Source organism: Nocardioides cremeus, from assembly GCF_030518195.1.
GTDB classification, from domain to species: domain Bacteria; phylum Actinomycetota; class Actinomycetes; order Propionibacteriales; family Nocardioidaceae; genus Nocardioides; species Nocardioides cremeus.
In genome coordinates this window covers 169,076-223,571 of record NZ_JAULSC010000005.1, presented here as the reverse complement: position 1 = coordinate 223,571, position 54,496 = coordinate 169,076, and the positions used below count along the sequence as shown (strand labels likewise).

The following is a 54,496-nucleotide window of genomic DNA, read 5'->3' as shown; positions in this document are numbered from 1 at the left end:
CCAGGTGCCGCACGGGCCCGGCACCCGGGTCGACATCGACCTGCCGCTGGACTAGTGCCGCCTCCGGATCCGAGCCCGCCGCCGACCCAGCCGCCGACTCAGGCGGTGCGCACCCGCGCGCGGGCGTTGCGGCGCTTGAGCGCGCGACGCTCGTCCTCGCTCAGCCCGCCCCACACGCCGTGGTCCTGGCCGGCCTCGAGGGCCCACTGCAGGCAGAGCTCGCGCACGTCGCAGCGCCGGCAGACCTGCTTGGCCTCCTCGATCTGGAGGATGGCCGGGCCGGTGTTGCCGATGGGGAAGAACAGCTCAGGGTCCTCGTCGAGGCAGGCCGAACGGTGGCGCCAATCCATGGCTGGGGTGTCCCTCTTTCTGTACGACGTGCAGGCCAGGGGCGGCAGGGCCTGCGAGGCTGCGACGATGGGCACGCGAAGGTGCACGCGACGACGACGAGCGCAGCGACAAGCGTCCCAACGATTGGACCGTTAAACAACCCCTACGGTGGCAAGGAGTCGGGTCTCCTACGTCACAGCGGCCACAATTTGCCAAGTGGGCGGGAGATGCGGCCTCGACCGGGCACTCTACGCTCGTCGTCGTGGACCCCGAGACGAGCCCCGACCGCCACCGCGCCCCGGCCCCTCTGCTGGTCGCCGCCTCCATCGGTGCGGTGCAGGGGCTGGTGCTGCTGCTGCTCGCCGCGGCCGAGCTGGCCAGCCTGTCGAGCGAGCGGCTGGCGCTGGGCGCGACCACCTCCGTCTTCTTCGCGCTCTTCGGCCTGCTGCTGCTCGTGTGCGCCGGCGCGCTGACCCGACTGGCCGCCTGGTCGCGCGGCCCCCTGCTGCTCGCGCAGCTCATCGGGCTGGGCCTGGCCTTCAGCTTCCGCGGCGCCTGGGCGGTCGTGGTGGTGCTGGCCGTGAGCAGCGGGGTGGCCATCGCGGGGCTGGTGCACCCCGAGTCGATGCGCGCCCTCGGCGACGAGCCGGCCCAGTAGGGCGACCAGTCACTTTTGCACCACCGAGGAGTCACTTCTGCACCCCACGGGGTGCGCGGAGGTGACCGGTCGATGGTGCGAAAGTGACTGCTCGTGCGTCAGTCCGGGGTCTCGAGCGAGGCGCGCAGCTGGTCGAGGGTGCGGCTGAGCAGCCGCGAGACGTGCATCTGCGAGACGCCGATCTCCTGGGCGATCTGCGACTGGGTCTGGTTCTTGAAGAAGCGCAGCAGCAGGATCCGCTTCTCCCGGGGCTCGAGCCGGTCGAGCAGCGGCTTGAGGGACTCGCGGATCTCGACGTGCTCGAGACCCGCGTCGTCGGCGCCGAGGGCGTCGAGCATCGAGGCGGTGCCGTCGTCGGAGTCGTCGGTGGCGTCGAGGGAGAGGGTGGAGTAGGCGTTGGAGGACTCGATGCCCTCGATGATCTCCTCCACGCTGCAGCCGACCCGTTCGGCCAGCTCGCTCGCGGTGGGGGAGCGGCCCAGCGACTGGGTCAGCTCGGCCGTCGCGCTGCCGATCTGCATCCGCAGCTCCTGCAGCCGCCGCGGCACCCGGATCGCCCAGCCCTTGTCGCGGAAGTAGCGCTTGATCTCGCCGATGATGGTGGGGGTGGCGTAGGTGGAGAACTCCACGCCCCGCTCGGGGTCGAAGCGGTCGACCGACTTGATCAGCCCGATGGTCCCCACCTGCACCAGGTCCTCGAAGGGCTCGCCCCGGTTGCGGAAGCGCCGCGCGCAGTGCTCGACCAGCGGCAGGTGCAGGTGCACCAGCGAGTCGCGCGCACCCTCGCGCACGGCGTCGGCGACGCCGTCCTCGCGCATCTGGGTGAAGAGCTCGGCGCTGCGGCGCCGGGTCTGCTCGATGCCCAGGCGTCGCCGGGTCGCGTCGTCGTCCTCCGGGGGGTCCGGGGGCGCCTCACCGGGCAGGAGGGTCGGGACCGCGACCGGAGGGTCCGGCGGGAGAGAGGCGGGCACCGGCTACTCGCCGCCCAGGGCGGTCGGGTGCATCACCATGGTGACCACGAACCGGCCCTCGCTGGTGCCCACGGTGGCGGCGTCGGCCAGCGTGGTGAGCACCTGCCACGCGAAGCTGTCGTAGTCGGGCGCAGCGGGCGCGGCGGCGTCGACGGCCACCGAGACGGTCAGCTCGCCGGGGCGCAGGTGGAACTGCCCGACCAGGTCGGAGGCCGTGTCGGCCTCGGGCAGCACCATCGCGCAGGCCTCGCCGACGGCGATGCGCAGGTCCTCGATGTCGTCGATGGTGAAGTCGAGCCGGGCGGCCAGGCCCGCGGTGGTCGTGCGCAGCACCGAGACGTAGGCGCCGTCCGCGGGCAGGCGGATCTCGACGTCGGGTCGGTCCGCGACCGGACCGGTCGTCGCAGTGGTGGCAGACATGGAGGCCGTCCTCGAGGAGATGGGGGTGGCAGGCACCTTAGTGGGCCGGCGCGGACGTAGGGCGAAGGCAGGGTGCCGGCCCGGTGGTGCTACCCCGGGGAGGGCCCCCGCAAACGTCTCAGTCGCCTCGCTTGACAGGGGGGCCTGTCGAAGCATTAACATCGCCATATGACGATGACAAAGCAGTCTGGCGCTGCAAGCCGCGCTGGCGCCACCGACGGGCTGACCGCGGCAGCCTGCCTGTTCCACGGATTCTCGGACCCGTCCCGCATCGCCATCCTGCGGCACCTCGCCCTGGGTGAGCACCGGGTCGTCGACCTCACCGCTCACCTGGGCCTCGCGCAGTCCACCGTGAGCAAGCACCTGGCGTGCTTGCGAGACTGCGGCCTGGTGACGGCCAGGCCCGTGGGGCGGGCCACGGTGTACTCGCTGAACCACGAGGAGGCGCTGATGGACCTGTGGAAGGCCGCTGAGCGGCTCCTGGACGCGACGGGGGATGCGGTGACGTTGTGCCCCAACCACGGCGTCCAGCTGCACGCGGATGCGGGCTCGTGACCACCCCCGCGCACACCGACCAGACCGTGTCCGTGGCCGATCGGGCACAGCTGGGACGTCGAGCCCAGCTGCTCGCCGCAGCCTCCGTCGCCTACAACGCCGTCGAGGCCGTCATCGCCATCGCCGCCGGTGTCGTCGCCGGATCTGTGGCGCTGGTGGGTTTCGGGCTCGACTCGGTGGTCGAGGTGTCGTCAGGTCTGATCATCCTGTGGCAGTTCCGCCACCGGCTCCCCGAGTCGCGTGAGAAGCAGGCGCTGCGGCTGATGGCGATCTCGTTCTTCGCGCTCGCCGCCTACATCGCCTTCGAGTCCGGACGAGCACTGCTGACAGGTGCGGAGCCGGACCCCTCACCGGTGGGCATCGGGTTGGCGGCCGCTTCGCTGCTCATCATGCCGTTCCTCTCCTGGGCCCAGCGCCGCACCGGCAGAGCCCTCGGTTCCAACGCCGTGGTGGCCGACTCCACGCAGACCCTGCTGTGCACCTACCTCTCAGCGGTGCTGCTGGTCGGTCTGGTCGTGAACGCCACCCTGGGCTGGTCGTGGGCGGACCCCGTCGCCGGCCTCGTCATCGCCGCGGTCGCGGCCCGCGAAGGGCTGGACGCCTGGCGCGGGGAGAGCTGCGGCTGCGGCCCTGCCGTCGCTGCAACGGGTGTTGATGGCTGTGGGAGCTCCGAGGACCTCGCCAGCTGCACCGATGGCAGCTGCGCACCGGCCGCTTCGGCCGACCGTCAGTCCACTATCGTCGAGAACCAGGGAACTCCATGACCGTGGCCGCGCTGGCCCTGTTCGCCGTCTACCTGGTCGTCGGGTTCGGGGTCCGGACCGTCGTCCAGGTCCGTCGGACCGGGGACTCGGGATGGAGGGGTATCTCCGGCCGTCCAGGCACTCGAGAATGGTGGGCCGGCGCCGCTTTCGCAGCGGCGCTGGTCGCGGGTGTGCTCGGTCCGGTCACCGCAACGTTCGGCTTGGATCCCATCGACAGCCTCACCACGCCTCTCGTACAGATCGTGGCGAGCGGGACCGCCGCGGTCGGCATCACAGGCACGTTCCTCACCCAGGTGGCGATGGGATCGAGCTGGCGTATCGGCGTCGGTGAGACCGAGACCGAGACCACCGACCTGGTCACGGATGGCCCGTTCGCGGTTGTCCGCAACCCGATCTTCTCCGCCATGGCAGTCACCGGCGCAGGGCTTGCGTTCATGGTCCCCAACATTGTGGCACTCCTCGGACTCGCTCTGCTGCTGGTAGCGCTGCAGCTACAGGTCCGAGTGGTGGAGGAACCGTACCTGCGACGAATGCACGGTGCCTCCTACGTCGAATACCAAGCCGCGGTCGGGCGGTTCCTTCCCTGGCTGGGACGGCAACGGCGGTCCTTGAAGACAGGAGCCTGAGATCACCAAGCTTGCGACCGCCGCTCACCGATTGCCGCTGATGCAGAGGATGGCCGACGACATGCAGCGCTACCGCTCGCTGCGCTCCTCGACAGCTGCTGTGATGTGGACCGCCTACGTCGCCCACGCTGCTCTGACCGGAGGGACACTGGCCATGCAGTGGGCGCCGCTCCCGATCCGACCAGCAGTGGCTCGCGTTGCCGGCGCCGCCCTGATCGTGGGCGGGAGTGGGCTCTGCGTGGCCGGGGTGTGCCGTTTCGGCGGCGCCGGCGAACTGGCCGGCACCAGGAATCAGTCCCTGCTGACCACCGGCAGCTATGGCCACTCCCGCAACCCCCAGTACCTCGGCTACCTGATAGCCCTTGCGGGCGCAGCAGTGGGCCGTCGCAGCGGCTCAGCCCTGGCGTCGACCGGCGCCCTCGCCGTCATCTACGCGGCGTGGATACCGGTCGAGGAAAACCACCTCACCGAGCTGTACGGGCATCACTACACGGACTACACCCACCGCACCCGCCGCTGGTGGGGCCGACGCAACTGACCCCGCAACCACGCCCCACCCCAAGACGGAAAGGGGAGACCTTCGATGTTGGAGGGCTTCACGCTCGTACTCGTCCTTGCCTGCCTACCCGCCGCCGGGAACTTCCTCGGCGGGGTGGCGGCCGAGGTGTTCGACGTGTCCGAACGATCGCTCAGCCTGGCCCTGCACCTCGCCGCCGGGATCGTCCTGGCCGTCGTCGGCCTGGAGCTCATGCCCGAGGCGCTCACCGCCGACCCGCCGTGGGTGCCCATCGCCGCGTTCGTGGGAGGGGGTGCAGCGTTCGTCGCTCTGGAACGCGCCATCGGATACGTCCAAGCCCGCACCGGGGCCAGTGAAGAGTCCAAAGGTCCGCTCGCCATCTACTCCGGCGTGTCCATCGACCTGTTCAGCGATGGCGTCATGATCGGCACCGGAACGGTCATCAACCCTGCCCTCGGGCTGCTTCTCGCCCTGGGGCAGGTCCCCGCAGACTTCCCCGAGGGGTTTGCTTCGGTCGCGACCTTGCGTCGCACCGAGATGACCCGCCGCACCCGCATCCTCATGTCCTTGTCGTTCGCTGTTCCCATCATCGTCGGCGCGACCCTCGGCTACTTCGCCCTCCGTGACGCACCCGAGGTCGTCACCCTCTCCGTCCTCGCCGCCACCGGGGGCGCGCTCACGAGCGTCGTCGTCGAAGAGATGTTGAGCGAAGCCCACGAAGGCGAGACCAGCCCGCTCGGCCCCATTGCCCTCACCGCCGGGTTCGCCGTGTTCGCCCTGATCTCGGTCTACGTCGGATGACCAGCGCAGACGCATGTTCACGTGCCCCGGGCTAGGCTCGAATCGCGGGCCGCGGCGACCTGTACGACCGGAACAGAGGAGATGGTGGACGTGATGGACGGCATGGACGGCATGGGCGGCATGATGCTGTGGATGACGATCTGGGGCGTGGTGGGTCTGGCACTCCTCGTTGGGCTCGGAGTCGTTGTCGTCCGTCTGGTGCGTCGCGGCGACGGCGCCCGTGAGGTTCCTCGAGGCGACTCTCCCGAAGAGATCCTTCGTCGCCGCTACGCCGCGGGGGAGCTGGACGAGGATGAGTACTTCCGCCGTAGCTCGGGCCTCCGGGAGTAGCGGGTCGCTCTGACTCCTCGGACCACTCACCCGTGCGGTGGTTGACCGGCCACATGGGTGATTTCTTAGCCTTGAGGCATGAAGAAGCCACCTGCCTTCCCGGTCATGCCGCTGGTGCCGATGTCGCTCATGTCGGCCGTGGTCATCAGCAACATCGTGCTGATCCGGCGTTTCAAGGCGTTCGAGGTGGCGCTGCCGCGCTCGATGTCCGCCTGAGCGCCGCACGGGCCGGGGTCAGAGCATGGAGCCGAGGTCGGAGCCCACAGTGGGGTAGGCAGCGGTGGCGGACTTGAGCTGTCGGGTGGTGAGGCCGAGCTTGATGGCCAGGCCCAGGGTGTTGACGAGCTCGCCGTACTCGGGTCCGAACAGGTGGGCTCCCACGATCTGGTCGGTGGAGCGGTCGATGAGGATCTTCGCCGCCGAGGTGGTCTCCCCGACCCGGTAGCTGGAGTACCAGTCGCTGGTGTCGGAGTGGCGCACGGCGAGGTCGATGCCGTGGTCGCGGGCCTCGGCCTCGAGCATGCCCACGCGGGTCAGCTCGGGGATGGTGAAGACCGCGGTGGGGATGCCGGCGTAGTCGGGTGCGGTGGTCGTCTGCTTGAGCATGTTGGAGGCGGCGACCTTGGCCTCGGAGACGGCGACGGGCGTCAGCGGCATGCCGGCGGTGTCGGCGGAGTCGCCGGCGGCCCAGACGGCGGGGTTGGTGGTGCTCTGCAGGTGGGCGGCGACCTGGATGCCGCGCTCGCCCCACTCGACCCCTGCGGCGTCGAGCCCCAGGTCCGCCAGCTCGGCGACCCGGCCGGCGCCGTGCACGACGAGGTCGGTGTGGATCGTCTCCTGCTCGCCGTCGCGCTCGATGGTGACCCGGTAGCCGTCGTCGCTCGGCTGCACCTCCACGATGCTGGTGCGGCGCCGCAGGTCGATGCCGACCTGCGTGCTGCGTTCGACCATGAGCTCGACGAGGTCGGGGTCGAAGCTCTTGAGCGGTCGTTCGCCACGGTCGACCACGACGGCGCTGGTGCCGGCCCGGGCGACGATGTGGGCGAACTCGAAGGAGATGAAGCCGCCGCCGACGAACAGGATGTGGCCCGGCAGCTGTGCCAGGTCGAGGAAGTCGGAGCTGTCGATGAGGTGCTCGTGGCCCGGGAAGTCCAGGGGACGTGGCTGCGCGCCGGTGGCGACGAGGAAGCGGTCGGCATCGTGCGCGACGCCGTCGATCTCGAGGGTCCGCGGGCCGGTGAACCGTGCGCGGCCGTGCAGGGTGGTGACCCCGTTGTCGGCCAGACCGTCCTCCATGCTCTGCGGGACCGGGTCGGTGAAGCCGTGCTTGTGCTCCATCAGGTCCGCCCAGCTGATGGCGAGTCCGTCGCTGTCGATGCCCTTGCCGTGCATCAGACGGGCGCTGTCGATGACCTCGGCGCCGCGGCGCAGGATCTTCTTCGGGTCGCATCCACGCAGGGCGCAGGTGCCGCCGTAGGGCAGTGAGTCGACGATCGCCACGGACCAGCCCTGGGCCGCGCACTTGTTCGCGGCGGCCACTCCGGCCATGCCGGCGCCGACCACGATCAGGTCATAGGTCTGCTTCATGGGGAGCTTCCTCTCGAGAAGTACGGCGTCGTGAGTTCAGGTTGCGCAGGTAGCGGAGGCTGCCGATGGCAGCGAGGGCGAGTCCGATGCTGACGAGGATCCAGCTCTGCAGGGACCAGCCGGTGACGGCCCCGACCACGCCCACCGAGAGCAGGATCGGGAGCCCGCAGCAGAGACCGAGCGCGCCGGCGACTACCGCGACCGGGGCGAGGACGGCGGTCCGGTCACGCATCGGCGATGGCCGCCCTGAGCTGGTCGAGCGTCGGGGCGCCCTGGGGGCCGTCTTGTGTGGGATAGCGGCGGCAGGCCAGGGCGACCGCGTCGCCGGGCTGGGCGAAGATGTCCACGCCGTCGACCTGGATGCTCGGTGAGCCCCGGAAACCGGTGCGCTCGGCTTCAGCCGGGGTCTCGACGAGGTGGTGGGTGACCCGGAGGTCGCCGCGCTCGGAGGCCAGGGCCGCGAGTCGCTCGTCGGCGATCGTCCAGCTCGGGCAGTCCTCGAAGTAGAGCAGTGTGACGTCCATGGCTGGGACGCTAGACCTTGATCCACGGTGCAAGGTCAACACCTAGGATGAGGCCATGCGGATAGGGGACGTGGCTGAGGCTGCTGGTGTGCCGGCGCAGACCATCCGGTTCTACGAGCGACGGGGACTCCTGCCCCAGCCCGAGAGGGCCCCCAACGGGTACCGCGACTACGACGACTCGGTCCTGGCCCGGCTGGCGTTCATCCGTTCAGGACAGGCTGCCGGGCTCACCCTGGTCGAGCTGGGCAGCGTCCTCGACCAGCGCAGGGAGGGCGCCGTCCCGTGCGCCCACGTCCAGTCGCTGCTCTTGGCCAAGCTGGACGACGTCAGGGCCCGGCAGCGCGAGCTGGCCACGATGGCCGAAGAGCTGGAGGGCCTGATCGAGCGCAGCGAGCGCCTCGACCCAGCAGACTGCATCGACGCCGAGACCTGTCACATCATCGCCGCGGGCAACTGATGCTCGGGAGGCCGACCTCACCCTCCGAACAGCAGGTAGAGCCCGCCGAACGTGTAGGCAATCATCACGAGCAGCAGCGGCAACTGTCCGACGAGGTGGTATCGCCGCGGAAGCACGGCCAGCGCGCGGTCGTGAGCGGCGATCACCCCCAGTACATGCCCAGCAACGATAGCCACCACCTTGGACGTGGCCAGGAACGTCGGGTGGTCGGAGAGCCAGTAGTTGACCTGCCACGTGGCGGTGCCGAGAAGGTCGGCACCATTGCCGAGGGGGTCGGAAAGCTGGACCAGGGTGAGCTGACCGGACTCGACGAGCAAGGTCAGGTAGTGAGCGGTCACGTACCCGACGATGATGGGCACCATGGAGTGCGCGAAGGTGCCGGGCAGGAGACTTCGTCGGATACCTCCTTCGAGGCCGGTACTCGTCGTCGCTGCGACGAACAGCAGGGCCACTACGGCGCACATGCCAACCAGGACGGCGGTGTTGACTACGAGCATGTTCGCCTCGGTCGACTGGCTGTACCGTACCCAGACGTTCCAGCCCCGGAAGCTGTCGAACGCCGTGGACCCCAAGAGGACGGACAGGACTGCCACGAGTCCTGGTTCACCAGGCAGAGTAGCGAGGTTGCGCAGCGGTGAGAGCAGGACCAGCGTGCCGTCCTGTCGCCTCCCCCAGATCGAGAGCCGGGACACCGCCGTGGAATAGACCTCGAACGGGTCGGCACGTGCGATCCAGCGGGGCCCGAGCAACACCCCGCCCATGACGACGAGCACGAAATACACCGCGAACCACAGGCGGACCGGTGCGAGGTAGTTGGCCTCAGGGTAGACGAGCTCGAACCACACGAAGCAAAGAAGAGCGAGCGCCGCAGGCCAGTAGCCGACCCAGGCGGGTAGTGCGCCGACGACGCCGCCGGCGCACTCGCGACCCGGCGTTTCGTCGGTCGAGCGGCGGTGCTGTCGGTCGCGTTGACCGTTCGGTGGCATCTGGGAGCGCTGAGCGCCACCGAGTGCGGCGATGAGCAGGTAGATGCTCCGGGCGGGGTTGATGGCTCGGTAGAACGGTCCGAAGACCAGGGAGGCCGGGACGATCCCGACCCAGAGGAGCACAAAGACGACTCCGAACGTCGGGTTCATCGACAGGTCGGGGCCCATCACCGCCGCCCACGCGACGTAGGCGAAGAAAGCCAGCCCTGCGCCGCGCAAGAGGACCGCGAACGCACGGCTGTCGACCAGCCTGCCCAGCAGCACGGGGGTCGGGACGCCGACCGCTGCGGCGACGAGGGGCAACGCAGTCGTCCGGGAGTGATCTCGCGTCGGCGTTTCGGGCCGCGGATCGGCGTAGCGCGGACGGCGCCACGCCATCAGCAGGACCAGGAACGAGACCGCCAAGGCAGCGGCGCCGCCCAGGATGGCAAGGTCCGCAGGGATGGGGAGGTCTTCGGGTCCGCCGATCCCGTGTGTCCTGATCACTCAGCGAACCGCCAGCTGCGCGACCACGGTCCCGGTCGCATGCTCCTCGACGTCGACGGCGCCGGGGTTGTCGATGACGAGTTGCTGAGTTGTCGTCCCGGCGCCGAAGCTGATGATCTGCTCCGGTCTCGAGTGGACGTGCAGCTCGCCGGCTCGGTCGGTCTTGAAGGTAATGCTCAGCGGCTCTCCGACGGCCAGATCGAGCGTGGCTCCGTTCGGTGAGATGCTCGAGCCATCCACGATCACCTTCAGCTCCGCGCCCGCTGGCGCGGTCGGCGTGGCGTTGTCGGGAACGGCGGCTGACCGGCTCGGGGCGTCATCGGTGGGCGACCTGGTGGGGGAGCGGTCGCCGCCTATCGACCCCGCTTCGGTGCCACCGTCGTCGGAGCAGCCTGCAGCGAGCGAGGACAGGGACAGGGCAAGGGCCGCGGTTCCGATCACGCGGGCGGTCATCCTGCGGGGCCGCGGCTGGTGCTGAAGGGGCATGCGTGGGGGTCCTAATCGGAAGCGAGATGGTGCAGCGGGTGGTTGGCATCGGCGAGTGTCCTCGCCACTGCAGGAATCCTAGGGTCGACGCTGGAGAAAATACTAACCACGATAGTATACGAGGCTGGCCCTGTCGAAAGACTCAGCGCGACGGTGGGCTGCGCTCACGGGCCGCGGTGGCCAGGGCGGCCGCCGAGAGTACTGGCCGCGAGCTGATCGACCAGTATGGGGCAGGGTTGTGCGTGTCGTTGATCCAGATCCGGACGCCGGTACGGAGGTGGGCTGCGAGGCGGGCCCGGATGCCCAGGTCGCGGACTCAGGGACGCCGCAGTCGCTCTTGGTATGGGTGCGTCCGCGGGCGCATGCCCCACCTCTCGTCGTGGGCGGCCGGTCGGGGCGATGAGTCAGGGTCCTCACCAGGTCGCGCTGTGGCACTCCCGGGTGGGGTCGGCTTCCACCTGGAGGGTGGCGTGCTCGATCCTGTGCTGATCGCGCAGGATGGACTGTGCTTGTTGGAGCACCTCGCCCGAGTCGGCTCCCACCCGGAGGACCAGATGCGCAGTCGCCACGTTCATCCCCGAGGTCAGCGTCCAGGCGTGGACATCGTGGATCTCGGCGATCGCCGGAAGAGCCTCGAGGTCGTTGACCAGGGCGCGGAGGTCGACGTCCCGAGGAGCGTGCTGGCCGAGCACGGACAGGACCTCCCGCCCTAGAAGGATCGCCCGCACTGCTACGAACACCCCGATGGACACCGCCACTCCAGTGTCCCAGGCGGAGGCACCGGTGAGGCCGACGAGCAGCCCACCCAGCAGCACTCCCACGCTCCCGACGGCATCGGCCACGACCTCGAAGTAGGCCCCCTTGACGTTGATCGACTCTCGTGATCCGGATCGCAGGAGGAACAGGCACGCGACGTTGACGAGCAGTCCGAGCGCGCCGACCAGGAGCATCGGCCCGAACGAGACCGACGCCGGGTCACCGATACGGCTGGCAGCTTCGACCATGACGTAGACTGAGACGCCCAGCATCAGCAGCACGGTGAATCCGGACGCGAAGACCTCGACGCGATAGGAGCCGTAGGTGCGACGTCCGGTTCGGTCCGGTCGCGACGCTATGGTCGTGGCTGTCAAAGCGGCGCCGAGTGCGACGACGTCTGCGGCCATGTGTCCGGCGTCGGAGAGCAACGCGAGCGAACCGGAGACCAGACCGACGATCAGTTCGACGACGAAGAAGCCGGCGACCAGTGCGAAGGAGACGCCGAGACGCCAGCGGTGCCGAGCGCCGGCGTGTCCATGTCCATGTCCTGCTCCCATGAGGGTCCCTCCCTGTAGCCGTCGTGACGGACCCATTCTTTGTTACTATCGTCGATAGTACGAATCGAGGAGATGAGGCACGGTGCGTCGACAGACGAAGGTAGCGGTCGTGGTAGCCGCGATGTTGGGGATCGCAGTAGTAGTGCTGGGTGCGCTCAGCCAGTCACGCTCCGATGTCAGCGAGCCCGCCGCCGCAGGCTCGGCCCTGGAGAGCGCTGTCGTGCGCGACGACAGTCGGGTGCTGGGCGAACCTGGCTCGACCGATGTGACGTTCGTGGAGTTCCTGGACTTCGAGTGCGAAGCCTGCGGCGCAGCCTTCCCGATCGTCGAGCAACTGCGCGAGGACTACACCGGGGACGTCACCTTCGTCATCCGCTACTTCCCGCTTCCCGGTCACCTCAATGCGGAGCGGGCGGCTCGTGCCGTCGAGTCAGCAGCTCGACAGGGCGAGCTCGAGGCGATGTACGCGCGGATGTACGAGAGCCAACCGACGTGGGGTGAGTCGCGAGAACCGAAGGACGACCTGTTTCGCTCCTTCGCCGAGGAGATCGGGCTCGACATGGAGCAGTTCGATGCTGACTACGCTTCCGAGGAGGTGGCCGACCGGGTGCAGCGTGACGTCGAGGACGGCCGGTCCTTGGGTGTAGAGGGGACCCCGACGTTCTTCGTCGATGGTGACCTGTTCCAGCCAGAGACGGTGGAGGACTTCGCCCAGGTTCTCGACGAGGCGCTGGCGGGTGAGTGAGTGGTCCGACCGGCGCCTGGCTCTCGGTCTGTTGGCGGCCGGACTGATCGGCCTGGTCGCCTCGACGATCCTGCTGATCGAGCGCCTGCGCCTGGCGGGTGACGAGGACTACGTGCCCACGTGCAGCCTCAACCCGGTGCTCAGTTGCGGGTCGATCATGGAGTCCGCGCAGGCCTCGTTGTTCGGCTTCCCCAACCCGATCATCGGGGTGGCCGGCTTCCCGGTGTTGCTGGCCACTGGTGCGGCGCTCCTGGCGGGGGCGAGCCTGGCGCGTTGGTACTGGATGGGGCTTCAGGTCGGGGTCACCATGGCTGTGGCGCTGGTGGGGTGGCTGGCTTTCCAGAGCCTCTACCGCATCGGGGCTCTGTGTCCGTACTGCATGGTGGTGTGGGCGGTCGTGGTGCCACTCTTCTACTACGTCACCGTGCGCAACCTTGCCCAGGGGGTGTTCGGCGCCGCGATGGCCGGCAGCGCGATGACCCGCACGGCTCGGGACTGGCATGCGCCAGTGCTGCTGCTGGTGTTCGTCGGCGTCCTCGCCCTGATCGCTGTTCAGTTCTGGTCGTACTGGTCGACGTTGTGGTGAGGGGAGACCCGTTGAACCGGGCTCGGCAGACCGTGGGGCGAGGCCCGGTCGCGAGCGCGCGGTTGCCGGCGCTGTGCTGCTCCTCCTCGGCTTCGCGGAGCACCGGGGCCAGATCGGATCGTGGTGGACGAGCAGCCACGCGAGCCCAGAGAGCCGCGCACCAGCCGGGTGACCCCGAATGAAGGGCTGGTGGGCGGTCCCCGGGAGGTCGTGCTGGTCGGTTGCGGGTGTGGCGTCTGGTCGCAGCTGACGGCGCGGGACGAGGCCCTCGTCATGGGACGGCACGCCCCGCTGTGATCGGCTGGCGCCGGCTGCTGGGACTTGCCACCATCGCGCCACGCCTGGGACCACCGACAGGCTGTGCGTCCGTCCCCCAGGCGACGTGAGGCCGGGTCTTCCTCAGCAGTACCGGTCCTCGCCGTTCGCCGGTGAGCCGTCGGGGTGATGGCGGCGCCTGTCATGCAGCAGCAGACCTACGACCTCGAGGGGTGTCGTGCAACGACGGGCCATCGGTTGCATGACCGACCGGCACATGGTCGATTGCCGAGACCCTGCAGCAGTCTCGGGCGGCAGCTTCGAGCGCCGGCGCTAGCGCTATGGCGACCGGTAGGGACAACAGGACGAGCGCGACGATCCCGACCAGAGCGCCTCGCCCCCTGCGTGCGCTTGGCGGGGTATCGGTCAGTCGTAGGACCCTTTGCACCGCGGCGGTCCCGGTCGCGCTGAGTGCGGCTTCGGGCCGAGTGCCGCTGCCGAGTGTGACAAGTGCCCTCGCGAGCGAGCGTCGGTCTGCGTCGTTGGTCGCGGCGTCGTCGGCGGCCATCTCGACCAGGACGGCGATGTGCTCGTGTGCTTGTTCGAAGAAGGGGACGCGGGGGAATGCACGAGTCAGTGCGCCTGAGTGGGCCAGCGCGATGTCGTGGCGCGCACGCAGGTGTCGGTGCTCGTGGCCGAGTACCAGCAAGCGCTCCCTCGCCGAGAGCATGTCAAGCGCGCCGCTGGTGAAGACCACCGTCCCGACACCTCCGGGGAGGCAGTACACGAGGGGCCTCCGGTCCTCGACGACTGTGAAACCCTCGGGGTGGGGGCGGCCGACGAAGTGAAGGCCCTCCCGCTGCGCCCGGCGGGCCCGAGACACTACTCGCAGCCATCGCCCCGTGCTGATGACGAGCAGGCCTGTGCAGGCGCCTGCGACGGCCAGTCCCACGACACCGGGCCAGATCCCCAGGGGGGTGTTGTAGTGCTCGACAATGGTGATGGTGTGAGCGCCGAGGGCGTCGGCAAGCAGGAAGCGCAACGGGAGGAAGGGCAGTGCCGCAGCCAGAGCGGCGAGCGGTAGCGCCAGGACCACGGAGGTCGACAAGGCTTGCCAGGCGACGATCCCCGAACGGGGTGCGTGGGCGACCCACCGAGCGTTCGCCAACAGCCGTGCCCCCAGAGTGCCCGCCGCCATCGCGTAGATCAGCAGCGCCATTGCTGCGGTCATGTCGGAGGCTGGGTCCGGTCGGACAGGGCGGCTCTCAGCTCGTCGACCTCGTCGGCACTCATCTGCTCGACGAAGTGCACCAGTGTCGATCGGCGATCTCCGATGTCGGCCAGCACCTGTTCGAGCAATGCCGCGGTGTGCTCCTCACGCGTAGAGCACGGTGAGTACAGGTAAGCCCTGCCCTGCTTCGCCCGGCGTACCATTCCCTTGGAGTGAAGGTTGTTCAGCACCGTCATGACTGTCGTGTAAGCGAGAGTTCGTTCGATGCTCAGGTCCTCCAGCACCTGACGGACGGAGACAGGGCCGCTCCGGGACCACAGACGTTGCATCACGGCTGCTTCGAGCTGACCCAGCTGTCTCATTCGGTGCTCCTGTCCTCGTCCGGTGCAGACGCACCCGCCATCGTAGACGACCTGCTGCGTGGCCCGGCCTGCGAGAGCCGCTGGAGGTAGTCGTTGTAGGCCCGCAGCTGTCGGTCGTCCTCGCGCAGCTCGCTGCGGTCGAAGCGTCGTCGTTCCCGGCGGTCGGCCTGCACCCACGACACGAGCAGCGCGACCGCCATGACCGCCAACGGATACTCTCCCAGCGCCCATCCCAGTGATGCCCCCAGGTACTGGTCCTCGGAAAGGGAGGCTCCCCAGTCCCGGCCCAGCGACTCGAACCAGTCCCTGGCCAGCACCGTGGTGCTGGCCATCAGGCTCACCGAGAAGAGCGCATGGAAGCCGAACGTGACCATCACCATCAGAGCGCGCAACGGGTAGGAGGGGCGCTCGAGGCCCGGGTCTGCGCCTACGACGCACTCGGCGAAGAGGTAGCCGGTCAGCAGGAAGTGCAAGGTCATCAGCACGTGCGCGGTGTGAGCCTCCAGAGAGAGGCCGAACAGCGAGCTGTAGTAGAAGGCCACCATGCTCACCACGAAGAGTGCTGCCGCCACGATCGGGTGCCCGAGGAGCTGCGCGGGAAGCGAGTGGACGGCCGTCAACAACCATTCTCTGGGACCGTAGGAACCGTCGGTTCGACGTCTCAGAGTCCTCAGAGCGAGAGTGATGGGCGTCCCCAGCACGAGGAAGGTCGGCACGGCCGTGGCGATGGTCATGTGCTGGACCATGTGCATGCTGAACAGCACGCGACCGTACGTCGCCGGTGGGCCGTTGGCTGCCCAGATGAACAACAGGCAGCCGATGACCCAGCATGCTGTGCGCAGCCACGGCCAGTGGACGCCGCGCCGGCGCAGTCGCCGCACGGCCACCAGGTACCAGGTCAGGGCAGCCAGCCCGAGAGGAAGGAAGAGGCTGTCGGGACTCCAACGAGTCAGCCACCCGGTGGCGTCCAGAGCAGGGGGCATCGAGCGGCCCAGCAGTGACTGGACCATCGTGAGCGAGGTGGAGTCCCCATCGGTGCTGGGAGGGTCGGTCCGTCCGAGGACGACACCGAGTGCAGCCGCACCCAGCAGGACGAACACCTCGAGCCCGACGAGTCGCCAGAACGCCTTGGTGCGCCCGGCCACGACCTGTGCCAGGAGCGTTCGTCGGTGCCACCATCCAGCCAGGAGAAGCAGGATGACCGCGGTCATCTTCAGGGCGAGCAATGCTCCGTAGGTCGACACGATGGATGCGAGGTCCGGCACCCGGAGCCAGGCTCCGGCGAGGCCCGACGCCGTCACTAGGGCCGCACACCAACCAGCAATGGTGGAGTAGCGCCGGGCGACCGTGCCGAGGGACGGTCCGAGTCGATGGCCGACGAGGGCGAGCGCCACCAGCCCGCCACCCCAGACCCCGATGCCGACGAGATGGAACATCTGCAGGTTGACGACCTCGTCATGGTTGAGCGCGCCCGTGGCGTGACCGGTGAGGGCCATGGGCCACAGCGCAACGACGGCCAGAGCCGCCAGCGCACCCAGAGCGGCGGTGCGCGACGCCAGTGCACACCCCGCTGCCACGACCGCGGCGAGCCCCGCCCCCCACAACAGATACTGGCCCAGCTCGTAGGAACGGGCGAAGAACACGGCCTGCTGCAGAAATCCTTCGGCCTCCATGCTGCTGCCGGAGGCGTCCGAGAAGACAAGGGCGATGAGGAGCCCGTTCAGGGCGGCCCATGCCGTGGCACTGAGCTGTGCCACGGCTACGAGACGGGCGCGTACGCCGGCGAGCAGTGCCTCGTCTTCGTCCTCTCCAGGCGGCACACAGGTGCTTGCCACGACAAGGGCTCCCACGGTCAGCATGGCGCTGAGGTCGCGCAGTGCCTGGACGATGGGGAGACCGAACCGGGTGGTCGCTCCGGGGTCAGGAAGCCCGGGGACACCCAGCGGTGCCAGGCCCCCGGTGAGCCACGCGGCCAGGAGCGCCGCCAGCACCATCCACAATATCGCCCCGAGGGTACCGAGGGTGCGGGTCGCGCGAGGGGAGACCATCACGCTGGTCATGTCCCGCTCCCGCGCCGGGACAGTCTGGCGGTTGCGATGCCGGTCAGGACGACGAGACCCAACGTCACAACCCCTATGAGAGCGAGTGCGCCACCCGACGTGCCAGCCGGCTCGCTGCTACTGCGGTCAGCATCGACGCCAGTGTCCGCCTGTGCAGCTGGACCGGTAGCAGTGGTGGACTCGCTGGCCGTTGGGACTTCCGGTGTTGCGGGGGAGCGCACGGTGAAGGTGTAGCTGCCAGTCACTGGGTGTCCGTCTCGCGACACCACTCGGTAGGAGACACGCCACCGCGTGGAGTCGCTGGAGCTGGATTCGTTGCTGGACCGGGCCTCGGGAACCGTAGCGACCAGCTCGGTCGGGCTGGCGCCGCTCGTCACGTCGAGGTTCATCGTCTTCCCGTTGCCGACCCGTGCTGTGATGGTGCTTAGGCCTGCACTCATGTCCTCGGTGAACGTCAGCGTGAGGGCATTGGGAGAGGTTTCCAGACGATCGCCGTCCGCCGGGTTTACGGAGAGGAGGTCCGTGTGGGCTGCGGCGGGGACAGTCGTCAGTGCAACGATGCACGCACTGATGAGAAAGCCTAGGGCGACGATCCAGCCGGGGCGCTGCGGCGGACTGTTCATTCTTTCCCTCGGGCAAGTAAGTACATGGCGACCGCGGTGACCGTGAGTGCGAACAAGCCGATGACGATGGTCGAGATGGTGTCGTTGCTCATATCCACGCTCGCACGACGTGATGACGAAGGGATTGTTTGCCACGTGGCCCGGCGGCAACGGCGCGTCCGGGACGGCAGACTGCACGAGCAGGGCGATGTCGATGTGCATGGCCGCCGGGCGTCATCAGGCCCATCAGATCTACTCCTCCGGGACCCGAGGCCGATACTGGCTCGCGGGATGCTGCCGGTTCGTGCGCCGCTGTGCAGGCGAGGTTGTCGTTGCTCATGGAGTGCATACTATCGTCGATAGTACTTGGTCGTCGAGGAGGTCCGGTGAGGCATGCCCGTCCCAGCGCCCTGTCGTTCGCGGCTGTGGGCGGTGTCCTGACGGCGCTCGCATTTCCCCCGTGGTCGATGCCCTGGCTGGCCCCGATCGGGGTCGCTGCTCTGGTCGTCGCCGTGACCGGCCGATCCGTGGTCGTAGGAGGAGCGGCTGGCGGGGTGTTCGGCTTGGTCTTCTTTGGCACCACCTTGTGGTGGCTCAGCGAGTCCATCGCCGTCGCAGCCTGGGGGGCACTCACGCTCGTCCAAGCGGCTTGGCTCGTCCTGGCCGGCAGTGCGATGACGCTGGTGCGGAACCTCCCGGGCTGGCCGGCATGGATGGCCCTCGTGTGGACGACAGTCGAGACGATGCGGTCTTCGGTGCCCTGGGGCGGCATGCCATGGGGCCGCCTCGGCTACACCGCCGTCGACGTCCCTTGGGGGGCGTTCCTGGCCATCGGAGGAGTCGCCGGAGCTGGGGCGTTGGTCGTGCTGATGGGGGCATCCGCAGCTGGCGTCGCGTCCGCGGTGGCCGAACGTCGTACCGCCCTGCGCCTGACTCGTCCCGTGATCGCTACGGGGAGCGTCGCTGTGGTCGGGATGTGGCTGCTGCTCGGTGCGGGCTCGGTGGGCGGACGCCTGGGCGTCGAGGAGACTGGCGTAGCCCGCGTCGCGGTCGTCCAGGGGGGGGTGCCGGGAGACGGCACCCAGGTGTCGGCCAACCATCGTCGGGTGACCCTGAACCAGCTCACGCAGACACGCGAGCTCCTGACCGCTCGAAGCTCGTCCGCGCCCGCCCTCGACTTCGTGCTGTGGCCCGAGAACGCCACCGCCGTCGATCCCACGAGGGACTCGCAGGCGCGGGCTGTCATCAGCTCGGCGGTGGCGGAGGTCGGAGCGCCGGTGCTGCTGGGGGCGATCGTCGACAGCTCGTCGCCTTCGCTGGCGCTGAACCAGTCGATCGTATGGACGGCATCGGGTCCGGAGGACCGCTACACCAAGCAGCACCTGGTCCCGTTCGGTGAGTACGTTCCCCTCAGGCCGCTCGCAGAGCTTGTCTCCAGTCGGGTCGCGGACATCGAGCGGGACATGATCTCGGGAGGCGCTGCGCAGCCCCTCACGGTCGCTGGTCTGCGAGTCGCGGCGGCGTTGTGCTTCGACGTCGCCTACGACGACGTGGTGCGCTCTCAGGTCAAGCAGGGAGTCGACCTGGTGACCGTCCAGACGAGCAACGCCATGTTCCTAGGCACTGCGCAGCTCGAGCAGCAGTGGGTCATCACCAGGGCCCGGGCCGCCGAGGTCGGCCGGTCCGTGGTCGTGTCCTCGATCAACGGGCTATCGGGTGCCATCGGTCCCGATGGCCGCGTGATCGAGCAGCTGCCGTCGCGCGAATCGACCAGCAGTCTTGTCGAGGTGCCGATGGCGACAGGCATGTCGATCGCCGTGCGATTCGGACCGTGGCCCGGTCGAGTCGCGGGACTGCTCGCCGTCGTGGCTGTCGCAGCAGCTGTCAGGAGACAGCGATGGGACAGCAGCGGGGCGTCACGGTCGCCCGGCTCGGGGGATGACGCCTCAGGGGCAGGTCCTCCGAACTGTGCTGTCTGCCGGTAGCCGGCCGGGGGCAGCTGCCACAGGCAACTGACCAGGACCTCGGCCTGATATCCGGCGGCGGTGGCCAAGGCGGACAGCTCGACCATGCCCTGATCGGACTGTTGCCCGCTCCGAGCGGCGGGTTTGCCGCCCGCGCCGACCGCGAAGGTGTCGAGGGGGAGATCCGCGGGACCACTGCGTCGCGGCCCAGGGTGATGCTGTCCTGGTCCAGCTGGCCAGGAGAAGGGGATCGCGGCGGCGCTCAGCGGCCAGCCGCAGCGACATGGTCTGGTCGTGCACGGACCCGGAACGCTCGGCGTGTCAACGCCGGCCACCGAGAGGACGATGAGCGCCCCCACGACAGCGAGGACTGCCAGGTCCCCCAGGTCCGTGCCGTGGGCGCCGACCGCGACGTAGGCGACGGTGCCGGGCACGATCCCGAGTGCAGGGCCGAGCAGGTAGCTTGTCCACGACATCCGGGTGAGCCCAGCCAAGTAGTTGATGGCCGTGAACGGCACGACCGGGACCAGGCGGAGCGCCAGGAGCACGACCAGCCCGCGCTCGGCGACGAGCGCGTCGAGCCGCGCGATGCGATCTGAGCCGAGGTTCTGGAACGATGCCTGGCCCAGGTGCCGGGACAGTGCGAAGGCGATCGCGGCGCCGAGCACCGCGGCCAGCCACACCAGTGCCAGGGCCTGGGTGAAGCCCAACAGCAGACCGGCGGCCGCCGTCAGCACGTTCTTGGGCTAGGGCGCCAGCGTTCCTGCGGCGTATCGGGGGCCGGCGTCGTCTGGAGAGCCGTGATCCTCCGGATCATCTCGACGGGTATCGGGCGAAGGTCCGCGCGCCGTCGGTGGAACGCCACAGACCACCCTCCACGGAGGCATAGACGTGCCCCTCGTCGTCAGTGTGAAGTGCCTCGGGCTGGGCGCCGAGCGAGCCGGCCCTGACGAAGCTAGTCGCGTCCTTGCTGGTGTAGGTGGTGCCACCCGGGTCCAGCGCGGTCACCGTTCCCTGGGTGTCCCAGCTGACCAGCATGAGAAGCGGAGCGTTCTCGAGCAGCGCGAAGGAACGACCGCCATCAGTGCTCAGCGCCGGTCCTTCCGCGGTGGTGGCGATCACGGTGCCAGGGTCGGTCGGGCTGACCGCGAAGTCGAACACGCCTCCGGTGGACCGGGTCTCCCACGTCTCCATGTCCTCGGAGACCATGAAGTCGCCGGTCGCTGCGTCCGCTCCGTAGACCAGGCCATGGCGGTACTCCAGCGCGTGGAAGTCCGCCTGACCTGCCAACGACCGGTTGGTCCAGCTCTGCCCCCCGTCGGTGGACTCGATGAGGCCCAACGAGCTCGGACCGTCCTGTCCTTTCCCGGGGTGGCCCGATGCGAGGAAGTGGTCCGGGCCCGCGACCGTGAAGCCCATGAAGTCCTGTACCCGGTCGCTGATCGGACCGGCCAGCGCACCGGCGTCCTCATCGACCCGGAACAGCCCGTAGTGGCTGCCCACGTGGAGGGCTCCGGTGCTGGGCTCGACACCGAGACCGTGCACGTGCTCGAGCACGCCGCCAGCCTGGTCCGAGGTGTCTGCCGCGCGGAGTGCCCACCAACCGGCGGCAGCGAGCAGCGCGGCCACGACGGCGATCGTCAACCACCATCGCGCTGACGCCGTGCTGCCTCGGGAGGACTGCTCGGCCTGAGGTTCAGCGCTGACGGTGCGGGGCATGTTCTCGTCTCCTGGTCGGGGGTGTGCGCGCGGTGATCAGCGGTGCCAGTCCGGGCTCAGGCTCGGGATTCGTCGTCTGGCTCGCGTCCGTGGTGGGTCTCGAGCTTCCGGTCACCTCGACCTCCACGGCGCGTGAGCGAGATGGCGCCCACGACTGCCAGTGCCACGATGGCGATGAAGACCACCATTCCCAGCAGCATCCCGAAGCCCATCAGCAGGCTCATGCCGCCCAGTCCATCCATGTCTCCCACGAGGTGGTCCTTTCTCCCGCTGCGATGTGTACTATGATTCATAGTACAAGGGGTTCTGAAAAGGGTCCGCTGCTGGGACGTCAGCGGGGAGTCAGGCACGCCCACGGCCGCGGCACCGCCTTCATGCCAGGTCTATCGACGCCAGGGGTCAGGCCTGCTGGACGAGCAGATCGGCGATGAGCTGCTGCCGGACCCAGAGCGCGATGAAGGTCGAGGCTGCGAGCGTCCAGAGGGTTCGCGTCGCTGTCCTCGTCGAACGGACGTGCGCGTCGACCCACCGACCGCTCACCACACCCAGCGCTGCTCGGCCGAGGGTCGCGAAGGCGGCGAGGACCGCGGCGATGCCCAGGGGGTTGTAGCGCCAAGCCTCGGCGAGGTCTCCCTCCATCGTCAGCCGCGCGGATCGGGTGCCCCCGCACAGCGGGTCCATCAGTCCCAGGTGGTGCCAGGGTGGGTGGAGATCGATCGGCGGTAGGCCGAACGTCAGCAGTGCGAGGCTGGCGGCAGCGCCGAGCGCGGCGACCCAGGTCACCGAACGGTGCCGATCCGTCGGGGCGAGGTAGAGGCGCATCCGCATCCGGGTGCCGCCTCAGACTCCGGCGTAGGAGTGGAGGCCGGAGATCCACAGGTTGACGCCGAAGAAGTTGAACAGGAATGCGACGTAGCCCGCCAGGGCGAACCAGGAGGCGCGCGAGCCTCGCAGTCCTGCGGTGCTCTGGGCGTGCAGGTAGGCGGCGTAGAAGACCCAGGTGATGAAGGCCCAGGTCTCCTTCGGGTCCCAGCCCCAGTAGCGGCCCCATGCGTTTTCGGCCCAGATCGCCCCGGCGATCACGGCGAACGTCCAGACGGGGAAGGCGAAGACGTGGACGGCGTGGCTGGCCCGGTCCAACGAGGATGCGGTCGGCAGTGCGGCGACGTAGCGCTGTGACCGTTCGGTGACGGGTCGGGCCTCCCACCGCCTCCGCAGGATGCCGAGGGCGGCGGTGATGGCGCCGATGGTGAAGACCCCGCCGGAGATGATGGCAGCGGCCACGTGGATGACGAGCCAGTACGAGTCGAGCACCGGGACCAGGTCGTCGACGGGCGTGTAGAAGCTCGTGACAGCCAGGCCGAGCGCCAACAGCATGAGGGCGACGATCCAGACCCCCGCCTCCCGGACGGCACGACGTCGCACGAGCGCGACGTAGGCACCCCCGGCCGCGAGCGAGAGCACCAGGAGGAACTCGAACATGTTCCCCCAGGGCGCACGGCCGGCGGCCAACCCACGCACGATGACGCCGGCGAGGAGCAACAGCGTCCCGAGCACGGTGAGACTCACTGCGGAGGCGCCCACCACGCGGCCGGGTCCTTCGCCTGCCCGGGTGTCCGTGGCGTCGCGCTCCCTGGTGGACCCGGTGGCTCCGGGGGCCTCGGCAGCACGGGAAGCGCCTGCTGCCGAAACCTGGGCAGAGACGCTGAGCGTCGACGACGCGCCGGGATGCCGTGTGGGCAGCGACCTCAAGGCGGTGGACGCCGCGTGGGCGAGCAAAGCGAGCGCCAGGACGGCGATGGTGGAGTAGACGAGTCCGTCCGAGAGGCGGGCGAGGAGGTCGGTGGTCATGGTGCATCCTTCCGGTGGGGCTGCCGGTGGCGGTCGAGCTCGTGGCGTACGTCGTCGGCGATCGAGTCGATCTCGCCGTGCGGCAGTCCACGTCGAGTCGCGGACTGGCCGGCGTACTGGACCACGACCGTCCCGGCGTCGTCGTGGACTCGCACGTAGACGCGGCGGCGGCGCACGATCAGCGAGGTGGTCAGTCCGCCCAGCAGCATGAGCGCCGCCAGCAACGACAGCTCCTTGCCGGGGTCGCGGGCGACCTGGAAGTTGGCGAACCGGCGGACTCCGTCGAAGGTCACGGTGCCCAGGTCGTCGGGGAGTCGCACCGTCTGGCCGGGGGCGAGCTGGGGACCGAAGGGCTGATCGGAGCCTGGTCGCATGACCTGCTGGAGCCGCGACTTGTCGAGGGTGTACACGGACTGGGCCAACCCGTCGTCGAGCCCGAGGTCCCCGGTCCAGACCGTGAGCAGCAGCCGGGGGTTGACGAGGTCGGGGTAGGCCGAGAAGGCGCCGTCGCCGATGTCGGCCGCAGTGGGTAGGAAGAGCCCCTCGAGCCCGAGCTGGGCAGGGCGGGCATCCGGTGCCTTGATGACGCCGTCGGAGGTGAGGTTGTTGTCGGCGGGGAGGAAGATGACCGGGCCGGAGTACGCGGTGGCGCCGGTGCCGTCGCGCACCGTCACGACGGGCGCGTAGCCGTGCCCGGTGAGGAACATCTTGGTGCCGTTGATCTCGAGGGGCTGGTTGGGACGTACGTGCGCCGTCCACGAGTCCTCGCCGGACTCGACCCGGAGGCGCGCATCGAAGGATCGAGGCTCACCGCGGCGGGCTCCGGAGGTCTCGAAGTCAGCTTCGAAGGACTCCAGTCGGAAGCTGAAGGGTTCGAGCGCATTGACGTCGGTCCAGACCGACGGGCTGAAGTCGTCGTATTGGGAGGCGACGTTGGTGAACGACTCGCCCGCCACGACCGCGACTCGCGCCTCGTAGCCGTACAGCCTGCCTCCGGCGATCCCGAACAGCAGCACCAGCAACGACAGGTGGAAGAGCAGGTTGCCGGCCTCGCGGACGTGCCCCTTCTCGGCGCTCACTGCTCCGTCAGCCACTCGGACCCGGAAGCGACGCCGCCGCAGCGCCGACTCGACCAGCTCGAGCGCGTCCACCCGGGACGTCGATGTCTCTCCGTGATCACGTCTGCCGACGAAGACGTCTCGGCGGTGATCCTCCAGGTGATCCAGCCTGGTCGGAGCCTTCGTCGGTTCGCTACGGAAGTCGCGCCAGAGCTTGGCGCACCTCGGGAGCACGCAACCGGTCATCGACACGAGGAGCAGCAGGTAGATCGCAGCGAACCATGGTGAGGCGTAGACGCCGAAGAGTCCCACGCGGTCCAGCCAGGGGGAGATGTCAGGGTTCTCGGCGTAGAACTGCGGCACCGCGGCGGGGTCGCTCGCCACGCCCCGCTGGGGCAACAGGCTGCCCGGCACCGCGGCCAGGGCCAGCAGGGTCAGCAGGATCACTGCCGTGCGCATGCTGGTGAGCCGGCGCCACGCCCATCTGGCCCATCCGAGCACGCCGATGCCGACCGGTGAGGGCGAGATCGTCGCCGCGGCCTCGTCCGGATCTTCGCGATGGGGCTTGTCTGCGTGCAGCTGAGTCATCGAGCACCGATCGTGACGGGGTGGAAGGACGGCGGCGAGGACTTCCGTCCGAGCAGGAAGATGGTGGCAGCGGCTCTCATGACAAACGCAGCGTACTACGTTCGGTAGTAGAGTTGGTGCCGTGTGGATACGTCGGTCGTCTGTGACATTGGTGTCCTTGGTGCTGGTGGCGGGCGGCTGTGCGAGGACCTCGCCGGAGCCATCCGGGAGCGCTGCGGGGTCGAGCGACCTCGCCCCTGCGCCGGTCGCCGTGTCTGGATCGGCCGGCTGCTCGTCGCTGCCGTCTCGGAACCCGGCCGGACGGGACGGTAGAGACGCGAACGGCGAAGGCGGTGGCGTGCGCGTCCTTCCCGACCTGAGCCTGCGCTGCCTGACCTCACAGGAGGAGGTGCGGTTGCGCGACCTCGGGGGCAGGGCGATGGTGGTGAACCTGTGGGCAACCTGGTGCGGGCCCTGCCGAGCGGAGATGCCGATGCTGCAGGCTGCTCACGACGACCTCGGCGGGCAGGTCGCATTCCTCGGGGTCGACACCAAGGATCCGTCCACTGTTGCGGGTCCGTTCCTGGAGGAGGTGGGGGTGCGCTACCCGCAGGTCGTCGACCCTGCCGCCGAGCTGCTGCGCGCGACCCAGGTACCGGGGTTGCCGGTGACCCTGTTCCTCGCGCCGGATGGTGAGATCGTCGACCAGCACATCGGACGCCTCGACCGTGACACGCTCGACGAGCTGGTCGCCAAGATCCTGGAGGACGCTGCGAGCAGGCATTGAGTCGAGCCCGTGCCATCGTCGTGGGTGCCTCCCCGGTGGAGGCTGCGGTGCTACGGGGTCCCTGTCAGTCGTCCTTGTAGAAGAACCTCCTGCTGATGGAATGGCTCGGGGCCGCCAGGACCTCCTGGCTGATGCGTCCGAGACCATCGAGCGTGACCTCGACGTAGGTCCCAGCGGAGGGAAAGCCCATCAGCAGCTTGGTGGCGCCGGAGTCGGCGGTGCTCCTGGCTGCGATCGGCGCCACGCCCGCGCTGTACGGCTCGCCTTCGAGGAATTCAGCCATGCTGAGGGTCGCGGGGCTCGGTTGCGGCAGCCCTGCCTCGCCGTCGCTGGTCACCGCCTCGTAGATGGTGACCTGGTCGAAGTCGTCAAGCACCCGGAGCGTGCGCTCCAGCAGGTCCTCGGCGGGCTCCGCCGGCCACGGGACCAGGGCTGCGACATTGCCACCGCGCCACCCCGACGCGGTCGCACGAAGATTCAGGACGTTGTCGCCGTCGGCCCAGTCGAGGGCGGCGACGAAGCAGCCCTCGCCGCAGGCCCGGAACTCCACCGGCTCCTGCGTCCCGGTCGCAGACTGCAGCTGCGCGGACAGTGTGTAGTCCGGGGCTTCGCTGACGTCGTACTCGTTGCCGTCGCTGGGAGTGGTCAGCCGGACGACCACCTGGCCCTCGCTCGCGACCAGGTTCACGCCGACCTGACCGGCCAGGCCGCCGGCGGGAACGGCGACTCCGGTGGGTGGCGGGGGAGGAGGGGCGCTGAAGGCGCCCGGTGTGGGCGTGGAGACGAGGACGGACGTGGCGCCCAGCACGACGACGAGCGTGACGGCCTCGAACCGTGCCGTCCGGGTCGCGCGACCCAGCCGCTCGGACCGCAGGGCCCGCCGTGCCGCCAGCGCCATTCCGACCACGGCGACCACAGCCGCGAGTTTGACCAGCAGCGCGCGTCCGTAGCCTGTGCCGGTCAGTGCAGGCAGCGGCACCAGCAGCAGTGCCATGGTCAAGCCGGTCACGACGATCACCACGAACGAGATCGTGGCGATCTGCGCATACCGGAGCAACGCCCACTGGACCGCCGCTCTGGTGGCCCGCCACTTCACAGCAGCTCGTGCTACGTGCAGCAGTGCCCCGACCCAGATTCCGGCTGCAACCAGGACGGCGGTCAGCAAACCGCCGACCACAGGGAGCTCGATCTCGCTGTGCGAGCCGACGCCCTCGGCGAGAGCAACGACGAGGAGCGGAAGCAGCGCATACGAAGGCCGCCGCAGTGCGAGGAGCAGGAGAGCGACCCCGAAGCCCAGTGCATGGGCCAGCACGACGCGTCCGGCTGCGCTCTCCGACAGGACCGAGATGCTCTCCGCCCTCAGTGCCAGCCGGGCTGCGGCCGCTGTGGCGGCGAAAAGACCGAGGAGGGCGCCCAGTTGGGCCCAGGAGCACACGCTGGGCAACCCGGCGTGCCGCCGGCCGGCCCGGGACGTGATGCGTTCGCCCACGAGCCCTCCGAAGGCCACGGCGAAACCTGCCAGCAGCAGCCACCTGAGGCCAGCCGCGGACCAGTCCGTGGGTTGGCTGGTGCTGGCTGTCTGGTCGCCGGTGATCACGGTGCCCACCGCGAAGCGGTACTCACCTCTCGCGCCGTGCCCGTCCACCCCGGTGGCCTCCCACTGGACCTGGTAGATGCCCGGCTCGAGCTTCTGGGTCACGGATGCGGTGAGGACCGTGCCACCCTTCTCGGTCCTCGGCGGCGAGGTCGGAACAGCCGAACCACTGCTGTCGGTGATGGCCACGGCTCGGTCCGTGGAGACCACCGGCTCGTTGAAGACCAGGTTGACCGATCCCGGAGAGTCGGGAACGGCTCCATCCAACGCCGGATCGCTGAAGAGCAGGACCGGATGTGCGCTGGCGGGCGAAGCGGCGACCAGCATCGCGACCACGCCGAGGAACGCGACCACGGCCAGCCGGAGCGTGCGGCCTCGCCAGTTCCGTCGGTGGACGGTCCTGATCATGGCATCTCTTTCACGTGACTACGATGCATAATAGTAATGGGACGGTGGTCGTCTGGTCGGCGGCCTCCGCATCAATCGGGGACGGGGAAGCGCGTGCGATGGGTCGGGTACGTCGCGACGACGGTCTTGCTCGGGCTGCTCGTGCCGACGGCCGCGTTCGCCCACGACGAGGTGGTCGGAACTTCGCCGCGCAACGGCGAGGAGGTCGCGGCGTTGCCCGAGGAGGTGCGCATCGACCTCGGCGAGCGGCCGCGATCCGGCTCGGGCTCGGTCACCGGACCGAACAGCCAGGAGCTTCGTCGCGGAGAGGTGGAGATCGACGCTAGGACGCTCGTGATCCCCGTGCGGTCGGCCGCCCGGCGGGGCATCTACGAGATCGAATTCCGAGCCGTCTCGCGCGACGGCCACCCCGTCGTGGGCTCCCTCAGCTTTGCACTGGTCCGGCAGCGCACCGCGTCGCCCAGCCCCAGCGGTGAGCAGCCTCTCGATCCACTAGAGAACCAGGAGCGCACGGACTCCAATGACGCCGGTGGCGACGACGCGGCGTCCACCGTGTCCTGGATCGGGCTGGTAGTGGCAGCTGGCGCGGCGATCGCCGGAGTGGTCATTGCTGGAGCGCGGTCTCGCAGATCGACGCGGTGAGAGCGTCGGGCTCGGCGCGCGGCGGGTTGCGACGATGGCGACGTCGCTCCCCACGTCAGCAACCACGGGTGCAGTCCGGTCGAATCAGAGCATCTTGATACGATCATTCTTAGTAGATGCTGACTGGTGTGGAGGCGGTATGCGGACGCGTGTGGCGGGTGGGCGGCTCACGGTGGTTGCCGCCCTTTCGGCGGTGCTGCTCGCTGCCTGTGGCTCTCCGACCACTGGGAGCTCAGGCGGGCCCGGGTACATCACGGGGGAGGGCGTGGTGGAGCAGATCGCCGTGGCGGACCGTGAGCCACTGCCGCGGCTGCGCGGCGCAACGCTGGACGGGTCCGAGTTCGACACCGCGGAGCACGACGGGTCGGTGCTCGTCATCAACGTCTGGGGATCGTGGTGCCCACCCTGCCGTGCCGAAGCACCGGGGCTGCGACGGGTCTGGGAGGAGACTCGCGCCGAGGGCGTCCAGTTCGTGGGTCTGAACGTCCGGGACACCGACGACGCCGCGATCGCCTTCGAGCGCAGGTACCGGCTCACCTATCCCAGCATCACCACCGAGCAGTCGGGCGAGGCGTTGCTCGCACTGCGCGCCATGCTGCCCCCCAATGCGATCCCCAGCACGTTGGTGGTCGACCGTGACGGCGATGTCGCCGCCCGGGTCATCGGGCAGGCCACGTACCGCACCCTGCGTGCCCTGGTCGACGACGTGCTGGAGCCAACGCCCGGGTCGTCGAAGGAGGCACCGGATGTCGGCGGCGACGCTGGCTGAGGGCGTGCAGGGGCTCGTCTTCGACGGACCGTTGATCCTGGCTGGTCTCGTGGCGGTGGCGGCAGGACTCCTGTCCTTCTTCTCGCCGTGCTGCCTGCCGCTGGTGCCCGGCTACCTCTCCTACGTGGGCGGCCTCGCGGGTCAGGACGTGCCGTTCCCTGCCGACGCGACGCGAAAGGATGCCGAGACTGGTGAGAGGAACCGGCGAGGTCGCGCCAAGACCGGCGCGGTGCTGTTCGTGGCTGGCTTCGCCGCCGTGTTCACCGCGTACGGCGCCCTGTTCGGCTCGCTCGGGGCGCTGCTCTTCGAGCACCAGGAGACCTTGATCCGGATCCTCGGCGCGTTGACGATCCTGTTCGGACTGGTCTTCAGCGGGGTGTTGTGGCGGCTGCCATGGTTGAACCGAACGGTACGGATCAACCGTCGTCCGCGGACCGGTCTGGCCGGTGCACCGTTGGTCGGTGCGTTGTTCGGACTCGGGTGGACGCCCTGTATCGGGCCCACCCTGGCCGCCGTGCTCACCCTGGCGACCAGCAGTGCCGACCCAGGTCGCGGTGCTGCGCTCTCCTTCGCCTACAGCGCCGGGCTGGGCATCCCCTTCATCCTGGTCGCAGCCGGCATGCAACGTTTCATGGGCTCGGTGGCGTGGGCGCGCCGACATGCCCGCGCCGTCACTGCCGCCGGCGGCGCCGTGCTGGTGCTGCTCGGTCTGCTGCAGGTCACCGGGGTCTGGACCGCGCTCATCAGCCGGATGCAGGGCCTGATCGCGGGATGGCAGCCTCCGATCTAGCCACCGGCCCGCAGCCACGCCGGGGTCGGTACGCCGTGGCTGCACCCCGTGCGGGGTGCAGTCAGACGGTGTCGGTGGGGAAGTCGATGGGGCACAGGTCGGCGGTCGCAGCAACCACGGCGGGTGCGGCGAGGATGCCCAGAGGCGCGAGAACCAGCACAGCGGCGATGACCAGCGCCGCCGCCACGCCGCTGGCCCGCAGCGGGTCTGCGGGCGCGAGCAGGCGTCGTACTCGGGCCACGGATGTCGGACCGCCGGCACCGAGCGCGGCGGCGGGCGCCTTCGACTCCGCCATGCGGACCACGGCCGTGGCAATGCTGAGGCGCTCGTTGCAGCTGGCAGCCACGTCGTCGGCGTGCATCTCCACCAGCCGCGTCAGGGCCACATGAGCATCGCGGAACACCGGCACCCCCGGGAACGCTCTCGCCAGCGCTCTCGAGACGGCGAGCACCAGATGGTGACGCGCGACCAGGTGAGCGCGCTCGTGCGCCATGACTGCCTCGAGCTCGTCGGGCCGCAACGTCTCGAGTGCTGCGCTGGTCATCACGACGCGACCGCCGTGGCCGGGCACGCAGTACGCCACCGGGGCCTCGTGCTCGAGCACGAGGGCGCCGGTGCACGGGTCGGTCTGGGCGAGGATGAGCAGCGACCGCCGCAGCCGAGCCCGCTGGCTGCGCGCCAGGGCGACCTCCGCCGCCAGGCAGTAGATGACCCTCCCCAGCACGCTCACGGCAAGGACGGCGCCCGTCGCGCTGGCTGCCGCACCACCAGGAGTCTCGTACTGTGCGCGCAACGCCGCACCGCATGCCGAGAGCAGTGCGGCCAGGTCGTTGGTGAGGGGCACCGCGGGCAACGCGAGTGCCGCCCCGGTCAGCACGACAGCCGCGACGGCTGACACGCTCAGGCTCTGCCACAGGACGATGCCCACCCAGGGCGATCGTTCGATCGACGTGGAGCGCTGCAACAACCTCGGCCCCAGCGTCGCGGCGAGAACTGCCACGACGACCAGCGCGACGTCGGCGATCACTCGCCCTCGCTCTTCGTCGAGCTGCGCTGGTCGAGAGCCGAACGTAGTCGGTCCAGCTCTTCGGGCTGCATCTGCTCGACGAAGTGCAGCAACGCACTCCCACGATCGGCGGTGTCGGCCAGCACCTCGCTCATGAGCGCAGCAGTGTGCTCCTCACGAGACCGCACCGGGACGTAGTGGTAGGCCCGTCCGACCCGCTCCCGCCCCAGGAGGCCCTTGCGGTGCAGGTTGTCCATCACTGTCATCACGGTGGTGTAAGCGAGACTGCGCTCGTGCTCCAGCTCGTCGAGCACCGCACGCACGGGGGTCGGTCGACCGCGCGCCCACAGCCGCTCCATGATGACGGCCTCGAGGGGACCCAGGTTGCTCACCCGTTGCTGCATGTCTCGACTCCCCAAACGCGTTCGTGTGGAGCTCTCGTCTCCGGTCTCCGATAGTAGACGACCGGCCAGGCGGTCAGCAGGCACCATGTGGAATGCAGGAGCACCACCGCTCGGGCCACCCCCTGAGCCGTCCGCGAGGCCAGGACCCGGAACGTGCTCGACGCCGCCCTCGGCCCGCCAGCGGACTCGCTGCGGACCGGGACGGCGTCGACCAGGTGGAGCTGCAGGTCAGACGACCTGCGCAGGGGCTCAGCCCTTCTTGGTCTCCCAGAAGATCTCGGCGATCTCGTCGATCTTGGCCAGCAGCTGGTCGGCGACCTCGGCGTCGAGCGCGCCCTTGGCGCCCGAGGCACCGGCGAGCTTGGTGGCCTCGTTGACCAGCACGTGCAGCTGGGGGTACTTCTCGAAGTGCGGGGGCTTGAAGTAGTCGGTCCACAGCACCCACAGGTGGTGCTTGACCAGCTCGGCGCGCTGCTCCTTGATGATGATCGCGCGGGTGCGGAAGTCGGGGTCGTCGTTGTCGGCGACCTTGGCGATGATGCCCTTGATCGACTCGGCCTCGATGCGGGCCTGCGCGGGGTCGTAGACACCGCAGGGCAGGTCGCAGTGGGCGGACACCTCGACGGTGGGTGCGAACAGCTTGGCGAACATGCAGGTCCTCTCGTACGTCGTCTGGCTTCTGGCTGGGACACTACTCCGCGTGAGCGACACGTCCCCACCCGCTCGGGCGGGCCGAGCGCCCTGGGGCTGGGCGCTGGTGCGCGGCGACTCGATGCGTCCGGGCCTGCGCCCGGGCGACTGGCTGCTGGTCTCCTACCGGCGCCCGGTGCGACCGGGGTGCGTGGTGGTCGCACGCCTGGCCGACGGGACGCTCGCGGTCAAGCGCGCGGTGGAGAGGCGGCGTACGGCCTCGGGCACCGCGGGGTGGTGGCTGCTCAGCGACGACCCCGACGTCGGCGTGGACTCGCGGCACCGGGGGCCCGTCGCGGACCCCGACGTGCTCGGCGTGGTGGTCGCGCGGGCCTGGCCCCGGCCCCGCCGGCTCCGGCCGCGCAGGGCCGCTCCGGGCCGCTGACCGCTCGCGTGCTGTGACCCACCGCACGGTGGGACGCCCCCCGGGGCGTCGCTCGCGCTGTGCGAGACTGCGAGCACGCGCACCCCGCCCGGGTCCCGGCGCTCCGAGGCACCACCCCGCCCGTCGAGCCGGATCCGTCCCCGACGGCCCTCAGCCTGGAAAGACCTCAACGAGATGTCCTCAGTCCCCGAGCCGCCCCAGCCGGCCACCGCCACGAGCCACCCGTTCGAGGGCGACCCCGTCTTCGACCTGCACCGGGGCGGCAAGATGCGGATCGCCGCGACCGCGCCGCTCAAGGACGCCGCCGACCTGTCGCTGGCCTACACCCCCGGCGTGGCGCTGGTGTGCGAGGCGATCGCCGCCGACCCCAGCATGACCCAGCACTACACGTGGGTGCCCAACACCGTGGCCGTCGTCAGCGACGGCACCGCGGTGCTCGGCCTGGGCGATATCGGCCCGGCGGCCGCGATGCCGGTGATGGAGGGCAAGGCGGTGCTGTTCAAGCAGTTCGGTGGCGTCGACGCCGTCCCGATCTGCCTCGACACCACCGACACCGAGCAGATCATCGAGACCGTGGCCCGTCTGGCGCCGAGCTTCGGCGGCATCAACCTCGAGGACATCTCCGCGCCGCGCTGCTTCGAGATCGAGGACCGGCTCAAGGAGATGCTCGACATCCCGGTCTTCCACGACGACCAGCACGGCACCGCCGTGGTGGCGCTCGCCGCGCTGAAGAACGCGCTCAAGATCACCGGCCGCGACGCCGCGACCACGCGCGTGGTCATCTCCGGCGCCGGCGCCGCGGGTGTCGCGGTGGCCAAGATCCTGCTCGAGGCGGGCATCACCGACCTGGCCGTGACCGACCGCAAGGGCGTCCTGCACTCCTCGCGCGGCGACCTCACCCCGGTCAAGAAGGCGCTCGCCGAGATGACGGCCGACAAGACCGGCCGCACCGGCACCCTCGGCGACGTGCTCGCCGGCGCCGACGTCTACCTCGGCGTCTCCGGCGGCACCGTGCCCGAGGAGGACGTCGCGCGGATGGCCCCCGACGCGATCATCTTCGGCCTGGCCAACCCCACGCCCGAGGTGCACCCCGACGTGGCGCACAAGTACGCGCGCGTGGTCGCGACCGGCCGCTCGGACTTCCCCAACCAGATCAACAACGTGCTGGCCTTCCCGGGGATCTTCCGCGGCGCACTCGACGTGCACGCCACCGGCATCACCGAGGGCATGAAGCTCGCGGCGGCCAACGCGCTGGCCGAGCTGGTCGGCGACGACCTCAGCGAGACCTTCATCATCCCCTCGCCCTTCGACGAGCGGGTGCCGGGCGCGGTCTCCAGCGCGGTCGCCGACGCCGCGCGGCGCGACGGGGTCGCGCGCCGCTGACGCTGGCGTTGACGCTGACGTTGACACGGTGCGGGCCCTCACCGCTGCGGGTGGTCGCCGACCAGTAACGTGAACCACATGTTCGCCGTCTACGCCGACTCCTTCTCCTCCGACGACCCGCTGTCCGGCCTGGTGGTGGGAGAGCGCCCCGAGCCCGAGGCCCCCGAGGGCTGGACCACGGTCACCGTCAAGGCCGCCTCGCTGAACCACCACGACGTGTGGTCGCTGCGCGGCGTGGGCCTCAAGCAGGAGGCGCTGCCGATGATCCTCGGCTGCGACGCCGCGGGCCTCGACGAGGACGGCAACGAGGTCGTGGTGCACGCCGTGGTGAGCGACCCGTCCTGGAGCGGGGACGAGACCTTCGACCCGAAGCGCTCGCTGCTCTCCGAGCGCCACCAGGGCACCTTCGCCGACAAGGTCGTCGTGCCGCGGCGCAACGTGGTGCCCAAGCCGGCCTCGCTGTCCTTCGAGGAGGCCGCCTGCCTGCCGACCGCTTGGCTGACCGCCTACCGGATGCTCTTCACCCGCGGCGACCTGACCGCCGGCGACACGGTGCTGGTGCAGGGCGCCGGCGGTGGCGTCGCGACCGCGGCGATCATCCTGGGCCGTGCCGCGGGGCTGCGGGTGCTGGCCACCAGCCGTGACGAGGCCAAGCGCGCCCGTGCGCTCGAGATCGGCGCCCACGAGGTCTTCGAGTCCGGTGCCCGGCTGCCGGTCAAGGTCGACGCCGTGATGGAGACGGTCGGCCGGGCCACCTGGTCGCACTCGGTGCGCTCGCTGAAGCCCGGCGGTCGCCTGGTCATCTCCGGCACCACCTCCGGCCCCCAGCTCGACGACGCCGAGCTGACCCGCATCTTCTTCCTGCAGCTCTCGGTGGTGGGCTCGACGATGGGCACCCGCGACGAGCTGGCCTCCCTGGTCTCCATGCTCGACGCGACCGGCGCCCGCCCGCTCGTCGACCGGGTCCTGCCGATGGAGCAGGCCCCCGAGGGCTTCGCCGCCATGATCGACGGCGACGTCTTCGGCAAGGTCGTCCTGACCCGCTGAGCGCCACCATGAGCACCCGCACCCACCTGCTGACCGGCGCCGGCTCGGGCATCGGCGAGGTCCTGGCCCACCGGCTGCGCGAGCGCGGCGACGAGGTGTGGCTGCTGGCCCGCTCCGAGGAGCGTGCCGGCGAGCTCGCCGAGGCCTGTCCCGGTGCCCGCACGCTGGTCGCCGACCTGGCCGACCCCGCTGCGGTCGAGGCGCTGGCCGACCGGTTGCCGCAGCGGCTCGACTCGCTCGTGCACGCCGGTGGCGTCGTCGAGCTCGGCACGGTGGCCGAGCTGTCGGCCGCGGCCTGGGTCGAGCAGGTCACCGTCAACCTCGTGGCCCCCGCCGTCCTGACCAGGCTCGCGCTGCCGGCGCTGCGCTCGGCCCGCGGCACCGTGGTGCTGGTCAACTCCGGCGCCGGGCTGGTCGCCAAGCCGCAGTGGTCGGCGTACGCCGCCAGCAAGCACGGGCTCAAGGCGCTGGCCGACTCGCTGCGCGCGGAGGAGTCGGGGCACGGCGTGCGGGTGACCACGATCTATCCCGGCCGCACCGCCACCGCCATGCAGGAGAAGGTGCACGCCCAGGAGGGCAAGGACTACGACCCGTCGCAGTGGATCGACCCGGCCACCGTCGCCGCGGCGATCCTGCAGGCGCTCGACCTGCCCGACGACGCGGTGCTGACCGACCTGTCGCTCACGCCCCGGGGCTAGCGGGCCGGCGGGCGGTGCGCCTCAGGTGCGCGAGCGCCAGTTGAGGGCGCCGACCAGCACCATCCGGAGCTGAGTTCGGGCCTTCTCCACGATCTGCTTCTCGGCCTCGGGGCGCTGGGCGGCGGCGAGGATCTCCTCGGCCACGGCCACCATCGCCGAGACGATCAGTCCCGAGAGGATGCGCAGGTCCTCGGGCGACCAGTCGGTGGTGCCGGGCAGTCGGGCGAGGTCGGTGGCCAGCTCGCGCTCGCACAGCTCGATCTCGTGCCGGATCGCCTCGCGGACGGCCGGCTGGCCCGCGGTGCGCTCGCGGGCGATGAAGGCGAAGTGCGAGCGCTGCCGGTGCACGTGGTCGACCAGGATCGAGACCGAGCCGTCGACGATGTCGGTGGTCGAGCCCTGGTCGCGCCGCACGTCGCGCAGCAGCGCGCGCAGCGAGGCGAACGACTCGTCGACCAGGCTCAGGCCCAGCGACTCGATGGAGTCGAAGTGGCGGTAGAAGCCGGTGGGGACGATCCCCACCTCCTTGGCGACCTGGCGCAGCGAGAGCGCCACCAGGCTGCTGTCCTCGCAGAGCTCGAGCGCTGCGTCGAGGATCGCTCGGCGGGTGCGCTCCTTGCGCTCGACACGGGTCTGGGTCACACCTCGATGCTAGCGCCGCGCGGTGGACGCGCCGCTGCTGGCCCGGGCCCCCGGGTGGTGCGGCTCACCCGCGAGCGCCGTTGACGTCGGCACGCGCTGGCCCGCATAGTTTCGGTGTACGCGCGTTCACTGAATCGAGGAGGCAGTCCATGGGTGTCCTGAGCACCGTCCTGCAGTCCCGCGCCGTGGCAGCCCTCGCCTCGCCGCACGGCGTGGACCGGTTCCTCGAGCAGGTCAACCCGCTCTGGGCCGCTCACGAGGTGCGCGGCCGGGTCGTCGACGTGCGGCACGAGACAACGGGTGTGCACCCGGTCAGCACCCTGACCGTGCAGCCCACCTCGACCTGGCGCGGGCACCGCGCCGGGCAGCACGTGCAGGTCGGCGTCGACCTGCCCGGGGCGCGCCGGGCCACCCGTTGCTTCTCGGTCTCCTCGGCCGCCTCCGGCCCGGGGGAGCGCTTCACGCTGACGGTGCGCGCCCACGACGACGGCCAGGAGCGTGCCTCGGTCTCCCGACACCTGGCCACGGCCGCCCCCGGCACCCTGCTGCACCTGAGCCAGGCCGGCGGCGACTTCACGATGCACGCGACACCCGCGACGCCGACCCCGCACCCGCTGCTGCTGGTCAGCGGGGGATCGGGCATCACCCCGGTGATGTCGATGCTGCGCACGCTGCTGCGCGACGGCTACGACGGGCGCGCCGGCCGCCCGGTCACGTTCCTGCACTACGCGCGGAGCGCGGCCGAGCAGATCTACGCCGAGGAGCTCGCCGCCATCGCCCGCTTCGACAACCACGTCGACGTGCGGCTGGTGCACACCGGCGAGGGCGGGCAGCGCTTCAGCCCCGCCGCACTGGCCCGGCTGGTGCCCGACTTCCGCGACACCGACACCTGGGCCTGCGGGCCCACGGGGCTGGTGCAGGCCGTGCAAGCGGCGTACGACGGCAGCGCGCGACTGCGCGTCGAGCACTTCAAGGCGCCGACGACCGCCCCGGGCGCCGAGGGAGCCGAGGGCGAGACCAGCTTCGCCCGCAGCGGGCTCGGCGCGGCCAACACCGGCGAGACGCTGCTCGCCCAGGCCGAGGCCCTCGGGCTGCGCCCGCAGACGGGCTGCCGGATGGGCATCTGCTTCTCCTGCACCACCCGCAAGACCCGCGGCACCGTGCGCGACGTCGTCACCGGCGAGGAGTCCTCGCGGCCCGACGAGGACGTGCGGATCTGCGTCTCGGCCCCCGTCGGCAGCTGCACCCTCGACCTCTGAGCCATCTCCCGCGCCCCCGGGCGCCCCACCGAGAGGACCTCCCATGACCAGCACCACCACCGGCACCACCACCGGCACCCCCCGACTGACACCTGACCAGCTCGACGCCCTGGGTGCCGAGCTCGACGCGATCCGCCAGCGCGTCCTGGCCGACCTCGGCGAGGCCGACGCCGACTACATCCACGGGGTGGTGCGCCTGCAGCGTCGCCTCGAGGTCGCCGGTCGCGCGCTGTTCTACCTGCCGCCGGCGTGGCCGCTGGCCGTGGCGGCGCTCAGCGTCTCCAAGATCCTCGACAACATGGAGATCGGGCACAACGTCATGCACGGCCAGTACGACTGGATGGGCGAGCCCGGCCTGAGCTCGCGGATGTACGAGTGGGACAACGTGTGCCCCTCCGAGCAGTGGCGCTACTCCCACAACTACATCCACCACACGTTCACCAACGTGCTGGGCAAGGACCGCGACATCGGCTACGGCATCCTGCGCATGGACGAGGACCAGCCCTGGCACCCCTACTACCTGGGCAACCCGGCCTACGCCTTCCTGCTGATGGTCTTCTTCGAGTGGGGCGTGGCCATGCACGACCTCGAGGTCGAGAACATCGTCGCCGGGCGCCGCTCCCTGGCCGACAACAAGGCCCTGCACGCCGGCATCATGCGCAAGGTGCGCCGCCAGGCGTTCAAGGACTACGTGCTCTTCCCGGCGCTCACGGGTCCGTTCTTCCCGCTGACCCTGGCCGGCAACGCCACCGCCAACCTGGTGCGCAACGTGTGGGCCTTCAACATCATCTTCTGCGGGCACTTCCCGGCCGGCGTGGCGACCTTCTCGGAGGAGGAGTGCGAGGACGAGTCGCGCGGGCACTGGTACTACCGCCAGCTGCTGGGCTCGGCCAACATCGACGGCGGCCCGCTGTTCCACCTGATGACCGGCAACCTGTCCTTCCAGGTCGAGCACCACCTCTTCCCCGACCTGCCCGCTCGTCGCTACCCGGAGATCTCCGGTGAGGTGCAGGAGATCTGCGAGCGCTACGGGCTGCCCTACAACACCGGTCCGCTGGGCAAGCAGCTGCTGAGCGTGGCGCGCAAGATCTGCCGTCTCGCCCTCCCGGGCCGTCGCAGCGATCAGGCGGCACCGGCCGCGGCGCAGCCCGCCGCCGCCTGATCCTTGTGCAGCCGGAGGCGGTGCGTGAGCCAGCCCACCTGGTCAACGACGCCGCTGGCGGTGAGACTGGGGCCATGAGCCAGACCCCCGAGCAGCACGGCGAGGAGCGGCTGAGCCGCGCCGAGATCGGCAAGGACGCCGCGCAGAGCGCCGTCGAGGCAGCCGCGACCACCGTCGGTGAGGTCGCCACGATCATCACCGGCGCGGTCAGGGGCGTGGCCGGCGCGCTGGGCGGCCTGGCCACCGAGGTCTTCGAGATCCGCGAGGCCGCCCGCCGCGCCGCCGAGCGCTCCGACGACTGAGCCGCGACCCGGCTGGTTCGAACCGGCCGACTCGCGACCCGGCTGGTTCGAACCGGCCGACTCGGGTCAGCCGAACGACAGCGTGAAGTCGCGCTGGCGGAAGGAGGCCAGGCTGCGGCGGCCGGCCAGCCACCCCAGCGGGCCGGCGGCGTCGAAGTCCCACCGTGCGGTGCAGGGAGCCAGTTTCGAGCGCCCGGCCATGTCGGTCTCCACCGGCACTGTGTGGGCGTCGATCGGCGCCTGCCAGGTGCCGCCCTTGGCGGGCAGCCGCGGCGCCAGTGCGGACAGGTCGCTGAAGCGTGCGCTCGCGACCGGCATGCCGTCGGTGCGCATCGACCACGACGCCCGCGAGAGCGGGCCCCGCTGCGAGGTCGACGACTCGAAGTCACCCAGCCCCTTGGGGATCGCCCAGAGCCCGCGCCCGCCCGCCACCGAGGCGGGGGAGTCGACCCAGATGTCGGTGATGCTGACCCGTCGCTCGCCGGCGGGGGTCCGCAGCACGCGGGCCACCAGCAGCTCGGAGTAGGTCAGCGGGCTGCCCTCCTCATAGGAGACGAAGGCGGCGCCGTAGATCCCCCGCCGGTGCCGGTCGTCCACGTCATGACCGACGCGGAAGACCGAGACCCACATCTGGCCCACCATCTGCCAGGGCGCCGGCGGGTAGGCCACCGAGGAGCTGTCGGGAGCGGGGGAGGGGGTGGCGTCCGTGCTCATGGCCGGAGTGTAGCCACGCCACCGCCCCCGCGTCCGGATTCTGACAGGTCAGTCTTCCGGATCGTCGAGCCGGGCCAGCCAGGTCGCCAGCCGCTCCACCGCGGTCTCGAACTCCGGGTGGGTGTCGGTGAAGGCCTGCAGCTGCTCGGCCAGCCACGCCAGGGTGACCTCCTCGTCACCCCGGCGTCGCTCGAGCTCCTCGATGCCCCGGTCCGTGTAGTACATGACCTCAGGCGAACGCCTGGTCGAGCAGGTCCTTCTGCTCGGCCTGGTGGCGCTTGGCGGTGCCGACCGACGGGGAGGAGGACTCCGGGCGGGTGACCGGCTCGACCTGTGCGTCGACCTCGGGCCAGGCGTTGAGCTGGTAGTGCGGCCACGGGCCCATGTTGCGGGGCTCGTCCTGCACCCAGCGCACCGTCTTGAGGTGCGGGTAGCGCGCGATCTCGGCCTTGATGTCGTCGAGCGGACGCGGGTAGAGCTGCTCGACGCGCGCGATGGCGAAGCGCTCCGAGCCCTCCCGCTTGGCCCGCTCGACCATCAGGTCCCAGGTCACGCGGCCCGAGCAGATGAGCAGCGTGTCGACCTTCGAGGCGTCCGCGTCGGCGTCACCGATGAAGGGCCGGAAGGTCCCCGAGGTGAAGTCCTCGGGCTGCGAGGCGGCCTCCTTGCGCTTGAGCATCGACTTCGGCGTGAAGACGATCAGCGGCCGGTGCGCCTCGCCCAGCGAGTGCTGGCGCAGCAGGTGGAAGTACGACGCCGGCGTCGAGGGCTGCGCGACCACGAACGCCTCGTCGGCGGCCATGGTCAGGAAGCGCTCGATGCGGGCCGAGGAGTGGTCGGGACCCTGGCCCTCGTAGCCGTGCGGCAGCAGCAGCACGACGCCCGACTGCTGGCGCCACTTGGTCTCGCCGGCCGAGATGAACTCGTCGATGACCGTCTGGGCGCCGTTGACGAAGTCGCCGAACTGCGCCTCCCACAGCACCAGCGCCTCGGGACGCGCCACGGAGTAGCCGTACTCGAAGCCGAGCGCGGCGTACTCGGAGAGCAGCGAGTCGTAGAGGTAGAGCTTGGCCTGGTCTTCGGTCAGCGACGACAGCGGCGTCCACTCGTCGGCGTTGACCCGGTCGATGATCGTGCCGAAGCGCGAGACGAACGTGCCGCGACGCGAGTCCTGGCCGGCCAGGCGCACCGGGCGGCCCTCCATCAGCAGGGCGCCGAAGGCCAGCACCTCGCCGGTGCCCCAGTCGATGGGGCCCTCGGTGATGGCCTTGGCGCGACGCTGCAGCTGCGGCATCACCTTGGGGTGCACGGTGAAGCCCTCGGGCGGGGTGACGTACGCGTCGGCGACCCGCTTGAGGTACTCCAGCGGCACCGAGGTGTCGGCCTCGCCCGTGGGCTTCTCGGGGTAGTCGGGGACCGTGGTCCACTCCGAGGGGTGACCGGTGGCCTCGCGCACCTCGGTGAAGACGCGCTCGAGCTGCTGCTGGTAGTTCTTGAGGACCTGCTCGGCCTCCTCGATCGTGATGTCGCCACGGCCGATGAGGGACTCGGTGTAGAGCTTGCGCACCGAGCGCTTCTGCTCGATCAGGTCGTACATCAGCGGCTGCGTGTACGACGGGTCGTCGCCCTCGTTGTGCCCGCGACGGCGGTAGCACACCAGGTCGATGACGACGTCCTTGTTGAAGGCCTGGCGGTACTCGAAGGCCAGCCGGGCCACGCGGATGCAGGCCTCGGGGTCGTCGCCGTTGACGTGGAAGATCGGCGCCTGGACCATCCGGGCCACGTCGGTGCAGTAGAGCGAGGAGCGCGACGAGCCTGGCGAGGTGGTGAAGCCGACCTGGTTGTTGACCACCAGGTGCACGGTGCCGCCGGTGCGGTAGCCGCGCAGCTGGGAGAGGTTGAGCGTCTCCGCGACGACGCCCTGGCCCGCGAAGGCCGCGTCGCCGTGGACCAGCAGCGGCAGGACCGGGTAGGCGCTGCCCTGGTCGAGGACGTCCTGCTTGGCGCGCGCGATGCCCTCGAGCACCGGGTCGACCGCCTCGAGGTGCGAGGGGTTCGCGGCCACCGAGACCTTGATGGTCTCGCCGCTCTCGGCCTCGAACTCGCCCTCGGCGCCGAGGTGGTACTTCACGTCGCCGGAGCCCTGCACGGTGCGCGGGTCGATGTTGCCCTCGAACTCGCGGAAGATCTGGGAGTAGTTCTTGCCCACGATGTTGGCCAGCACGTTGAGGCGGCCACGGTGGGCCATGCCCATGGTGACCTCGTCGAGGCCCGACTCGGCGGCGGCCTCGCAGATCTCGTCGATGACCGGGATCGTGGTCTCGCCGCCCTCGAGCGAGAACCGCTTCTGGCCCACGAACTTGGTCTGCAGGAACGTCTCGAAGGCCTCGGCCTGGTTGAGCTTGAGCAGGATCCGCAGCTGCTCCTCGCGCGGCGGCTTGGTGTGCGGCTGCTCGACGCGCTCCTGGATCCAGCGACGCTGCTCGGGATCCATGATGTGCATGTACTCGATGCCGGTGGTGCGGCAGTAGGAGTCGCGCAGGATGCCCAGGATGTCGCGCAGGCGCATGAAGCGGCGCCCGGTGCCACCGAAGGAGCCGGTGGCGAACTCGCGGTCGAGGTCCCACAGGCTCAGCCCGTGGGTCTCGATCTCGAGGTCGGGGTGGGTGCGCTGGCGGTACTCCAGCGGGTCGGTGTCGGCCATCATGTGGCCGCGCACCCGGTAGGCGTGGATCAGCTCGAGGATGCGCGCCTGCTTGCTGATCTCGTCGTCGTGCGACGTCGCGATGTCGTGGCCCCAGCGGATCGGCTCGTAGGGGATGCGCAGCGAGCGGAAGATCTCGTCGTAGAAGCCGTCCTGGCCCAGCAGCAGCTGGTGGACCCGCTTGAGGAACTCACCCGACTGCGCGCCCTGGATCACGCGGTGGTCGTAGGTGGAGGTCAGGGTCATCACCTTGGAGATCGCGTTGCGGGCGATCGCCTCCTCCGAGGCGCCCTGCCACTCCGGCGGGTACTCCATCGCGCCGACGCCGATGATGGCGCTCTGGCCGGTCATCAGGCGCGGCACGGAGTGGTTGGTGCCCAGGCCGCCGACGTTGGTCAGGCTGATGGTGGTGCCCTGGAAGTCCACGACGCCGAGCTTGTTGTCGCGGGCCTTGGTGACCATGTCCTCGTAGGCGGTCCAGAAGCCGGCGAAGTCCATCGCCTCGCAGCCCTTGATGCTCGGCACCAGCAGCTGGCGGGTGCCGTCGGACTTCTTCTGGTCGATGGCCAGCCCGAGGTTGACGTGGGCGGGGGTGACCAGGTTGGGCTTGCCGTCGACCTCGGCGTAGGAGTTGTTCATCTCCGGCATCGACTTCAGGGCCTTGACCAGCGCGTAGCCGATCAGGTGCGTGAAGGAGACCTTGCCGCCGCGGGCGCGGGCGAGGTGGTTGTTGATGACGGTGCGGTTGTCCCACAGCAGCTTGACCGGCACCGAGCGCACCGAGGTGGCGGTGGGCACCGTCAGCGAGATGTCCATGTTGGCCGCGGTGCGGGCCGGCGCGCCGCGCAGCACCTTGTACGTCGGCTCGTCGCTGGCCTCGGCCGGTGCCGGGGGCTTGGACTCCTTGGCCATCGGGGTGGTCGTTCCCTTCGAGGGCTCGGCGGCCTTGGTCTCGGGCCGCGGCTTGGCGACGGGTGCGGGCTTGTCGGAGGACGTCGGCTCGGGCTTCGACTCCGGCTTCGCCTCGGACTTCTCCTCCGACTTGGCCTCGGGCTTCTTCTCGGCCTTCTTCTCGGGCTGAGGGGTCGTCTTCCCCTCGGCCTTGCCGGAGCCGGTGCCGTTGTCGTTGGCCTCGAAGTAGGAGGCCCAGCTGGGCTCCACGCTGCTCGGATCCTTGCGGTAGCGCTCGTGCATCTCCTCCACGAGCCACTCGTTGGCACCGAAGTCGTCGGAGACCTCGGGGGAGGTGGAGGGGGAACTGCTGGGGGACTGCGGCACGGCTTGCTTCGCCTCTTCCGATGAGCGCGCGTGGATGGGTGGAGTCGGTGGTCAAGGCTAGACCCACGCGCCAGCAAATGCCGAGGTTGGGGCCGCTTTCGGACAGGGTGTTGCCGGACTAACACCACGAGAGGAGCAGACGATGACTTCGCCACACCCCGGTGGGCCCCGCCGGGCCCTCGTGACCGGCCTGGTCGTGGTCCTCACGGCCACGCCCGCGCTGGTCGCCTGCACCGGTGGGGACGTCGGCAACGGCCCCGGCACCGGCAGCCGGTCGGAGGCGGGCAGCGACGCCGGCGGCGCGCGCCGGGTGCGCACCAACGTCGAGGTGGGAGAGGTGGTCGGTGCCCTGGGGCCCGTCAAGCGGCGCCGGGTCGCCACCGGCGTGGGACGCGCGGTCGACCGCTGGTGGGACGCGGCGTTCGTCGACGCCACCTACCCGCGACGACGCTACCGCTCGGTCTTCCCCGGCTTCACTCCCGGGGCCGCGCAGGCGGCACGCCGCGACCTCGACCGGATGACCAGCCACAGGCTCGGTGAGCGCATCGACACCCTCGCCCCGGTGCGGCGCCGGGTGGTGGTCGACATCCTGGCCACCAAGGAGACGGCGCGCGGCGTCACGGCGCGCACCACGCTCGACTACCGCACCAGCGGCGAGGTGGAGCGCCAGGTCCGGGTCAGCGCCCGGCTGTTCATGCTCTACCGCGAGGGCTGGAAGATCTTCGGGTACGACGTGCTGCAGGGCCCCAAGCCGACGACCGGCCCGCGCGGCGACAAGGGCCGCCAGCGCGGCCGGGACAGGAGCAGGTCATGAGCACGACCCGGCGTACCCGAGCCACCCGGGCCACCCGCACCCTGCGCACCGGCCTGCTCGGCGCGGTGCTGGCCGGCACCGCCCTCGTGGTGCCCTCGCCCGAGGTGGCGCCAGACGACGTCGCCCTGGTGAAGGCGCAGCGCTCCGGCGCGGTCGACCTGAGCCCCGACGTCGTGTGGATCCTGGCCGTGGGCTCCGACGCACGCCCCGGGCAGTCGATGACGCGCTCGCGCGGCGACGCGCTGCAGATGGTCGGCATCGACACGCGCACCGGGGCGGCCTCGGCGATCGGCATCCCGCGCGACTCGTTCGTGTCCATCCCGGGCTACTCCGCCAACCGGGTCAACGCGGCCATGGTGCTCGGCGGGCCCGAGCTGCTCGGGCGCACCGTGGCCGGGATGGTCGGCGTGCAGCCCGACTACGTGATGGTCACCCGGTTCCCGTTCTTCGAGGACCTCGTCGACGATATCGGCGGCATCACCGTGAGCAACCCTCGTCGCTTCTCCGACTCCTCGCTCAAGCCCGAGGGCTTCGCCCAGGGCCGCATCCGGCTCAACGGGTACGGCGCCATGGCCTTCTCCCGCATCCGCAAGACGCTGGCCGGCGGCGACTTCGCCCGCTCGGCCAACCAGCAGCGGGTGCTGCGCGGCATCGGGGCCGAGATCCGGGCCAAGGCCGACCGGCCGGGCTTCGTCGAGCGCGGTGTGCTCAGCGTGGTCCAGCACATGGACACCGATCTCGGCCCGGGCGAGCTGTTCCGCCTCGCGCGCGCCGTCGCGCGGGTGGACCCCTCGCGCATCACCACCTGCGTGGTGGGCGGGGCGGTGGCGACCATCCGTGGGATGAGCGTGGTGCGTCCCAACCTCACCCAGGCCCGTCGCCTGGGTGCGGCCGCACGCGGCGACGCCACGCTGCCCCGGAGTTGCTGACTGGCGGCTGACGGGCTGCGGAGGCGCCCGGACGTGCCACGACCGGGACGGCCCTGGTGGGCCGCCCCGGTCGTGGACGGTGCTGCGGTGCTGCTCGGCTCAGCCGGTCAGCGGGGGTAGATCTGCGACTCGAGCCAGCCGAGGTCGAGCTCGATGCCCGCGGAGGGGATCGCGAGGCTCACCGCGGAGAGCTTCGCGCCGTACCAGTTGCGCGTGTAGCGCGGGCCGAAGGTGATGAAGCCCTTCTCCCCGCCGAGCTCGTCGATGGTGAACTCCACGAAGTCGCGGATCTTGAGGCCGCCCTCGGGCATCAGGCTCTCGCCCTTGTACATGATCTCGCCGACCTTGAACTTCGGCTTGTTGGACCCGCGGACCTTCTGACGATCACGGCTCTTGAGGTTGAGCTTGGAGCTGATGCCGGTGATCTCGAGGTCGAGCAGGGGGATCGAGAAGGAGGCCAGCGAGCTCTTGGCCATCGAGCGGGCGCGACCGCGCGACATCTGCTTGGCCTTGTACGAGTACTCGAGGCCGTCGAGCACGGCGACGCCACCGAGGCCCGGGATGTTGAGCGGGATCGACCGCTCGCCCTCGATGGTCTTGACGACCTTCTCGCTGCCAGTGCCCTCGCAGGGGATCGACTGGGTACCGATGCCACCGAGGTGGAGCACGGACACGTCGTCGGTCAGCGGGAGCGCCTCGAAGTCGAGACCCATGATCGTGGAGCGGAAGACGCCCGAGGGCTTCGAGTCGGCGATGCGCGACTGGGCGTAGCCGAGCTTGAGGAGCACGGGGGAGTCGTCGTCGTTCTCGCTGGGGTCGACCTCGATGGCCAGGGCGCTGGCGCCGGAGGAGGCCGAGTGCTCACCGATGTTGCTGAACGAGCTGCCGAGCCCGATGGAGCCCAGGCCGGGGATCTCGATGATGCCGCCGACCGTGTCGGTGAGGAGGGTGACGAGCTGGTCGACGACCTCGTTCACCGGCGTGGCGACCTGGTTGACGATGTCGAGCAGGTCGGCCAGCGGCGTGCCCTCGGCGACGGTGCCCTCGTAGTCCAGCGAGATGCCCTCGAAGCCGAAGCTCTCGGCGGTGCCGAAGGGGTTGCCGTCGCCGTCGGCGTCGGCCGGGTCGTGGAACGAGTCGGCCACCGAGTTGAGGCCCTTGATCTTGAGCGTCGGGATCTTGAGGTCCTCGACGAGCTCGCCACCCAGGGTGATGTCGGCGATGGTGTTGACGGCCCGGGTGCCGGTGACGGCGCCCTCGCGGTAGGTCGAGGTGCGGCTGGTGCTGGGGGAGATGCTGATCAGCTTGGCGATGTCGACCGGGGCGTTCTCGGTGATCAGCTTGGTGATCTGGTCGGTGCTGAGCTTCGAGGGCTTGACCCGCTCCACTCCCGCGCTGCGGGTGCAGGCCAGGATGTCGAGGGAGTCCTTGAGGCTGCGGATGTCCACGCCGCCGACCGAGACCTTGGTGCCGAAGGCGAGAGCCTTCATGCCGAAGTCGGTGATGACCTTCTGGTTCGCCCGGGCCTCGGCGGCCTCGCCGGCGACGGCGGTGGGGTTCGTGGCGAGGGTGCCGGCAAGGCTGACCGCACAGACGGCGGACGCTGCAGCGGCCCTCTTGAGGGACTTCTTCACGCTCTCCTACTTTCATCGGCGCAGCGTCGCTGCGGGACGTGGGGGCCCGGAAGAAGCGTGTGGAGCACCCTCCCCCCCCGATGGGGACCAGTCGCACGATCCCTCGACAGGTAGAACGGCGCAGGCGTAACGGGGTTAGGTAGTCCGTTCGGGCTGGTACAGACCAGTCCGATCGGGTGAGAGACGGCCGCTGGAGGACGCAGAAGGCCCGGCCCACCGAGGTGGGCCGGGCCTTGCGATCGGGTGCCCCCGGCAGGATTCGAACCTGCGGCCACTGGTACCGGAAACCAGTGCTCTATCCCCTGAGCTACGGAGGCATGCCCCGCGGCACGGGGCTGCGGGACGGCGTCACCCTACAACTCCGGGTTCGGGGCGACGAATCCGGTACGCCGCCGTCGCGACCGGTCCCGGGGCCCGACATCGATGCGGGTCGCGACCCGGGGCGCCGATAGGCTGGCCGGGTGACTCCCGAACAGCTCTCCGCCGCGATCGTCGACGTGCTGACGACGCTGTCCGACCAGGGTGCGATCACCCTGCCGGACGGTGTCCCTGCGAGCGTGACCGTGGAGCGACCCCGGCAGAAGGGGCACGGCGACTACGCCACGAACGTCGCGCTGCAGCTGGCCAAGAAGGCCCGGACCAACCCGCGCGCCCTCGCCGAGCTCGTCCAGGAGCGCCTGCGCGCCGTCGACGGCGTCGCCGACGTCGAGATCGCCGGCCCGGGCTTCCTCAACATCTCCGTGTCCGCTGGCGCTCAGGGCGCGGTGGCCGCGCAGGTGGTCGAGTCGGGAGACGAGTACGGCCGCACGAGCACGCTGAGCGGCGAGCGCATCAACGTGGAGTTCATCTCCGCCAACCCCACGGGCCCCCTCCACCTCGGGCACACCCGGTGGGCGGTCGTCGGCGACGCCGTCGCGCGGGTCCTCGACGCGGCCGGCGCGGAGGTGACGCGCGAGTTCTACATCAACGACCGCGGCAACCAGATGAACCTCTTCGGTGCCTCCGTCGAGGCAGCGGCGCTGGGTCTGCCGACCCCCGAGAACGGGTACCACGGTGGCTACGTCGCTGACCTGGCCCGTGAGGTCGTGGCTGCGGAGCCGGGCATCGTCGACCTCCCCGAGGGTGAACGACACACCGCTTTCCGGGAGGCGGCCTACGCGGTGCAGCTGCGTCAGCAGCAGCACCAGCTCGAGCGCTTCGAGACCCGGTTCGACGTCTGGTTCTCCGAGCGGTCCCTCCACGACAACGACGACGTGGCCGCAGGGCTCGAGAAGCTGCGCGCACAAGGCCACCTCTTCGATGCAGACGGCGCGCTGTGGATGCGCACGACGGACTTCGACGACGACAAGGACCGGGTGCTCATCAAGAGCGACGGCTCCCTGACCTACTTCGCCAGCGACACGGCCTACTACGTCCACAAGCGCGAACGCGGCTTCGACCGGTGCATCTACCTGCTGGGCGCCGACCACCACGGCTACGTCAACCGCCTGCGCGCGATGGCCGCCTGTGCGGGTGACGACCCGGACCACCACATCGAGGTCCTCATCGGGCAGATGGTCAAGATCATGAAGGACGGCCAGGAGCTCAAGCTGTCCAAGCGTGCCGGCACCCTGGTCACGCTCGAAGAGCTGGTCGACCTCATCGGCGTCGACGCTTTGCGCTACACCTTGGCCCGCTACCCGGCCGACTCCCCGCTGACCCTCGACGCCGCCGAGATGACGAAGCAGTCCAGCGACAATCCCGTCTTCTACGTCCAGTACGCCCACGCCCGGATCTCCTCGATCCTGCGCAACGCCGCCGACCTCGGCTTCGCCGGGCCCGGCTCGGTGCCCGAGGACTTCGACCCCGCCCTGCTCTCGCACGAGAAGGAGGGCGAGCTGCTGCGCGCGCTGGCCGAGTTCCCCCGGGTCGTGGCCAGCGCCGCCGAGCTGCGCGAGCCGCACCGGGTGGCGCGCTACCTCGAGGACACCGCGGGGGTCTACCACCGCTTCTACGACAACTGCCGCGTGCTGCCGATGGGCGACGAGGAGCCGAACGACCTGCACCGGGCCCGCCTGGTGCTGGTGGCTGCGACCCGCACGGTGCTGGCCAACGGCCTGCGCCTGCTCGGCGTCTCCGCGCCGGAACGGATGTGAGCTGAGTGCCCGTCTCCCACGAGGCCGGCTGGGCGCACGCCGACGGGGCCCTCAAGGGTCCCGCGTGGCTGCGCCAGCCCGCCGACCCCAACGAGCTGGTCCAGCACCTGTGGTCGCGCACGGCGCGCAAGGACGAGGGCGTCCTGAGCGTCGGCGGTGTCGCGCTGCCCGACCTGGTCGCCGAGCACGGCTCGCCGGCGTACGTGCTCGACGAGACCGACTTCCGCTCGCGGGCGGCCGCGTTCCGCGACGCGTTCGCCGACTACGACGTCTTCTACGCCGGCAAGGCGTTCCTGTGCACCGCCGTCGCGCGGTGGGTCGCCGACGAGGGGCTGTGCCTCGACGTGTGCACCGGTGGTGAGCTGGCGGTCGCCGAGCGCGCCGGCTTCCCCATGGAGCGGGTCGGCTTCCACGGCAACAACAAGTCGCCCGCCGAGATCGAGCGGGCCGTGCGGCTCGGCGTGGGGCGGGTCATCGCCGACTCCACCGCCGAGATCGAGCGTCTCGCGCAGGTCGCCGACCGGCTGGGCACCACGGTGCGGGTGATGGTGCGGGTGACCGCGGGCGTCGAGGCGCACACCCACGAGTACATCGCCACCGCCCACGAGGACCAGAAGTTCGGCTTCTCCATCACCTCGGGCGACGCCCTCGAGGCCGTGCGCCGCGTCCACGAGGCGCCGGGGCTCGAGCTGCTGGGGCTGCACTCCCACATCGGCAGCCAGATCTTCGACTCCTCGGGCTTCGAGGTGGCCGCGCGCCGCGTGCTCGCGCTGCACGCACGAGTGGCCGACGAGCTCGGCGTCACGATGCCCGAGATGGACCTCGGCGGCGGCTTCGGCATCGCCTACACCACTCAGGACGACCCGGCGGAGCCTGCGCAGCTGGCCGCCGAGATGACGGCGATCGTCGAGCACGAGTGCCGCGCGCTGGGCATCGACGTGCCGGCCCTGTCCATCGAGCCGGGCCGCGCGATCGTCGGCCCCTCGGTGTGCACCGTCTACGAGGTCGGCACGGTCAAGCCGGTGCGCCTCGACGGGGGCGCGGTGCGCACCTACGTCTCGGTCGACGGCGGGATGAGCGACAACATCCGCACCGCCCTCTACGACGCCGACTACTCGTGCACCCTGGCCGGTCGGGCCTCCGCGGCCGCCCCGCTGCTGGCTCGCGTGGTCGGCAAGCACTGCGAGGCCGGCGACGTCGTGGTCAAGGACGAGTTCCTGCCCGGCGACGTCGCCCCCGGCGACCTGGTGGCGGTCCCCGGCACCGGCGCCTACTGCCGCTCGATGGCCTCGAACTACAACCACACGCTGCGCCCCCCGGTGATCGCGGTGCGGGACGGGGTCGCGCGCGTCGTCGTACGACGCGAGACTGAGCAGGACCTGTTGGCAACGGACGTGGATGACCCCGAGGTGATCGAGTCGTGACGGAGAGTGGCAAGCCGCTCAAGGTGGCCGTGCTGGGCTGTGGCTCGGTGGGCTCCCAGGTGGTGCGCCTGCTCGAGGAGCAGGCCGCCGACCTGGGCGCCCGCGTGGGCGCGCCGGTCGAGCTGGTGGGGGTGGCCGTGCGCCGCCTCGACGCGGCCCGCGAGGTGGAGGTGCCCGAGGGACTGCTGACCACCGACGCCGAGGGCCTGGTGGCCCGCGCCGACGTCGACCTCGTGGTCGAGGTCATCGGCGGCATCGAGCCGGCGCGCAGCCTGATCCTCTCTGCGCTCGAGAACGGCGCCTCGGTGGTCACCGCCAACAAGGCCCTGCTCGCCGAGGACGGGCCGACCCTCTTCGAGGCGGCCGCCAAGGCCGGTCGCGACCTCTACTACGAGGCCGCCGTGGCCGGCGCGATCCCGATCCTGCGCCCGCTGCGCGAGTCGCTGGCCGGTGACAAGGTCACCCGGGTCTTGGGCATCGTCAACGGCACCACCAACTTCATCCTCGACAAGATGGACTCCTCCGGCGCGGGCTTCGCCGACGCGCTCGAGGAGGCGCAGGAGCTGGGCTACGCCGAGGCCGACCCGACCGCCGACGTCGAGGGCTTCGACGCTGCCGCCAAGGCCGCGATCCTGGCCTCGCTGGCCTTCCACACCCGGGTCACCGCCAGCGACGTCCACCGCGAGGGCATCACCGAGGTCAGCGCGGCCGACGTGGCCTCAGCCACCGAGATGGGCTGCGTGGTCAAGCTGCTGGCGATCTGCGAGCTGCGCGAGCAGCCGGGCGGCGAGGAGGCCGTCTCGGTGCGTGTGCACCCCGCCATGATCCCGCGCAGCCACCCGCTGGCCTCGGTCCGCGAGGCGTACAACGCCGTGTTCGTGGAGTCCGAGGCCGCCGGGCAGCTGATGTTCTACGGCCCCGGGGCCGGCGGGGCGCCGACGGCCTCGGCCGTGCTCGGCGACCTGGTCACCGTGGCCCGCAACCGGCGAGAGGGCGTCACCGGCGCCGGTGAGTCGGCGTACGCCGACCGGGCCGTGCTGCCGATGGGCGAGGCCCGCACCCGCTACCACGTGGCGATCGACGTCGACGACCGCGCGGGCGTGCTGGCCACGGTCGCGACGGCCTTCGCCGAGCACGGCGTCTCGATCCGCACCGTGCACCAGGAGGGTCGCGACGACGACGCCCAGCTGGTCGTGGTCTCCCACGAGGCCACCGACGCCCAGCTGCGCGCCACCGTCGAGCACCTGCAGCAGATGGACATCGTGCGCGAGGTCAGCTCGGTGATGCGCGTCGAAGGAGGAGCAGAGTGAGCACCCACCAGCTCGACCGCGAGGCCGGCCCCGCCACGCACCAGTGGCGCGGTGTCATCGAGGAGTACCGCCACCTGCTCGAGATCCCGCAGGACGCGCCGGCGGTGACGCTGCGCGAGGGCGGTACGCCGCTGGTGCACTCCGAGTGGCTCTCGGGGCTGACCGGCGCCGAGGTGCACCTCAAGGTCGAGGGCGACAACCCGACCGGCTCCTTCAAGGACCGCGGCATGACCGCAGCGATCTCGGTGGCCAAGCACGAGGGCGCTCGCGCCGTGGTCTGCGCCTCGACGGGCAACACCTCGGCCTCGATGGCGGCCTACGCCGCCAAGGCCGGTCTGACCCCGCTGGTGCTGGTCCCCGAGGGCAAGATCGCCGCCGGCAAGATGGCCCAGGCCATCGTGCACGGTGCCCAGGTGATCATGGTGCGCGGCAACTTCGACGACTGCCTGAACATCGCCAAGGAGCTGGCCGAGCAGTACCCGGTGGCCCTGGTGAACTCGGTCAACCCGGTGCGGCTGCAGGGCCAGAAGAGCGCTGCCTTCGAGATCGTCGACTTCCTCGGCGACGCTCCCGACTTCCACCTGCTGCCCGTCGGCAACGCCGGCAACATCTCGGCGTACTGGATGGGCTACCGGCAGTTCGCCGAGCTGGGCCGTGCCACCAGGCGGCCGGTGATGCGCGGCTTCCAGGCCGAGGGCGCCAGCCCGCTGGTGACCGGTGAGCCGTTCCCCGAGCCGGAGACCAAGGCCACCGCGATCCGCATCGGCAACCCCGCCTCGTGGTCGCTCGCGGTCGAGGCGGCCGAGGAGTCCGGCGGCCGGTTCGCAGCCGTGAGCGACGACCAGATCCTCGCCGCGCAGCGCCAGCTGGCCCAGCACGACGGCGTCTTCGTCGAGCCGGCCTCGGCGGCGGGCGTCGCGGGGCTGCTGCAGGAGCTCGCGGCCGGTGAGTCCTACACCGGCTCGACGGTCGTGGTCACCGTGACCGGCCACGGGCTCAAGGACACCGCCACGGCGCTCGAGGCCTACTCGACGGCCCAGGCCGAGCAGGGCCGCCCCGGCATCGTGGACACCGTGATCGACAACGACGTGGTCGCCGCCGCCCGTGCCGCTGGTCTCGCCTGACCCGATGACCTCCTTCGTCACCGGGCCGGTGCGCGTCAGCGTGCCCGCCACGTCGGCCAACCTCGGCCCGGGCTTCGACTCGATGGGCCTCGCGCTCGACCTGCGCGACGAGCTCGAGGCCGAGGTCGTGGGCGAGGGTGTCGAGGTGCTGGTGGAGGGTGCCGGCGCCGAGGGCGTGCCCCGCGACGCCACCCACCTGGTGGTGCGGGCGATGCAGGTGGCCTTCGACGCGATGGGCGTGCGCCCGCCGGGTCTGCGGCTGCACTGCCGCAACGTGGTCCCGCACGCGCGCGGCCTGGGCTCGTCCTCCGCCGCGATCGTCGCCGGGGTCACGCTCGGCCGCGCGCTGGTCGCCGGCGGCGCGCTGCTGCTCGACGACGACGAGGTGCTCGACCTGTGCGCGGGCCTCGAGGGGCACCCCGACAACGTGGCGCCGGCCCAGCTGGGCGGCTTCGTGGTCGCGGGACGTGACGACGACGGCGGCTTCTTCGCCGTGCCCTGCCCGGTCGACCCGCGGGTCGGGGCCGTCGTGATGGTGCCGCCCACACCGGTCTCCACCGAGCAGGCCCGCGGGCTGCTGCCGGCGAGCGTGCCGCACGCCGACGCAGCCGCTGACGCCGGCCGGGCGGCGCTCCTGGTGGCCGCGCTGGCCGGTCAGCCCGAGCACCTGCTGCGCGCCACCCGCGACTACCTGCACCAGGACTACCGCCGCCCGGCGATGCCCGAGTCGCTCGCGCTGGTCGACGCACTGCGGGCCGACGGTGTGGCCGCGGTGGTGTCGGGGGCCGGCCCGACCGTGCTCGCCTTCTGCGACGGCCCGGACACCGCGCTGACCGCGTCGCTGCTCGAGCGGTGCCCCGCGGGCTGGTGGTCCTCCTACCTGGCCATCGACACCGACGGCGTACGGGTGCTCTGAACCGGCCGCGCGCCGGTGCTAGTCTGGCGGCGCGCCGACGACCAGCTCCTCCGGCGTGCACCCGCGATCTGCGAGGTGCGTCCCCGGCCGCTGTGCGGTGACGGGGCCAGTGACCAGTCGCCTCCGGCCAGCGCCGGCGGCTCCGTGAGACGTCGTTAGGACCCACGTGACGCAAGACTCCGCCCCCGCGCCCGACGAGGCCAGCACCCCCAAGAAGCGTGCCGGGGGGCTGAACGGGATGCTCATCGCCGACCTGAAGTCGTTGGCCGCCGGGCTGGGCATCGCCGGTGCCGGCGGGATGCGCAAGGCCCAGCTGGTCGACGCCATCAAGGCCGCCCAGTCGTCGGGCCAGTCGTCGGGCCAGTCCTCCGGCCAGGCATCGGACCAGGCGGCTCCCGCCGCGGGGACCACCCGCACCACCACGACCACGCGCCAGCGCACCCGGGTGCGTTCCGAGCAGTCGCAGTCGAGCCCCGAGCAGCCCGAGAAGCAGCCCGAGAAGCAGCCGGAGAAGCAGCCGGAGCGGCAGCCGGAGCGGCAGGAGCAGCCTCGGCGCAAGGACCAGCCCCAGGACCAGCCCCAGGACCAGCCCCAGGACCAGCCCAAGGGCCGCGAGCGGCAGGGACGCGGGCAGCAGGCCCAGCAGGAGAAGCCGGGCCAGCAGGACAAGCAGCAGGACAAGCAGGACAAGCAGGACAAGCAGGACAAGCAGGGCAACCAGAACGCCAAGCAGAA

At 70.4% G+C, this 54,496-nt stretch carries 60 protein-coding genes, 1 tRNA gene and 1 pseudogene (2 of these 62 cut by a window edge); 32 read left to right on the top strand and 30 right to left on the bottom strand.

Going from position 1 to position 54,496, the window contains the following annotated elements; genetic code table 11:
- Positions 1-55, top strand: the end of a protein-coding gene (locus tag QWJ41_RS08095) for a sensor histidine kinase (RefSeq protein ID WP_193667547.1). The gene continues 1,424 nt to the left of window position 1, outside the view; 55 of the gene's 1,479 nt are visible here — the last part of the coding sequence; its start codon lies off the left edge, out of view; its stop codon occupies positions 53-55.
- A 43-nt stretch (positions 56-98) separates the two neighbouring features.
- Here QWJ41_RS08095 and QWJ41_RS08090 read toward each other — a convergent pair whose 3' ends face one another.
- Complete coding sequence (locus QWJ41_RS08090) at positions 99-350, bottom strand: WhiB family transcriptional regulator (RefSeq protein ID WP_068113543.1); 252 nt, start codon at positions 348-350, stop codon at positions 99-101.
- A 242-nt stretch (positions 351-592) separates the two neighbouring features.
- Between QWJ41_RS08090 and QWJ41_RS08085 the strand changes: the two genes are divergently transcribed.
- Positions 593-988: a hypothetical protein gene (locus QWJ41_RS08085; RefSeq protein ID WP_302707124.1), complete on the top strand. Its 396-nt coding sequence runs from the start codon at positions 593-595 to the stop codon at positions 986-988.
- Between the two features lie 98 nt (positions 989-1,086).
- Here the strand turns inward: QWJ41_RS08085 and QWJ41_RS08080 are convergent, their stop codons facing one another.
- Both QWJ41_RS08080 and QWJ41_RS08075 read right to left on the bottom strand, forming a co-directional pair.
- Positions 1,087-1,959, bottom strand: a complete 873-nt coding sequence (locus tag QWJ41_RS08080) for an RNA polymerase sigma factor SigF (RefSeq protein ID WP_302707123.1) — start codon at positions 1,957-1,959, stop codon at positions 1,087-1,089.
- Positions 1,960-1,962: 3 nt separating this feature from the next.
- Positions 1,963-2,379 (bottom strand): ATP-binding protein, encoded by a 417-nt coding sequence (locus QWJ41_RS08075; RefSeq protein WP_302707122.1) that lies wholly within the window; start codon positions 2,377-2,379, stop codon positions 1,963-1,965.
- Between the two features lie 168 nt (positions 2,380-2,547).
- On the opposite strand from QWJ41_RS08075, the gene QWJ41_RS08070 reads away from it, so the two are divergent.
- The 7 genes from QWJ41_RS08070 to QWJ41_RS08040 all read left to right on the top strand — a co-directional run bounded on the left by QWJ41_RS08070 (position 2,548) and on the right by QWJ41_RS08040 (position 6,188).
- Positions 2,548-2,934, top strand: coding sequence for an ArsR/SmtB family transcription factor (locus tag QWJ41_RS08070; RefSeq protein ID WP_369292728.1), 387 nt, complete (start codon positions 2,548-2,550; stop codon positions 2,932-2,934).
- On the top strand, positions 2,931-3,698 hold the full coding sequence (locus QWJ41_RS08065) for a cation diffusion facilitator family transporter (RefSeq protein ID WP_336623282.1): 768 nt from the start codon (positions 2,931-2,933) through the stop codon (positions 3,696-3,698). The genes QWJ41_RS08070 and QWJ41_RS08065 overlap by 4 nt, the downstream gene beginning before the upstream one ends.
- Positions 3,695-4,324, top strand: coding sequence for a methyltransferase family protein (locus tag QWJ41_RS08060; protein ID WP_302707120.1), 630 nt, complete (start codon positions 3,695-3,697; stop codon positions 4,322-4,324). Before QWJ41_RS08065 ends, QWJ41_RS08060 begins: the two co-directional genes overlap by 4 nt.
- 49 nt (positions 4,325-4,373) lie before the next feature.
- Positions 4,374-4,862 carry a methyltransferase family protein gene (locus tag QWJ41_RS08055; protein ID WP_302707119.1) on the top strand — a complete coding sequence of 163 codons (489 nt, stop codon included), beginning with the start codon at positions 4,374-4,376 and terminating at the stop codon, positions 4,860-4,862.
- Positions 4,863-4,907: 45 nt separating this feature from the next.
- Entirely contained in the window at positions 4,908-5,642 is a 735-nt protein-coding gene (locus QWJ41_RS08050; RefSeq protein ID WP_302707118.1) for a ZIP family metal transporter, read from the top strand.
- A gap of 84 nt (positions 5,643-5,726) precedes the next feature.
- The gene (locus QWJ41_RS08045) at positions 5,727-5,972 is read left to right on the top strand and encodes an SHOCT domain-containing protein (RefSeq protein ID WP_302707117.1); all 246 of its coding nucleotides are present in this window, start codon (positions 5,727-5,729) and stop codon (positions 5,970-5,972) included.
- A 78-nt stretch (positions 5,973-6,050) separates the two neighbouring features.
- Positions 6,051-6,188 (top strand): hypothetical protein, encoded by a 138-nt coding sequence (locus QWJ41_RS08040; protein WP_302707116.1) that lies wholly within the window; start codon positions 6,051-6,053, stop codon positions 6,186-6,188.
- Positions 6,189-6,206: 18 nt separating this feature from the next.
- Here QWJ41_RS08040 and QWJ41_RS08035 read toward each other — a convergent pair whose 3' ends face one another.
- Genes QWJ41_RS08035 through QWJ41_RS08025 form a run of 3 tightly spaced genes read right to left on the bottom strand, consistent with a single transcriptional unit; the run spans position 6,207 to position 8,083 of the window.
- Positions 6,207-7,559, bottom strand: a complete 1,353-nt coding sequence (locus tag QWJ41_RS08035; RefSeq protein WP_302707115.1) for a dihydrolipoyl dehydrogenase family protein — start codon at positions 7,557-7,559, stop codon at positions 6,207-6,209.
- Positions 7,543-7,791, bottom strand: a complete 249-nt coding sequence (merT, locus tag QWJ41_RS08030; RefSeq protein ID WP_302707114.1) for a mercuric ion transporter MerT — start codon at positions 7,789-7,791, stop codon at positions 7,543-7,545. The genes QWJ41_RS08035 and merT overlap by 17 nt, the downstream gene beginning before the upstream one ends.
- A complete protein-coding gene (locus QWJ41_RS08025; protein WP_302707113.1) occupies positions 7,784-8,083 on the bottom strand; it encodes a thioredoxin family protein in 300 nt (99 codons plus the stop codon). The genes merT and QWJ41_RS08025 overlap by 8 nt, the downstream gene beginning before the upstream one ends.
- A gap of 55 nt (positions 8,084-8,138) precedes the next feature.
- On the opposite strand from QWJ41_RS08025, the gene QWJ41_RS08020 reads away from it, so the two are divergent.
- Positions 8,139-8,540 (top strand): heavy metal-responsive transcriptional regulator, encoded by a 402-nt coding sequence (locus tag QWJ41_RS08020; RefSeq protein WP_302707111.1) that lies wholly within the window; start codon positions 8,139-8,141, stop codon positions 8,538-8,540.
- A 17-nt stretch (positions 8,541-8,557) separates the two neighbouring features.
- Here the strand turns inward: QWJ41_RS08020 and QWJ41_RS08015 are convergent, their stop codons facing one another.
- From QWJ41_RS08015 to QWJ41_RS08005, 4 genes are all read right to left on the bottom strand, one after another.
- Positions 8,558-10,012: a hypothetical protein gene (locus QWJ41_RS08015; RefSeq protein ID WP_302707110.1), complete on the bottom strand. Its 1,455-nt coding sequence runs from the start codon at positions 10,010-10,012 to the stop codon at positions 8,558-8,560.
- Positions 10,013-10,453, bottom strand: coding sequence for a hypothetical protein (locus QWJ41_RS08010; protein ID WP_302707109.1), 441 nt, complete (start codon positions 10,451-10,453; stop codon positions 10,013-10,015). It lies immediately after the preceding gene.
- Between the two features lie 187 nt (positions 10,454-10,640).
- Positions 10,641-10,799 carry a DUF3093 family protein gene (locus tag QWJ41_RS22045; protein ID WP_369292729.1) on the bottom strand — a complete coding sequence of 53 codons (159 nt, stop codon included), beginning with the start codon at positions 10,797-10,799 and terminating at the stop codon, positions 10,641-10,643.
- A 112-nt stretch (positions 10,800-10,911) separates the two neighbouring features.
- Positions 10,912-11,811: a cation diffusion facilitator family transporter gene (locus QWJ41_RS08005; protein ID WP_302707107.1), complete on the bottom strand. Its 900-nt coding sequence runs from the start codon at positions 11,809-11,811 to the stop codon at positions 10,912-10,914.
- Between the two features lie 109 nt (positions 11,812-11,920).
- On the opposite strand from QWJ41_RS08005, the gene QWJ41_RS08000 reads away from it, so the two are divergent.
- Together QWJ41_RS08000 and QWJ41_RS07995 are read left to right on the top strand one after the other, a co-directional pair.
- A complete protein-coding gene (locus tag QWJ41_RS08000; RefSeq protein ID WP_302707105.1) occupies positions 11,921-12,556 on the top strand; it encodes a DsbA family protein in 636 nt (211 codons plus the stop codon).
- A complete protein-coding gene (locus QWJ41_RS07995) occupies positions 12,549-13,142 on the top strand; it encodes a vitamin K epoxide reductase family protein (RefSeq protein ID WP_302707103.1) in 594 nt (197 codons plus the stop codon). Before QWJ41_RS08000 ends, QWJ41_RS07995 begins: the two co-directional genes overlap by 8 nt.
- 457 nt (positions 13,143-13,599) lie before the next feature.
- On the opposite strand, the gene QWJ41_RS07990 is transcribed toward QWJ41_RS07995, so the two are convergent.
- From QWJ41_RS07990 to QWJ41_RS07975, 4 genes are read right to left on the bottom strand one after another with little or no spacing between them, the layout of a single operon-like run.
- Positions 13,600-14,616, bottom strand: a complete 1,017-nt coding sequence (locus QWJ41_RS07990) for a M56 family metallopeptidase (protein ID WP_302707102.1) — start codon at positions 14,614-14,616, stop codon at positions 13,600-13,602.
- 8 nt (positions 14,617-14,624) lie between these two features.
- Positions 14,625-14,990: a BlaI/MecI/CopY family transcriptional regulator gene (locus QWJ41_RS07985; RefSeq protein WP_302707101.1), complete on the bottom strand. Its 366-nt coding sequence runs from the start codon at positions 14,988-14,990 to the stop codon at positions 14,625-14,627.
- A complete protein-coding gene (locus tag QWJ41_RS07980; RefSeq protein WP_302707100.1) occupies positions 14,987-17,050 on the bottom strand; it encodes a bifunctional copper resistance protein CopD/cytochrome c oxidase assembly protein in 2,064 nt (687 codons plus the stop codon). The genes QWJ41_RS07985 and QWJ41_RS07980 overlap by 4 nt, the downstream gene beginning before the upstream one ends.
- Complete coding sequence (locus QWJ41_RS07975; RefSeq protein ID WP_302707098.1) at positions 17,047-17,673, bottom strand: copper resistance CopC family protein; 627 nt, start codon at positions 17,671-17,673, stop codon at positions 17,047-17,049. Before QWJ41_RS07975 ends, QWJ41_RS07980 begins: the two co-directional genes overlap by 4 nt.
- Positions 17,674-17,990: 317 nt before the next feature.
- On the opposite strand from QWJ41_RS07975, the gene lnt reads away from it, so the two are divergent.
- Entirely contained in the window at positions 17,991-19,637 is a 1,647-nt protein-coding gene (gene lnt / locus QWJ41_RS07970) for an apolipoprotein N-acyltransferase (protein ID WP_302707143.1), read from the top strand.
- Between the two features lie 389 nt (positions 19,638-20,026).
- Here the strand turns inward: lnt and QWJ41_RS22040 are convergent.
- The 6 genes and pseudogenes from QWJ41_RS22040 to resB all read right to left on the bottom strand — a co-directional run.
- A pseudogene (locus QWJ41_RS22040) lies at positions 20,027-20,353 on the bottom strand (TVP38/TMEM64 family protein); the annotation flags it as partial.
- 76 nt (positions 20,354-20,429) lie between these two features.
- Positions 20,430-21,245: a F510_1955 family glycosylhydrolase gene (locus QWJ41_RS07965; protein WP_302707096.1), complete on the bottom strand. Its 816-nt coding sequence runs from the start codon at positions 21,243-21,245 to the stop codon at positions 20,430-20,432.
- Between the two features lie 146 nt (positions 21,246-21,391).
- The gene (locus QWJ41_RS07960) at positions 21,392-21,559 is read right to left on the bottom strand and encodes a hypothetical protein (protein ID WP_193667537.1); all 168 of its coding nucleotides are present in this window, start codon (positions 21,557-21,559) and stop codon (positions 21,392-21,394) included.
- Between the two features lie 175 nt (positions 21,560-21,734).
- Entirely contained in the window at positions 21,735-22,157 is a 423-nt protein-coding gene (locus tag QWJ41_RS07955) for a DUF2752 domain-containing protein (protein ID WP_302707094.1), read from the bottom strand.
- Positions 22,158-22,175: 18 nt separating this feature from the next.
- Positions 22,176-23,186 (bottom strand): c-type cytochrome biogenesis protein CcsB, encoded by a 1,011-nt coding sequence (gene ccsB / locus QWJ41_RS07950; RefSeq protein WP_302707092.1) that lies wholly within the window; start codon positions 23,184-23,186, stop codon positions 22,176-22,178.
- Positions 23,183-24,703, bottom strand: a complete 1,521-nt coding sequence (gene resB, locus QWJ41_RS07945; RefSeq protein WP_204797307.1) for a cytochrome c biogenesis protein ResB — start codon at positions 24,701-24,703, stop codon at positions 23,183-23,185. The genes ccsB and resB overlap by 4 nt, the downstream gene beginning before the upstream one ends.
- Positions 24,704-25,169: 466 nt before the next feature.
- On the opposite strand from resB, the gene QWJ41_RS07940 reads away from it, so the two are divergent.
- On the top strand, positions 25,170-25,598 hold the full coding sequence (locus QWJ41_RS07940) for a TlpA family protein disulfide reductase (RefSeq protein WP_302707088.1): 429 nt from the start codon (positions 25,170-25,172) through the stop codon (positions 25,596-25,598).
- 64 nt (positions 25,599-25,662) lie between these two features.
- Here the strand turns inward: QWJ41_RS07940 and QWJ41_RS07935 are convergent, their stop codons facing one another.
- Positions 25,663-27,546, bottom strand: a complete 1,884-nt coding sequence (locus QWJ41_RS07935) for a copper resistance CopC/CopD family protein (protein ID WP_302707087.1) — start codon at positions 27,544-27,546, stop codon at positions 25,663-25,665.
- A 147-nt stretch (positions 27,547-27,693) separates the two neighbouring features.
- Here QWJ41_RS07935 and QWJ41_RS07930 point away from each other — a divergent pair, with 147 nt between their 5' ends.
- The 3 genes from QWJ41_RS07930 to QWJ41_RS07920 all read left to right on the top strand — a co-directional run bounded on the left by QWJ41_RS07930 (position 27,694) and on the right by QWJ41_RS07920 (position 29,801).
- Entirely contained in the window at positions 27,694-28,242 is a 549-nt protein-coding gene (locus QWJ41_RS07930) for a copper resistance CopC family protein (protein WP_302707085.1), read from the top strand.
- 268 nt (positions 28,243-28,510) lie between these two features.
- Positions 28,511-29,011 (top strand): TlpA family protein disulfide reductase, encoded by a 501-nt coding sequence (locus QWJ41_RS07925; RefSeq protein WP_204797308.1) that lies wholly within the window; start codon positions 28,511-28,513, stop codon positions 29,009-29,011.
- Positions 28,989-29,801, top strand: coding sequence for a cytochrome c biogenesis CcdA family protein (locus QWJ41_RS07920; protein ID WP_193667528.1), 813 nt, complete (start codon positions 28,989-28,991; stop codon positions 29,799-29,801). Before QWJ41_RS07925 ends, QWJ41_RS07920 begins: the two co-directional genes overlap by 23 nt.
- Positions 29,802-29,862: 61 nt before the next feature.
- Here the strand turns inward: QWJ41_RS07920 and QWJ41_RS07915 are convergent, their stop codons facing one another.
- From QWJ41_RS07915 to sodN, 3 genes are all read right to left on the bottom strand, one after another.
- On the bottom strand, positions 29,863-30,828 hold the full coding sequence (locus QWJ41_RS07915) for a M56 family metallopeptidase (RefSeq protein WP_302707080.1): 966 nt from the start codon (positions 30,826-30,828) through the stop codon (positions 29,863-29,865).
- A complete protein-coding gene (locus tag QWJ41_RS07910) occupies positions 30,825-31,211 on the bottom strand; it encodes a BlaI/MecI/CopY family transcriptional regulator (RefSeq protein ID WP_302707079.1) in 387 nt (128 codons plus the stop codon). The genes QWJ41_RS07915 and QWJ41_RS07910 overlap by 4 nt, the downstream gene beginning before the upstream one ends.
- A gap of 249 nt (positions 31,212-31,460) precedes the next feature.
- Entirely contained in the window at positions 31,461-31,862 is a 402-nt protein-coding gene (sodN, locus tag QWJ41_RS07905; protein ID WP_193667525.1) for a superoxide dismutase, Ni, read from the bottom strand.
- Positions 31,863-31,911: 49 nt separating this feature from the next.
- On the opposite strand from sodN, the gene QWJ41_RS07900 reads away from it, so the two are divergent.
- The 4 genes from QWJ41_RS07900 to QWJ41_RS07885 all read left to right on the top strand — a co-directional run bounded on the left by QWJ41_RS07900 (position 31,912) and on the right by QWJ41_RS07885 (position 35,414).
- A complete protein-coding gene (locus tag QWJ41_RS07900) occupies positions 31,912-32,286 on the top strand; it encodes a S24 family peptidase (RefSeq protein WP_302707078.1) in 375 nt (124 codons plus the stop codon).
- A gap of 174 nt (positions 32,287-32,460) precedes the next feature.
- Positions 32,461-33,669: an NAD(P)-dependent malic enzyme gene (locus QWJ41_RS07895; protein WP_302707076.1), complete on the top strand. Its 1,209-nt coding sequence runs from the start codon at positions 32,461-32,463 to the stop codon at positions 33,667-33,669.
- 78 nt (positions 33,670-33,747) lie between these two features.
- The gene (locus QWJ41_RS07890) at positions 33,748-34,716 is read left to right on the top strand and encodes a zinc-binding dehydrogenase (protein ID WP_302707074.1); all 969 of its coding nucleotides are present in this window, start codon (positions 33,748-33,750) and stop codon (positions 34,714-34,716) included.
- Between the two features lie 8 nt (positions 34,717-34,724).
- Positions 34,725-35,414, top strand: coding sequence for an SDR family oxidoreductase (locus tag QWJ41_RS07885; protein ID WP_302707073.1), 690 nt, complete (start codon positions 34,725-34,727; stop codon positions 35,412-35,414).
- 21 nt (positions 35,415-35,435) lie between these two features.
- Here the strand turns inward: QWJ41_RS07885 and QWJ41_RS07880 are convergent, their stop codons facing one another.
- The gene (locus tag QWJ41_RS07880) at positions 35,436-36,056 is read right to left on the bottom strand and encodes a TetR family transcriptional regulator (protein WP_302707071.1); all 621 of its coding nucleotides are present in this window, start codon (positions 36,054-36,056) and stop codon (positions 35,436-35,438) included.
- A 149-nt stretch (positions 36,057-36,205) separates the two neighbouring features.
- On the opposite strand from QWJ41_RS07880, the gene QWJ41_RS07875 reads away from it, so the two are divergent.
- The 3 genes from QWJ41_RS07875 (at position 36,206) to QWJ41_RS07865 (ending at position 38,779) form a co-directional block, all read left to right on the top strand.
- Complete coding sequence (locus QWJ41_RS07875; protein ID WP_302707070.1) at positions 36,206-37,315, top strand: ferredoxin reductase; 1,110 nt, start codon at positions 36,206-36,208, stop codon at positions 37,313-37,315.
- A 43-nt stretch (positions 37,316-37,358) separates the two neighbouring features.
- Positions 37,359-38,477, top strand: coding sequence for a fatty acid desaturase family protein (locus tag QWJ41_RS07870; protein ID WP_302707068.1), 1,119 nt, complete (start codon positions 37,359-37,361; stop codon positions 38,475-38,477).
- A gap of 74 nt (positions 38,478-38,551) precedes the next feature.
- Complete coding sequence (locus QWJ41_RS07865; protein WP_302707067.1) at positions 38,552-38,779, top strand: hypothetical protein; 228 nt, start codon at positions 38,552-38,554, stop codon at positions 38,777-38,779.
- 66 nt (positions 38,780-38,845) lie between these two features.
- Here QWJ41_RS07865 and QWJ41_RS07860 read toward each other — a convergent pair whose 3' ends face one another.
- The 3 genes from QWJ41_RS07860 to QWJ41_RS07850 are packed head-to-tail and all read right to left on the bottom strand — an operon-like array spanning position 38,846 to position 43,475.
- Positions 38,846-39,493 (bottom strand): acetoacetate decarboxylase family protein, encoded by a 648-nt coding sequence (locus tag QWJ41_RS07860; RefSeq protein ID WP_302707066.1) that lies wholly within the window; start codon positions 39,491-39,493, stop codon positions 38,846-38,848.
- Between the two features lie 48 nt (positions 39,494-39,541).
- Complete coding sequence (locus QWJ41_RS07855; protein ID WP_193667517.1) at positions 39,542-39,718, bottom strand: DUF6104 family protein; 177 nt, start codon at positions 39,716-39,718, stop codon at positions 39,542-39,544.
- A 4-nt stretch (positions 39,719-39,722) separates the two neighbouring features.
- Positions 39,723-43,475 carry a multifunctional oxoglutarate decarboxylase/oxoglutarate dehydrogenase thiamine pyrophosphate-binding subunit/dihydrolipoyllysine-residue succinyltransferase subunit gene (locus QWJ41_RS07850; protein WP_302707063.1) on the bottom strand — a complete coding sequence of 1,251 codons (3,753 nt, stop codon included), beginning with the start codon at positions 43,473-43,475 and terminating at the stop codon, positions 39,723-39,725.
- 142 nt (positions 43,476-43,617) lie between these two features.
- Between QWJ41_RS07850 and QWJ41_RS07845 the strand changes: the two genes are divergently transcribed.
- Positions 43,618-44,289, top strand: a complete 672-nt coding sequence (locus QWJ41_RS07845) for a hypothetical protein (RefSeq protein ID WP_302707062.1) — start codon at positions 43,618-43,620, stop codon at positions 44,287-44,289.
- A complete protein-coding gene (locus QWJ41_RS07840) occupies positions 44,286-45,218 on the top strand; it encodes an LCP family protein (RefSeq protein WP_302707060.1) in 933 nt (310 codons plus the stop codon). The genes QWJ41_RS07845 and QWJ41_RS07840 overlap by 4 nt, the downstream gene beginning before the upstream one ends.
- 107 nt (positions 45,219-45,325) lie before the next feature.
- On the opposite strand, the gene QWJ41_RS07835 is transcribed toward QWJ41_RS07840, so the two are convergent.
- The gene (locus QWJ41_RS07835; protein WP_302707058.1) at positions 45,326-46,852 is read right to left on the bottom strand and encodes a hypothetical protein; all 1,527 of its coding nucleotides are present in this window, start codon (positions 46,850-46,852) and stop codon (positions 45,326-45,328) included.
- 244 nt (positions 46,853-47,096) lie between these two features.
- Positions 47,097-47,169: transfer RNA gene (locus tag QWJ41_RS07830), tRNA-Arg, on the bottom strand.
- A 144-nt stretch (positions 47,170-47,313) separates the two neighbouring features.
- On the opposite strand from QWJ41_RS07830, the gene argS reads away from it, so the two are divergent.
- From argS to rho, 6 genes are all read left to right on the top strand, one after another.
- Positions 47,314-48,987: an arginine--tRNA ligase gene (argS, locus tag QWJ41_RS07825; protein ID WP_302707057.1), complete on the top strand. Its 1,674-nt coding sequence runs from the start codon at positions 47,314-47,316 to the stop codon at positions 48,985-48,987.
- A gap of 5 nt (positions 48,988-48,992) precedes the next feature.
- Complete coding sequence (lysA, locus tag QWJ41_RS07820) at positions 48,993-50,411, top strand: diaminopimelate decarboxylase (protein WP_302707056.1); 1,419 nt, start codon at positions 48,993-48,995, stop codon at positions 50,409-50,411.
- Positions 50,408-51,721 carry a homoserine dehydrogenase gene (locus tag QWJ41_RS07815; protein ID WP_302707054.1) on the top strand — a complete coding sequence of 438 codons (1,314 nt, stop codon included), beginning with the start codon at positions 50,408-50,410 and terminating at the stop codon, positions 51,719-51,721. The genes lysA and QWJ41_RS07815 overlap by 4 nt, the downstream gene beginning before the upstream one ends.
- Positions 51,718-52,845, top strand: coding sequence for a threonine synthase (thrC, locus tag QWJ41_RS07810; RefSeq protein WP_302707052.1), 1,128 nt, complete (start codon positions 51,718-51,720; stop codon positions 52,843-52,845). Before QWJ41_RS07815 ends, thrC begins: the two co-directional genes overlap by 4 nt.
- A 4-nt stretch (positions 52,846-52,849) precedes the next feature.
- Positions 52,850-53,761 (top strand): homoserine kinase, encoded by a 912-nt coding sequence (gene thrB / locus QWJ41_RS07805; protein ID WP_302707051.1) that lies wholly within the window; start codon positions 52,850-52,852, stop codon positions 53,759-53,761.
- Positions 53,762-53,927: 166 nt separating this feature from the next.
- Positions 53,928-54,496: the beginning of a transcription termination factor Rho gene (rho, locus tag QWJ41_RS07800; RefSeq protein WP_302707049.1), read on the top strand. The gene runs 1,324 nt beyond the window's last position; only the first 569 of its 1,893 coding nucleotides appear in the window; the start codon lies at positions 53,928-53,930; its stop codon lies beyond the right edge, outside the window.

What these genes read in the sequence shown, in the direction of transcription:
- QWJ41_RS08090 (WP_068113543.1), bottom strand. Translation starts at nt 350, where the DNA reads ATGGATTGGCGCCACCGTTCGGCCTGCCTCGACGAGGACCCTGAGCTG.
- QWJ41_RS08075 (WP_302707122.1), bottom strand. Translation starts at nt 2,379, where the DNA reads ATGTCTGCCACCACTGCGACGACCGGTCCGGTCGCGGACCGACCCGAC.
- QWJ41_RS08070 (WP_369292728.1), top strand. Translation starts at nt 2,548, where the DNA reads ATGACGATGACAAAGCAGTCTGGCGCTGCAAGCCGCGCTGGCGCCACC.
- QWJ41_RS08060 (WP_302707120.1), top strand. Translation starts at nt 3,695, where the DNA reads ATGACCGTGGCCGCGCTGGCCCTGTTCGCCGTCTACCTGGTCGTCGGG.
- QWJ41_RS08055 (WP_302707119.1), top strand. Translation starts at nt 4,374, where the DNA reads ATGGCCGACGACATGCAGCGCTACCGCTCGCTGCGCTCCTCGACAGCT.
- QWJ41_RS08050 (WP_302707118.1), top strand. Translation starts at nt 4,908, where the DNA reads ATGTTGGAGGGCTTCACGCTCGTACTCGTCCTTGCCTGCCTACCCGCC.
- QWJ41_RS08040 (WP_302707116.1), top strand. Translation starts at nt 6,051, where the DNA reads ATGAAGAAGCCACCTGCCTTCCCGGTCATGCCGCTGGTGCCGATGTCG.
- QWJ41_RS08035 (WP_302707115.1), bottom strand. Translation starts at nt 7,559, where the DNA reads ATGAAGCAGACCTATGACCTGATCGTGGTCGGCGCCGGCATGGCCGGA.
- merT (WP_302707114.1), bottom strand. Translation starts at nt 7,791, where the DNA reads ATGCGTGACCGGACCGCCGTCCTCGCCCCGGTCGCGGTAGTCGCCGGC.
- QWJ41_RS08025 (WP_302707113.1), bottom strand. Translation starts at nt 8,083, where the DNA reads ATGGACGTCACACTGCTCTACTTCGAGGACTGCCCGAGCTGGACGATC.
- QWJ41_RS08020 (WP_302707111.1), top strand. Translation starts at nt 8,139, where the DNA reads ATGCGGATAGGGGACGTGGCTGAGGCTGCTGGTGTGCCGGCGCAGACC.
- QWJ41_RS08005 (WP_302707107.1), bottom strand. Translation starts at nt 11,811, where the DNA reads ATGGGAGCAGGACATGGACATGGACACGCCGGCGCTCGGCACCGCTGG.
- QWJ41_RS07990 (WP_302707102.1), bottom strand. Translation starts at nt 14,616, where the DNA reads ATGGCGCTGCTGATCTACGCGATGGCGGCGGGCACTCTGGGGGCACGG.
- QWJ41_RS07985 (WP_302707101.1), bottom strand. Translation starts at nt 14,990, where the DNA reads ATGAGACAGCTGGGTCAGCTCGAAGCAGCCGTGATGCAACGTCTGTGG.
- QWJ41_RS07980 (WP_302707100.1), bottom strand. Translation starts at nt 17,050, where the DNA reads ATGACCAGCGTGATGGTCTCCCCTCGCGCGACCCGCACCCTCGGTACC.
- QWJ41_RS07975 (WP_302707098.1), bottom strand. Translation starts at nt 17,673, where the DNA reads ATGAACAGTCCGCCGCAGCGCCCCGGCTGGATCGTCGCCCTAGGCTTT.
- lnt (WP_302707143.1), top strand. Translation starts at nt 17,991, where the DNA reads ATGGAGTGCATACTATCGTCGATAGTACTTGGTCGTCGAGGAGGTCCG.
- QWJ41_RS07960 (WP_193667537.1), bottom strand. Translation starts at nt 21,559, where the DNA reads ATGAGCCTGCTGATGGGCTTCGGGATGCTGCTGGGAATGGTGGTCTTC.
- QWJ41_RS07955 (WP_302707094.1), bottom strand. Translation starts at nt 22,157, where the DNA reads ATGCGCCTCTACCTCGCCCCGACGGATCGGCACCGTTCGGTGACCTGG.
- ccsB (WP_302707092.1), bottom strand. Translation starts at nt 23,186, where the DNA reads ATGACCACCGACCTCCTCGCCCGCCTCTCGGACGGACTCGTCTACTCC.
- resB (WP_204797307.1), bottom strand. Translation starts at nt 24,703, where the DNA reads ATGCGCACGGCAGTGATCCTGCTGACCCTGCTGGCCCTGGCCGCGGTG.
- QWJ41_RS07920 (WP_193667528.1), top strand. Translation starts at nt 28,989, where the DNA reads ATGTCGGCGGCGACGCTGGCTGAGGGCGTGCAGGGGCTCGTCTTCGAC.
- QWJ41_RS07910 (WP_302707079.1), bottom strand. Translation starts at nt 31,211, where the DNA reads ATGCAGCAACGGGTGAGCAACCTGGGTCCCCTCGAGGCCGTCATCATG.
- sodN (WP_193667525.1), bottom strand. Translation starts at nt 31,862, where the DNA reads ATGTTCGCCAAGCTGTTCGCACCCACCGTCGAGGTGTCCGCCCACTGC.
- QWJ41_RS07895 (WP_302707076.1), top strand. Translation starts at nt 32,461, where the DNA reads ATGTCCTCAGTCCCCGAGCCGCCCCAGCCGGCCACCGCCACGAGCCAC.
- QWJ41_RS07890 (WP_302707074.1), top strand. Translation starts at nt 33,748, where the DNA reads ATGTTCGCCGTCTACGCCGACTCCTTCTCCTCCGACGACCCGCTGTCC.
- QWJ41_RS07885 (WP_302707073.1), top strand. Translation starts at nt 34,725, where the DNA reads ATGAGCACCCGCACCCACCTGCTGACCGGCGCCGGCTCGGGCATCGGC.
- QWJ41_RS07875 (WP_302707070.1), top strand. Translation starts at nt 36,206, where the DNA reads ATGGGTGTCCTGAGCACCGTCCTGCAGTCCCGCGCCGTGGCAGCCCTC.
- QWJ41_RS07870 (WP_302707068.1), top strand. Translation starts at nt 37,359, where the DNA reads ATGACCAGCACCACCACCGGCACCACCACCGGCACCCCCCGACTGACA.
- QWJ41_RS07865 (WP_302707067.1), top strand. Translation starts at nt 38,552, where the DNA reads ATGAGCCAGACCCCCGAGCAGCACGGCGAGGAGCGGCTGAGCCGCGCC.
- QWJ41_RS07860 (WP_302707066.1), bottom strand. Translation starts at nt 39,493, where the DNA reads ATGAGCACGGACGCCACCCCCTCCCCCGCTCCCGACAGCTCCTCGGTG.
- QWJ41_RS07855 (WP_193667517.1), bottom strand. Translation starts at nt 39,718, where the DNA reads ATGTACTACACGGACCGGGGCATCGAGGAGCTCGAGCGACGCCGGGGT.
- QWJ41_RS07845 (WP_302707062.1), top strand. Translation starts at nt 43,618, where the DNA reads ATGACTTCGCCACACCCCGGTGGGCCCCGCCGGGCCCTCGTGACCGGC.
- QWJ41_RS07840 (WP_302707060.1), top strand. Translation starts at nt 44,286, where the DNA reads ATGAGCACGACCCGGCGTACCCGAGCCACCCGGGCCACCCGCACCCTG.
- thrB (WP_302707051.1), top strand. Translation starts at nt 52,850, where the DNA reads ATGACCTCCTTCGTCACCGGGCCGGTGCGCGTCAGCGTGCCCGCCACG.